Origin of the sequence: Tabrizicola oligotrophica (assembly GCF_011008935.1) — a bacterium.
GTDB lineage: Bacteria > Pseudomonadota > Alphaproteobacteria > Rhodobacterales > Rhodobacteraceae > Tabrizicola_A > Tabrizicola_A oligotrophica.
On the sequence record NZ_JAAIVJ010000015.1, the window covers coordinates 1 to 54,159 of the forward strand.

The 54,159-nt window shown below is 66.8% G+C and carries 57 protein-coding genes (1 of these 57 only partly in view); 21 read left to right on the forward strand and 36 right to left on the reverse strand.

All coding sequences use genetic code 11. The features are described 5' to 3' along the window. The 5 genes from G4Z14_RS16370 to G4Z14_RS16390 all read right to left on the reverse strand — a co-directional run. Positions 1–1,642: DUF7507 domain-containing protein (locus G4Z14_RS16370; protein WP_164627658.1), on the reverse strand; the 1,642-nt coding region annotated here is incomplete at its 3' end. A gap of 355 nt (positions 1,643–1,997) precedes the next feature. Further along, a complete protein-coding gene (gene arsJ, locus G4Z14_RS16375; protein WP_164627660.1) occupies positions 1,998–3,245 on the reverse strand; it encodes an organoarsenical effux MFS transporter ArsJ in 1,248 nt (415 codons plus the stop codon). A gap of 75 nt (positions 3,246–3,320) precedes the next feature. Next, a complete protein-coding gene (locus G4Z14_RS16380; RefSeq protein WP_164627662.1) occupies positions 3,321–4,328 on the reverse strand; it encodes an ArsJ-associated glyceraldehyde-3-phosphate dehydrogenase in 1,008 nt (335 codons plus the stop codon). 4 nt (positions 4,329–4,332) lie between these two features. Further along, on the reverse strand, positions 4,333–5,181 hold the full coding sequence (locus G4Z14_RS16385) for a metalloregulator ArsR/SmtB family transcription factor (RefSeq protein WP_164627665.1): 849 nt from the start codon (positions 5,179–5,181) through the stop codon (positions 4,333–4,335). 116 nt (positions 5,182–5,297) lie between these two features. After that, positions 5,298–5,753: an Lrp/AsnC family transcriptional regulator gene (locus tag G4Z14_RS16390; RefSeq protein ID WP_164627667.1), complete on the reverse strand. Its 456-nt coding sequence runs from the start codon at positions 5,751–5,753 to the stop codon at positions 5,298–5,300. Positions 5,754–5,864: 111 nt separating this feature from the next. On the opposite strand from G4Z14_RS16390, the gene G4Z14_RS16395 reads away from it, so the two are divergent. The 3 genes from G4Z14_RS16395 (at position 5,865) to G4Z14_RS16405 (ending at position 10,722) form a co-directional block, all read left to right on the forward strand. Beyond that, on the forward strand, positions 5,865–7,067 hold the full coding sequence (locus G4Z14_RS16395; protein WP_164627669.1) for a methionine gamma-lyase: 1,203 nt from the start codon (positions 5,865–5,867) through the stop codon (positions 7,065–7,067). A 15-nt stretch (positions 7,068–7,082) separates the two neighbouring features. Continuing rightward, a complete protein-coding gene (locus G4Z14_RS16400) occupies positions 7,083–8,198 on the forward strand; it encodes a glycine cleavage T C-terminal barrel domain-containing protein (RefSeq protein ID WP_164627670.1) in 1,116 nt (371 codons plus the stop codon). A gap of 127 nt (positions 8,199–8,325) precedes the next feature. Then, complete coding sequence (locus G4Z14_RS16405; RefSeq protein WP_164627672.1) at positions 8,326–10,722, forward strand: 1-deoxy-D-xylulose-5-phosphate synthase N-terminal domain-containing protein; 2,397 nt, start codon at positions 8,326–8,328, stop codon at positions 10,720–10,722. A gap of 12 nt (positions 10,723–10,734) precedes the next feature. Here G4Z14_RS16405 and G4Z14_RS16410 read toward each other — a convergent pair whose 3' ends face one another. The 19 genes from G4Z14_RS16410 to G4Z14_RS16500 form a co-directional block, all read right to left on the reverse strand. Continuing rightward, positions 10,735–10,989 (reverse strand): DUF2484 family protein, encoded by a 255-nt coding sequence (locus G4Z14_RS16410; protein WP_164627674.1) that lies wholly within the window; start codon positions 10,987–10,989, stop codon positions 10,735–10,737. Then, positions 10,986–11,234 (reverse strand): DUF2484 family protein, encoded by a 249-nt coding sequence (locus G4Z14_RS16415; protein ID WP_164627676.1) that lies wholly within the window; start codon positions 11,232–11,234, stop codon positions 10,986–10,988. The genes G4Z14_RS16410 and G4Z14_RS16415 overlap by 4 nt, the downstream gene beginning before the upstream one ends. Beyond that, entirely contained in the window at positions 11,231–12,442 is a 1,212-nt protein-coding gene (locus G4Z14_RS16420; RefSeq protein ID WP_164627678.1) for an APC family permease, read from the reverse strand. Before G4Z14_RS16420 ends, G4Z14_RS16415 begins: the two co-directional genes overlap by 4 nt. Positions 12,443–12,484: 42 nt before the next feature. Then, on the reverse strand, positions 12,485–13,897 hold the full coding sequence (gene murC, locus G4Z14_RS16425; protein ID WP_164627680.1) for a UDP-N-acetylmuramate--L-alanine ligase: 1,413 nt from the start codon (positions 13,895–13,897) through the stop codon (positions 12,485–12,487). Positions 13,898–13,901: 4 nt separating this feature from the next. After that, complete coding sequence (locus G4Z14_RS16430) at positions 13,902–14,993, reverse strand: UDP-N-acetylglucosamine--N-acetylmuramyl-(pentapeptide) pyrophosphoryl-undecaprenol N-acetylglucosamine transferase (protein WP_164627681.1); 1,092 nt, start codon at positions 14,991–14,993, stop codon at positions 13,902–13,904. Beyond that, positions 14,990–16,153, reverse strand: a complete 1,164-nt coding sequence (gene ftsW / locus G4Z14_RS16435) for a putative lipid II flippase FtsW (protein ID WP_164627683.1) — start codon at positions 16,151–16,153, stop codon at positions 14,990–14,992. Before ftsW ends, G4Z14_RS16430 begins: the two co-directional genes overlap by 4 nt. Before the next feature lie 124 nt (positions 16,154–16,277). Beyond that, positions 16,278–16,748: a GFA family protein gene (locus G4Z14_RS16440; protein WP_164627685.1), complete on the reverse strand. Its 471-nt coding sequence runs from the start codon at positions 16,746–16,748 to the stop codon at positions 16,278–16,280. Positions 16,749–16,761: 13 nt separating this feature from the next. Next, on the reverse strand, positions 16,762–18,162 hold the full coding sequence (gene murD, locus G4Z14_RS16445) for a UDP-N-acetylmuramoyl-L-alanine--D-glutamate ligase (RefSeq protein WP_164627687.1): 1,401 nt from the start codon (positions 18,160–18,162) through the stop codon (positions 16,762–16,764). Positions 18,163–18,334: 172 nt separating this feature from the next. Next, on the reverse strand, positions 18,335–19,417 hold the full coding sequence (mraY, locus tag G4Z14_RS16450) for a phospho-N-acetylmuramoyl-pentapeptide-transferase (RefSeq protein ID WP_164627689.1): 1,083 nt from the start codon (positions 19,415–19,417) through the stop codon (positions 18,335–18,337). Further along, positions 19,417–20,859, reverse strand: coding sequence for a UDP-N-acetylmuramoyl-tripeptide--D-alanyl-D-alanine ligase (locus tag G4Z14_RS16455; RefSeq protein WP_164627761.1), 1,443 nt, complete (start codon positions 20,857–20,859; stop codon positions 19,417–19,419). Before G4Z14_RS16455 ends, mraY begins: the two co-directional genes overlap by 1 nt. Beyond that, positions 20,856–22,355 carry a UDP-N-acetylmuramoyl-L-alanyl-D-glutamate--2,6-diaminopimelate ligase gene (locus tag G4Z14_RS16460; protein WP_164627691.1) on the reverse strand — a complete coding sequence of 500 codons (1,500 nt, stop codon included), beginning with the start codon at positions 22,353–22,355 and terminating at the stop codon, positions 20,856–20,858. Before G4Z14_RS16460 ends, G4Z14_RS16455 begins: the two co-directional genes overlap by 4 nt. Positions 22,356–22,369: 14 nt before the next feature. Beyond that, on the reverse strand, positions 22,370–24,160 hold the full coding sequence (locus G4Z14_RS16465; RefSeq protein ID WP_164627693.1) for a peptidoglycan D,D-transpeptidase FtsI family protein: 1,791 nt from the start codon (positions 24,158–24,160) through the stop codon (positions 22,370–22,372). Further along, a complete protein-coding gene (gene ftsL, locus G4Z14_RS16470) occupies positions 24,157–24,552 on the reverse strand; it encodes a cell division protein FtsL (protein ID WP_164627695.1) in 396 nt (131 codons plus the stop codon). The genes G4Z14_RS16465 and ftsL overlap by 4 nt, the downstream gene beginning before the upstream one ends. 1 nt (position 24,553) lies before the next feature. Then, positions 24,554–25,561: a 16S rRNA (cytosine(1402)-N(4))-methyltransferase RsmH gene (gene rsmH, locus G4Z14_RS16475; RefSeq protein ID WP_164627763.1), complete on the reverse strand. Its 1,008-nt coding sequence runs from the start codon at positions 25,559–25,561 to the stop codon at positions 24,554–24,556. Positions 25,562–25,565: 4 nt separating this feature from the next. Further along, positions 25,566–26,078 carry a division/cell wall cluster transcriptional repressor MraZ gene (locus G4Z14_RS16480; protein ID WP_164627697.1) on the reverse strand — a complete coding sequence of 171 codons (513 nt, stop codon included), beginning with the start codon at positions 26,076–26,078 and terminating at the stop codon, positions 25,566–25,568. A gap of 611 nt (positions 26,079–26,689) precedes the next feature. Then, positions 26,690–27,313, reverse strand: a complete 624-nt coding sequence (locus tag G4Z14_RS16485) for a TetR/AcrR family transcriptional regulator (RefSeq protein WP_321573067.1) — start codon at positions 27,311–27,313, stop codon at positions 26,690–26,692. Further along, a complete protein-coding gene (locus G4Z14_RS16490) occupies positions 27,310–27,786 on the reverse strand; it encodes a VOC family protein (RefSeq protein ID WP_164627700.1) in 477 nt (158 codons plus the stop codon). Before G4Z14_RS16490 ends, G4Z14_RS16485 begins: the two co-directional genes overlap by 4 nt. Positions 27,787–27,799: 13 nt before the next feature. Then, a complete protein-coding gene (locus G4Z14_RS16495; protein WP_164627702.1) occupies positions 27,800–28,270 on the reverse strand; it encodes a VOC family protein in 471 nt (156 codons plus the stop codon). Positions 28,271–28,369: 99 nt separating this feature from the next. Then, the gene (locus G4Z14_RS16500; RefSeq protein WP_164627703.1) at positions 28,370–29,446 is read right to left on the reverse strand and encodes an Mrp/NBP35 family ATP-binding protein; all 1,077 of its coding nucleotides are present in this window, start codon (positions 29,444–29,446) and stop codon (positions 28,370–28,372) included. 281 nt (positions 29,447–29,727) lie between these two features. Here G4Z14_RS16500 and G4Z14_RS16505 point away from each other — a divergent pair, with 281 nt between their 5' ends. Then, positions 29,728–29,946 carry a DUF1127 domain-containing protein gene (locus tag G4Z14_RS16505; RefSeq protein ID WP_164627705.1) on the forward strand — a complete coding sequence of 73 codons (219 nt, stop codon included), beginning with the start codon at positions 29,728–29,730 and terminating at the stop codon, positions 29,944–29,946. Between the two features lie 415 nt (positions 29,947–30,361). Further along, positions 30,362–31,519 (forward strand): benzoate/H(+) symporter BenE family transporter, encoded by a 1,158-nt coding sequence (locus G4Z14_RS16510; RefSeq protein ID WP_164627707.1) that lies wholly within the window; start codon positions 30,362–30,364, stop codon positions 31,517–31,519. Positions 31,520–31,593: 74 nt separating this feature from the next. On the opposite strand, the gene G4Z14_RS16515 is transcribed toward G4Z14_RS16510, so the two are convergent. From G4Z14_RS16515 to G4Z14_RS16525, 3 genes are all read right to left on the reverse strand, one after another. Beyond that, positions 31,594–33,156 carry a trimethylamine methyltransferase family protein gene (locus G4Z14_RS16515; RefSeq protein WP_164627708.1) on the reverse strand — a complete coding sequence of 521 codons (1,563 nt, stop codon included), beginning with the start codon at positions 33,154–33,156 and terminating at the stop codon, positions 31,594–31,596. 116 nt (positions 33,157–33,272) lie between these two features. Continuing rightward, on the reverse strand, positions 33,273–33,968 hold the full coding sequence (locus G4Z14_RS16520) for an HAD family hydrolase (protein ID WP_227751819.1): 696 nt from the start codon (positions 33,966–33,968) through the stop codon (positions 33,273–33,275). Positions 33,969–34,007: 39 nt separating this feature from the next. Beyond that, positions 34,008–34,289, reverse strand: a complete 282-nt coding sequence (locus G4Z14_RS16525; RefSeq protein WP_164627712.1) for a DUF3572 domain-containing protein — start codon at positions 34,287–34,289, stop codon at positions 34,008–34,010. Between the two features lie 94 nt (positions 34,290–34,383). Between G4Z14_RS16525 and G4Z14_RS16530 the strand changes: the two genes are divergently transcribed. Beyond that, the gene (locus G4Z14_RS16530) at positions 34,384–35,859 is read left to right on the forward strand and encodes a diguanylate cyclase (protein WP_321573068.1); all 1,476 of its coding nucleotides are present in this window, start codon (positions 34,384–34,386) and stop codon (positions 35,857–35,859) included. 6 nt (positions 35,860–35,865) lie between these two features. Here G4Z14_RS16530 and G4Z14_RS16535 read toward each other — a convergent pair whose 3' ends face one another. Genes G4Z14_RS16535 through G4Z14_RS16550 form a run of 4 tightly spaced genes read right to left on the reverse strand, consistent with a single transcriptional unit; the run spans position 35,866 to position 37,949 of the window. Then, positions 35,866–36,390 (reverse strand): periplasmic heavy metal sensor, encoded by a 525-nt coding sequence (locus G4Z14_RS16535; RefSeq protein WP_227751820.1) that lies wholly within the window; start codon positions 36,388–36,390, stop codon positions 35,866–35,868. After that, positions 36,390–36,734 carry a dihydroorotate dehydrogenase gene (locus tag G4Z14_RS16540; RefSeq protein WP_164627714.1) on the reverse strand — a complete coding sequence of 115 codons (345 nt, stop codon included), beginning with the start codon at positions 36,732–36,734 and terminating at the stop codon, positions 36,390–36,392. The genes G4Z14_RS16535 and G4Z14_RS16540 overlap by 1 nt, the downstream gene beginning before the upstream one ends. Positions 36,735–36,749: 15 nt before the next feature. Beyond that, a complete protein-coding gene (locus G4Z14_RS16545; protein WP_164627715.1) occupies positions 36,750–37,346 on the reverse strand; it encodes an RNA polymerase sigma factor in 597 nt (198 codons plus the stop codon). 60 nt (positions 37,347–37,406) lie between these two features. Continuing rightward, the gene (locus tag G4Z14_RS16550; RefSeq protein WP_164627717.1) at positions 37,407–37,949 is read right to left on the reverse strand and encodes an EF-hand domain-containing protein; all 543 of its coding nucleotides are present in this window, start codon (positions 37,947–37,949) and stop codon (positions 37,407–37,409) included. 200 nt (positions 37,950–38,149) lie between these two features. On the opposite strand from G4Z14_RS16550, the gene G4Z14_RS16555 reads away from it, so the two are divergent. Further along, a complete protein-coding gene (locus G4Z14_RS16555) occupies positions 38,150–38,560 on the forward strand; it encodes a DUF983 domain-containing protein (RefSeq protein ID WP_164627719.1) in 411 nt (136 codons plus the stop codon). Further along, positions 38,553–39,161 carry an NUDIX hydrolase gene (locus G4Z14_RS16560; protein WP_164627721.1) on the forward strand — a complete coding sequence of 203 codons (609 nt, stop codon included), beginning with the start codon at positions 38,553–38,555 and terminating at the stop codon, positions 39,159–39,161. The genes G4Z14_RS16555 and G4Z14_RS16560 overlap by 8 nt, the downstream gene beginning before the upstream one ends. 24 nt (positions 39,162–39,185) lie before the next feature. Here G4Z14_RS16560 and G4Z14_RS16565 read toward each other — a convergent pair whose 3' ends face one another. Next, complete coding sequence (locus tag G4Z14_RS16565) at positions 39,186–40,118, reverse strand: fatty acid desaturase (RefSeq protein ID WP_164627723.1); 933 nt, start codon at positions 40,116–40,118, stop codon at positions 39,186–39,188. Positions 40,119–40,219: 101 nt separating this feature from the next. Here G4Z14_RS16565 and G4Z14_RS16570 point away from each other — a divergent pair, with 101 nt between their 5' ends. After that, positions 40,220–41,065: a helix-turn-helix domain-containing protein gene (locus tag G4Z14_RS16570; protein ID WP_164627725.1), complete on the forward strand. Its 846-nt coding sequence runs from the start codon at positions 40,220–40,222 to the stop codon at positions 41,063–41,065. Here G4Z14_RS16570 and G4Z14_RS16575 read toward each other — a convergent pair whose 3' ends face one another. The 3 genes from G4Z14_RS16575 to G4Z14_RS16585 form a co-directional block, all read right to left on the reverse strand. Next, positions 41,066–41,554 (reverse strand): lipocalin family protein, encoded by a 489-nt coding sequence (locus G4Z14_RS16575; RefSeq protein WP_164627727.1) that lies wholly within the window; start codon positions 41,552–41,554, stop codon positions 41,066–41,068. Continuing rightward, positions 41,542–42,225: a hypothetical protein gene (locus G4Z14_RS16580; RefSeq protein ID WP_164627729.1), complete on the reverse strand. Its 684-nt coding sequence runs from the start codon at positions 42,223–42,225 to the stop codon at positions 41,542–41,544. Before G4Z14_RS16580 ends, G4Z14_RS16575 begins: the two co-directional genes overlap by 13 nt. Before the next feature lie 63 nt (positions 42,226–42,288). Further along, positions 42,289–43,329 carry an aldo/keto reductase gene (locus G4Z14_RS16585; protein WP_164627730.1) on the reverse strand — a complete coding sequence of 347 codons (1,041 nt, stop codon included), beginning with the start codon at positions 43,327–43,329 and terminating at the stop codon, positions 42,289–42,291. 112 nt (positions 43,330–43,441) lie between these two features. On the opposite strand from G4Z14_RS16585, the gene metG reads away from it, so the two are divergent. From metG to G4Z14_RS16610, 5 genes are all read left to right on the forward strand, one after another. Further along, the gene (gene metG / locus G4Z14_RS16590; RefSeq protein ID WP_164627732.1) at positions 43,442–45,160 is read left to right on the forward strand and encodes a methionine--tRNA ligase; all 1,719 of its coding nucleotides are present in this window, start codon (positions 43,442–43,444) and stop codon (positions 45,158–45,160) included. Between the two features lie 47 nt (positions 45,161–45,207). Then, entirely contained in the window at positions 45,208–46,215 is a 1,008-nt protein-coding gene (locus G4Z14_RS16595) for a GlxA family transcriptional regulator (protein ID WP_227751821.1), read from the forward strand. A 222-nt stretch (positions 46,216–46,437) separates the two neighbouring features. Next, positions 46,438–47,760, forward strand: coding sequence for a histidinol dehydrogenase (gene hisD, locus G4Z14_RS16600; RefSeq protein WP_164627736.1), 1,323 nt, complete (start codon positions 46,438–46,440; stop codon positions 47,758–47,760). Continuing rightward, complete coding sequence (locus G4Z14_RS16605) at positions 47,757–48,236, forward strand: UPF0262 family protein (protein ID WP_164627738.1); 480 nt, start codon at positions 47,757–47,759, stop codon at positions 48,234–48,236. The genes hisD and G4Z14_RS16605 overlap by 4 nt, the downstream gene beginning before the upstream one ends. A gap of 62 nt (positions 48,237–48,298) precedes the next feature. Then, entirely contained in the window at positions 48,299–48,694 is a 396-nt protein-coding gene (locus tag G4Z14_RS16610; RefSeq protein ID WP_164627769.1) for an arsenate-mycothiol transferase ArsC, read from the forward strand. Positions 48,695–48,697: 3 nt separating this feature from the next. Here the strand turns inward: G4Z14_RS16610 and G4Z14_RS16615 are convergent, their stop codons facing one another. Then, positions 48,698–49,093, reverse strand: coding sequence for a winged helix-turn-helix transcriptional regulator (locus G4Z14_RS16615; protein ID WP_164627740.1), 396 nt, complete (start codon positions 49,091–49,093; stop codon positions 48,698–48,700). A gap of 99 nt (positions 49,094–49,192) precedes the next feature. Between G4Z14_RS16615 and G4Z14_RS16620 the strand changes: the two genes are divergently transcribed. From G4Z14_RS16620 to G4Z14_RS16650, 7 genes are all read left to right on the forward strand, one after another. Next, positions 49,193–50,026, forward strand: a complete 834-nt coding sequence (locus G4Z14_RS16620; RefSeq protein ID WP_164627742.1) for an NmrA family NAD(P)-binding protein — start codon at positions 49,193–49,195, stop codon at positions 50,024–50,026. A 210-nt stretch (positions 50,027–50,236) separates the two neighbouring features. Then, positions 50,237–50,650 carry a ketosteroid isomerase-related protein gene (locus G4Z14_RS16625; protein ID WP_164627743.1) on the forward strand — a complete coding sequence of 138 codons (414 nt, stop codon included), beginning with the start codon at positions 50,237–50,239 and terminating at the stop codon, positions 50,648–50,650. Then, a complete protein-coding gene (locus G4Z14_RS16630; protein WP_164627745.1) occupies positions 50,643–51,227 on the forward strand; it encodes a GNAT family N-acetyltransferase in 585 nt (194 codons plus the stop codon). Before G4Z14_RS16625 ends, G4Z14_RS16630 begins: the two co-directional genes overlap by 8 nt. A gap of 92 nt (positions 51,228–51,319) precedes the next feature. Next, on the forward strand, positions 51,320–52,336 hold the full coding sequence (locus G4Z14_RS16635) for a calcium-binding protein (RefSeq protein WP_164627747.1): 1,017 nt from the start codon (positions 51,320–51,322) through the stop codon (positions 52,334–52,336). A gap of 529 nt (positions 52,337–52,865) precedes the next feature. Further along, positions 52,866–53,084 (forward strand): translation initiation factor IF-1, encoded by a 219-nt coding sequence (gene infA / locus G4Z14_RS16640; RefSeq protein ID WP_108434436.1) that lies wholly within the window; start codon positions 52,866–52,868, stop codon positions 53,082–53,084. A 10-nt stretch (positions 53,085–53,094) separates the two neighbouring features. Beyond that, entirely contained in the window at positions 53,095–53,670 is a 576-nt protein-coding gene (locus G4Z14_RS16645) for a Maf family protein (protein ID WP_164627749.1), read from the forward strand. Next, on the forward strand, positions 53,667–54,159 hold the 5' end (the start) of the coding sequence (locus tag G4Z14_RS16650) for a ribonuclease E/G (protein ID WP_164627751.1). It continues 554 nt past the right edge of the window; the window shows 493 of its 1,047 coding nt (coding positions 1–493); it begins with the start codon at positions 53,667–53,669; its stop codon lies off the right edge, out of view. Before G4Z14_RS16645 ends, G4Z14_RS16650 begins: the two co-directional genes overlap by 4 nt.

Genomic DNA, 54,159 nt, shown 5'->3' on the forward strand with positions numbered 1-54,159 from the left:
GATCGCCGACGAAATGGTCAAGCCCGGTCAGCGGGTCGGTGATCGTCACATTGGTCAGCGTCACGTTGCCGTCATTGGTCACCGTGATCTCGTAGGTGATGATGTCGCCGGCCGCGTCGACCAGACCCTCCGGCCCGTCGCCGCCCACATCCGTCACCACCTTGTCGATCAGCAGCACCGGGTCGTAGGCGATGGGGGCGTTTGCGTCGTCGTCATCGCTGACGGTCTGATTGCCATAGTCGCCGGTCACGGTCGCGGTGTTGTCGATCTGCCCGTCGTCATCGTTGCCGCCCAGATCATCCGCCTCGAGATCGCCCTGGCTGTCGATGTCGGCCTGGGTGACGGTGTAGGTGATGGTGCCATCCGCGCCGAGCGTGACACTGGCCCCGGCGGCAAGATCGCCGATGACATGGTTCAGCCCGGTCAGCGGGTCGGTGACCGTGACATTGGTGAGATCGACATTGCCGGTATTGGTGATCACCAGCTCATAGGTGATCTGGTCGCCGGCATCCTCGGCCGTACCGCCGGCCCCTTCGCCGTCAACATCGGTGACGGTCTTGTTGATGGTGATTTCAGGCGCGGGCAGGAAGTTGCCGATGTCCACAACCTCGGAATCGCCGCCGGAGGTGATGGTGGCGGTCCAGTAGTAGGGGTCTTGCCCGCCGTCCGTGCCATCGGGATTGGTTGCGATATAGCCGCCGTCGATATCCTCGCGGATGATCAGCGTTTCGTTGCTGACAGGAATCCCGGCCAGCACATAGTGGCCGTCCTCGTCGGTGATGTCGTAAATCTCGCCGGTGTCCCACTGGCCGTTGTTGTTCGCGTCCAGATAGATGAACACGCCTTCAAGGGCAGATTCGCCTGCGTCATAGATGCCGTCGCCGTCCGAGTCTTCCCATTTGGTGCCTTCGATGTAGCCGGCGCTGAGCATGTTCCACTCATCGAAACCGGCTTCTTCATCAAGGGTGGCAGGATCCTTGTTGGTGCTGTACTGGCCCATCTCGGTATAGAGATAGAAATACACGTCATCGGGCTCGAGATTGTTCTGTTCCATATAGGCATCGAACAGCGATTTCGGCACCAGGACCGTATAGTCATCCGTGCCCGAGCCGGTGGCCCAGTCTGTCAGGTCCAGCGTGACGTCGTCGTTGCCGGCGGCGCCGTCAAGGTTGAACCCGTCCATGTCATAGACTTTGTCCTGCGTGATCAACTCCGAGTAGGTGTCGATCGCGCCGTCGGTGGACAGGTAGATCTGGAAGGTGTTCAGCGAGATCTCGGGGTCCGAGAGGTTCTCGTTGATGTCGAGCCGGAGCTCGTAATACTCGACCCCGTCGATGGTGACGGTCGCCATGCTGGAGACCTGAACGGCGCTGGTCTTGGAGGCGTCGATCTCGTTCTGACCGAACTCGTTATTGACCGTGTTCTTGTCATTGCTGTCGGTGTTGAAGCCCGCCGAAATCCCCGGTGAGGGGCCGCCCTGTTGCGCGGTCTCGTCATGCGTCGCAAGGAACGGGTCGAAGTTGCCTGTGCCGGAGCCGGACTGGTCCGAAACCTGGAAGGTCACGCCGCCGATGGTCGTGTTGTCATCAGGCGGCACTTCGTCATCGGTGAACTTTTGCAGATCGTATGTAATGTCGGTCATAATTGAGCCCCCAAACGCCAAACGCTGGTTAGGCCCGAAGGTCAAATGCCTGCCTGCGGGCCGTGCATCTGGGATGCCGGCCCGAATATGTTCTTGTTGCATCCAAAGACGCGCCATGACAGCGCGCAAGGCCCCAGAAGCCAAATGCCATCCGGATTTCCAAATACCGCCAAGCCCCGCAGAACGCAGGCAAGGCAGAGCAGACTCAATGCGGGAAGCCTATGAAAGCGCAGCCAGCCCCCACCTCTGCGCCAGACCTCACGCTACTCCTGACGTCCGTTATTGTCAACTCGCAGCGACCGATCCGGGTCTGTGGCGAGGATTGTTGCGCCGCGCTGCGGGGATTTGCGACGGCTCAGAGACGGTGCAGCCGGCGCGCGGCCCACCAGGCTGCAAGCGCCATGAGCCCCGCGCAGGCAAGGCAAACCGGCAGGCCGCCGAGCTGGTAACTGAGGCCCGAAAGCAGCGTGCCGATCAGGCGCCCCGCGGCATTGGCCATATAATAGAACCCCACGTCGCGGGTGATCCGATCCGCCGATCCAAAGGCGAGGATCAGATAGGAATGGACCGAGGAGTTGACGGCAAAGACAAAGCCGAAGACCAGAAGTCCAAGGATCAGCGTCACAGTCAGCCAGGGCGCGGGCGCCTCCGCCACCCATGCCGCCCCGGCCAGCACGAGGGGGACCGGCACCAGCAGACCGGCCCAGAGGATGGCCTTGCGGATGGTCTCGGCCTGTGGCTGGCCCTTGGCCCCCAGAAGGCGCGGCGCAAGGGCCTGCACGGCGCCATAGCCGATGATCCAGAGCGCCAGGAAGCCGCCGATCAGGAAGAACGCCTCGCGGCGGCCCTCGGTGGTGCCGTCCGACAGGACGGACTGGAAATAGACCGGCACGCCGACGACGAACCAGACATCCCGGGCGCCGAACAGGAACAGGCGGGCCAGGCTGAGGCGGTTGACGCGCGCATCGCGCGACCGCCAGCCGCCCCAGGTCTCGTCGGATTTCATCCGGCCCGGCAGGCCCGCGGGCAGGAACAGGACGACCGCAAGCAGGATCACCGCCAGCGCCCCGGCCATGGCCCAGACTGCCGCCTTGAACCCTGCGAGCGCCAGCAGCGCCGCGCCAAGGAAGAACCCAAGGCCCTTGACCGCATTCTTCGATCCGGTCAGGACCGCGACCCAGGCAAAGAGGCCGCCCTCCTCGCGCGGCGCCAAAAGCTTCACCGCCGATTTCGACGACATCTTGGCCAGATCCTTCGCCACGCCGGACAGGCCCTGCACCGCCATGACGAAGGCGACCGAGACCGTCACGCCCCAGCCGGGATCAAGCTGCGCCAGCGCGATCAGGGCAGTGACCTGCAACCCAAGCCCGCCGTAAAGCGTGGCCGCCAGCCCGAAGCGCGCGGCAAGCCAGCCGGCGGCAAGGTTTGTCAGGATGCCGGCCAGCTCGTAAAGCAGGAAAAGCCAGGCCAGTTGCAGCGGCGTGAAGCCAAGCGCGTTGAAATGCAGCAGCACCAGCATCCGCAGCGCGCCATCCGACAGCATGAAGGCCCAATAGGCGGCCGTCACGGCAGCATAGGCGCGCAGCGGAGACGATTGGGGCATGGTCGGTCCTGGGTCTGGCGGCGGACCGGGGGCTTGCCCCTGATCGGCCGGGTTAACGGGAAACAGCTGGGCAGCTCAAAGGCTGCGGGCGACCATCCGGGCAACGTCGGCAAGGCGGCAGGCATAGCCCCATTCGTTGTCATACCAGGCATAGATCTTTACCTGTGTGCCGTTGACGACCATGGTCGAGGGCCCATCGATGATTGCCGAACGCGGATCGTTGGTGAAATCGCAAGACACCAGCGGGCGGCTTTCAAAGCCAAGGATGCCCTTCAGCCCGCCCTCGGCCGCGGCCTTGAACAGCGCGTTGACTTCATCCGCCGTCGTCGGGCGCTCCACCTCGAACACGCAATCGGTAAGCGAGGCGTTCAGCAGCGGCACGCGCACGGCGTGGCCGTTCAGCCGGCCCTTGAGTTCGGGATAGATCAGGGTGATGGCCGTCGCGCTGCCCGTGGTGGTCGGGATCAGGTTCATCAGCGCCGAACGGGCGCGGCGCGTGTCCCTGGCCGGACGGTCAACGATGGTCTGGGTGTTGGTGACATCATGGATCGTGGTGATCGAGCCGTGCCGGATGCCGAGGGTTTCGTGGATGACCTTGACCACCGGCGCCAGGCAATTCGTGGTGCAGGAGGCGGCGGTGACAAGCGACTGCGAGCCGTCGTAAAGCGCATGGTTCACCCCGTAGACAAGGTTCAGCGCCCCGCCGTCCTTGACCGGCGCGGAGACCACCACCTTCTGCGCGCCAGCGGCGTAATAGGGCGCCACCTTGGCCGCGGTCTTGAAGACCCCCGTGCAGTCGATCACCAGATCGACGCCCAGAGCGGCAAGCGGCAGCGCCTCGATGGATTTCTCATGGCTGAGGGGGATGGTCTGGCCGTCCAGCACCAGCGCGCCCTCCTGCCAGCCGACGGGGGTGTGCCAGCGGCCATGGACCGAATCGAACTCCATCCAGAGCGCGTGCTGCTCGGCCGTGCCGACCGGGTCGTTCAAGGCCACGATCTCGCCGCCGGCGCCGGTGTCGATCAGGTCGCGCAGCACGAGTTTTCCAATCCGGCCAAGGCCGTTCAGCGCAATGCGGGGCATGGGGTCAACCTTTCACGAGGGGATCGGCGGCATCGGCGCCAATGGCATCGACGCGGGATTGCAGGGAAAGCCGGCTGAGGCTGGCAAAGGGCAACTCGACAAAGGCCATGATGCGGCGGCGCAGCGCGGCATAGGTCTGGGCAAACACCAGCGCCTTTTCCGCATCGGTGCCGGTTGCCTTCACCGGGTCGGGCAGGCCCCAGTGGCCGGTGATCGGCTGGCCGGGCCAGGGCGGGCAGTCCTCGGCCGCCGCCGTGTCGCAGACGGTAAAGACGAAATCCATCGCCTCCGATCCGGGTTCCTGAAACTCGGAAACATGTTTGGAGCGCAGCGTCCCGGTGTCATGGCCGTTGCGCGCAAGGATCTGCAGCGCAAACGGGTTCAGCGCAGAGTTGGGCCGCGTGCCCGCCGAAAAGGCCCGGAACCGATCGCGCCCCAGATCGCGCAACAGTGCCTCGGCAAAGATCGAACGTGCGGAATTGCCTGAACAGATGAACAGGACGTTGAAATCGCGGTCACGCATGGCGGGGTCCTTTGGGGCGGGAAGCAGGGGGGCAAGCAGGTCGGGCCGGGCGCGGCCGACGTCGAGCGCGAGATAGCCGATCAGCGCCTCGGCCATGTCCAGATTGGCCGCGTAGTGGAGCGAGCGCCCCCGGCGTTCGACCCGCACCAGCCCGGCAGCGGCAAGGTCGGCCAGATGGTGCGACAGCGTGTTCTGCTTCAGGTGCAGCGCCTCGGCAATTTCGGTTGGCCGCACGCCTTGCGGGGCAAAGCGCATCAGAAGCCGGAACACGGCAAGGCGACCGGGGTGGCCAAGGGTGGCGAAGGCAGGGGCTGCGCTATTCTGTTCCATATTTCCGGAAATATAGAAATATGATGGCGCGTCCAGTGAAAGTTTCATGACACCCGACCCATCCGCAACAGGGTTCCGGCCAGTCCGGGTGATGGATGCCGCCGGGACGCGCGGTTTCAGATCAGCGGAAAGACCCCAGTGTTCTTTACCGAGCCGTAGACAAAGCTGGAATCGATCGAGCCGATGCCGCCGATGGGATGGATGCGGTTGCGGATGAAATCCTCGTAATCGTCCAGTCCCGCCACCACGACCCGCAAGAGGTAATCGGCCGGACCCGTCATCAGGTGACACTCCAGCACCTCGTCCAGCGCCCGGATGCGGGTTTCGAACTGGCGCACGGTTTCGGCGCTGTGCCGCTCCAGCCGGACGCGCAGGAACACCGTCACCGGCAGGCCGTAAAGCCGCTGGTCAACCACGGCGCGATAGCCCTGAATCGCGCCGCTTTCCTCCAAAAGCCGCAGCCGCCGCAGGCAGGGCGAGGGCGAGAGGTTCACCTCGGCGGCGATTTCAAGATTCGTCGCCCGGCCATTGCGTTGCAAGGCCCGGATGATCTGGCGGTCTTTTTCGTCCATTTTGGCCCACTGTGGCATTATATGCCAATAACTAAGATTTTATTGGCACATATCGCAACAAAATGCCAGAGGCAAAGGCGCAGGATCGGGGCAAGCCACAAGGACATGCCCATGCACGATACCCCGCCCAGCTTTGCCACCCGCGCCATCCACCACGGCTATGACGCCCGCCAGCATCAGGGTGCGCTGAACCCGCCGGTCTATCTGTCTTCGACCTTTGCCTTCGAGACGGCAGAGGCCGGCGGCGCCATGTTTGCGGGTGCGGCCGAAGGGCATTTCTACAGCCGGATCTCCAACCCGACGCTGGCGCATCTTGAAAGCCGGATCGCCAATCTGGAAGGCGCCGAAGCCGGGCTTTGCACGGCCTCCGGCATGGGGGCGATCACCGCGACGCTCTGGACTTTCCTGCAGGCGGGCGACGAGGTGATCCTTGACAAGACGCTCTACGGCTGCACCTTCGCCTTCCTGACCCATGGCCTGCCGCGCTTTGGCGTGACGGTGCGCCCGGTGGACCTGTCCGATCCGGCCAATCTGGCGGCGGTGATCGGGCCAAAGACCCGGATCGTCTATTTCGAAACCCCTGCCAACCCGAACAACCGGCTGGTCGACATCGCCGCAGTTGCCGAAATCGCGCATCGTCATGGGGCGAAGGTGGTGGTGGACAACACCTATGCGACGCCGGTGCTGACCCGGCCCATCGAACATGGCGCCGATATCGTGCTGCATTCGGCGACCAAGTATCTGGGCGGGCATGGCGACGTGATCGCGGGGCTGGTGGCGGGCCGGGCCGAGGACATCTCGGCCATCCGGCTGGTCGGGATCAAGGACATGACCGGCGCGGTGATGTCACCGTTCAGCGCCATGCTCTTGCTGCGCGGCATCAAGACGCTGGAACTGCGGGTGCGCGCGCATTCCGCCGCCGCCCTGACCATCGCCCGCGCGCTTGAGGCGCATCCGGCCGTTAAATGCGTGCATTATCCGGGGCTTGACAGCTTCCCGCAGGCCGCATTGGCCCGGCGGCAGATGGCGGGGTTCGGCGGCATGATCCCCTTCGAGGTGGTCGGCGGCAAGGCGGGCGGCATTGCCATGATGAACCGGCTGCGACTGGTGCAGCGCGCGGTCAGCCTGGGCGATGCCGAAAGCCTGATCCAGCATCCGGCCTCGATGACCCATTCCACCTACACGCCCGAAGAACGCGCCGCCCATGGCATCGCCGAAGGGCTGGTGCGGCTTTCGGTCGGGCTGGAGGGGGTTGACGACATTCTGGGCGATCTTATGCAGTCACTGGCCGCACATAATGCCGAAGCGGCCTGAAGGAAGGACCCCGAGATGACCATTGAAATCGCCATTGGCGCCAACCTCCGCAAATCGCCCTATTTCGAGGCGACGTTGCGCGCGGGGGCGAAGAACTTTTCCGTCTACAACCACATGCTCATTCCGGGGCATTTCGGCGATCCCGACGGCGAATATCAGCGGCTGATGACCGGGGTGGCGATGTGGGATGTCGCCGCGCAGCGTCAGGTCGAAGTGACCGGCCCGGATGCGGCGCGGCTGGTGCAATATCTGACGCCCCGGAACCTGTCCGGCACCAAGGTCGGTCAGGGCCGCTATGTGCCGATCTGCGACCATGACGGCTATCTCATCAACGATCCGGTCCTTCTGAAGCTGGCCGAGGACCGGTTCTGGCTGTCGGTGGCCGACAGCGACATCCACCTCTGGGCGCAGGCCATCGCGCAGGAAAAGGGCTGGCAGGCGCAGGTGGGCGAGCCCGACGTGTCGCCGCTGGCGATTCAGGGGCCGCAGGCCGAGGCGGTGACCGCAGCGCTGTTCGGCGACTGGGTGCGCGAGCTGCGCTATTTCGGGTTTCGGGAAACCACGCTGGACGGCATCCCGCTGGTCCTTGCGCGGTCGGGCTGGTCGAAGCAGGGCGGCTTTGAACTGTATCTGACCGACGCCAGCCGCGGCATCGAACTTTGGGACCGCGTGGCGGCAGCCGGTGCGCCTTTCGGCATCGGGCCGGGCGCCCCGAACGATATCGAGCGGGTGGAAAGCGGTCTGATCTCCTACGGCTCGGACATGCGGCGGCAGGTGATCCCGGCTGACCCGTTCGAAATGGGGCTGGGCGGACTTGTCGATCTTGCGCGCGAGGATGACTTTGTCGGCCGCGCGGCGTTGCAGCGGATTGCCGCCCGGGGCGCCGCCCGCCGCCGCGTCGGGTTCTGGGTAGAGGGCACGCCGCCCTCGCCCGGCCATGCGGTGCCGGTGCAGCTGGCGGGCGAACCGGTCGGCGTCGTCAGCGAGCTGGTCCATTCGCCGCGTCTGGGCCGGACCATCGCCGTTGGCCTGCTGCGCGCCGATCTGACGGATGCGACACAGGGACTGCAGGCCGCCTTGCCCGGCGGGCCGGCCGCCTTGCAGCCCACTGCCTTGCCCTTCCGCCCCTGACCGGACCACGGCAGGCGGTGCGAAGCGCTGATCGCCCTGCCCGGGTCCCGCTTTGGCGGGATCGGCGACAGGGCGCGCGCGCCCCATCTGCCCCCTTCTTGAGACCTGCCAGAAGAAAGAGCCGCCGATGCCCCGCCAGACCCTGACCCATCTGAAGACCCTTGAGCAGCGGTTGCTGTGGCTGTCGCACTGGATGATCCACCATGCCAACCACCTCCGGCCAAAGGTCGACGGCATCAAGATCGGCGGGCATCAGGCCTCGTCGGCGTCGATGGTGTCGATCCTGACCGCGCTTTACTTCTCGGCGCTGCGGCCGCAGGATCGGGTGGCGGTAAAGCCGCATGCCGCGCCGGTGTTCCACGCGATCCAGTATCTGATGGGCAACCAGACCCGCGAAAGGATGCAGAACTTCCGCGGCTTTGGTGGGGTGCAGTCCTACCCCTCGCGCACCAAGGACGTGGACGACGTCGATTTCTCGACCGGATCGGTGGGGCTTGGCGTGGCGATCACCGCCTTTGCCTCGCTCGTGCAGGACTACATCGCGGCCAAGGACTGGGGCCAAAACCCGGCCCTTGGCCGCATGGTGGCGCTGGTGGGCGACGCCGAACTGGACGAGGGCAATGTCTATGAAGCCCTGCAGGAGGGCTGGAAGAACGACCTGCGCAATTGCTGGTGGATCATCGACTATAACCGGCAGTCGCTGGACGGGATCGTGCGCGAGGGGCTTTTTGCCCGTGTCGAGAAGATCTTCGACGCCTTCGGCTGGGAAGTCGTCCGCGTCAAATACGGCGCCCTGCAACGCGCAGCCTTTGCCGAGCCGGGGGGCGAAGCGCTGCGCGACTGGATCGACCGCTGCCCCAATCAGGACTATGCCGCGCTGACCTTCATGGGCGGGGCCACCTGGCGCAAGCGGCTGACCGATGATCTGGGCGATCAGGGCGCCGTCTCGGCCCTGATCGGGCGGCGCAGCGATGCGGAACTGGCCGCGCTGATGGAGAACCTTGGCGGCAACTGCGTCGAGACCATGGCCGAGGTCTTTGCCGCCATCGACCATGACCGGCCGACCTGCTTTCTGGCCTATACGATCAAGGGCTGGGGCACGCCGATTGCCGGCCACAAGGACAATCACGGCGGGCTGATGAACCCGACGCAATTCGCGGCGTGGCAGGCGCATATGGGCGTGGCCAGGGGGCAGGAATGGGAACCCTTCGCCGGAGTTTCCGACCTGCCGGCGCTGCAGGCCTTTCTGGCCGGGGTGCCGTTTTTCGCCAAGGGCCGCCGCCGCTACAGCGACGACAGGCTGGCGGCGCCCGAGATCGGCTTTGACACCGACCGCGAGATTTCCACGCAGGCGGCCTTCGGCAAGATCCTCGACGATCTGTCCAAAGGCGACAGCCCGTTGGCGTCACGCATCGTCACCACCTCGCCCGATGTGACCGGCACCACCAACCTTGGCCCATGGGTCAATCGCCGCAAGCTGTTTGCCCGCAAGGCGCAGGCCGATGCCTTCATCGAACACCGCATCCCTTCCACGGCGAAATGGGAATTCGCTCCGCAAGGCCAGCATATCGAGCTTGGCATCGCCGAGATGAACCTCTTCCTGCTTTTGGGGGCTGCGGGCCTGTCGCACAGCCTGTTCGGCAAGCGGCTGTTTCCCATCGGCACGGTCTATGATCCCTTCATCCATCGCGGCCTCGATGCGTTGAATTACGCCTGCTATCAGGATGCGCGGTTCCTGATCGTCGGCACGCCTTCGGGCGTGACGCTGGCGCCGGAAGGCGGGGCGCATCAGTCGATCGGCACGCCGCTGACCGGCATGGCGCAGGACGGGCTGGCGGCCTTCGAGCCGGCCTTCGCCGACGAACTGGCCGTCATCATGGCATGGGCCTTCGATTACCTGCAGCGCGAGGGCGGGGGCGACCCGGACGAACGCACCTGGCTGCGCGACGAGACCGGCGGATCGGTCTATCTGCGGCTGACCACCAATCCCATTGAACAACCCGGCAAACGGCACGACGAGGCCTTCCGCCAAGGGGCCATCGACGGCGCCTATTGGCTGCGCAAGCCGGGGCCGAACTGCGATGTGGTGATCGCCTATCAGGGCGCGGTGGCACCCGAGGCCATCGCCGCGGCCGGTCTGATCGGCGAACATCGCCGCGATGTCGGTGTTATGGCCATCACCTCGGCCGACCGGCTGAACGCGGGCTGGACGGCGGCGCAGCGCGCCCGCGCCCGCGGCATCGCGCAGGCTCGCAGCCATATCGAAACCCTGCTTGCCGACTTGCCGCGCGACTGCCTGATCGTCACCGTCCTTGACGGCCACCCCGCAACGCTGGCCTGGCTTGGCAGCGTCGGCGGGCATCGCACCGTCTCGCACGGGGTCGAGCATTTCGGCCAGACCGGCAGCATCGGCGACCTCTACCGCCATTTCGGGCTGGATCGAAAGGCGCTGGCGCGTTCTGTGCTGGAATTGTCCAGCGGGCGGCGACTGTCTGCAGTACCCTTGCCCGGCGCGACGGGCTGAGGCAGGCCGCGCTCAGCCTTGCCGGACCCGGCGCAGCCAGCGCCAGAGATAGATCAGCGGCCAGCGCAACACGCTGGCCGCCGCGACTACAAACGCCGCCGCCCACAGCAGGCCATTGCTCCAGGCCAGCCAGATCAGGATCGGCACGAAGGCGGCCATCAGCCGGTAGGCATTGCCCCAGTGGTGATCCCTTGACGGCAACATGCCGATGAGATTGGCGGCAATCAGCCAGACCAGCCCGGCGGCAAGGGCCAGCGTGGCGCTCATCGCCGCGCCGCCATGCGGTCAAGCGCCAGCGTCGCAAAGTGGCGCAAGGGGCGGCGGAACATCGAGACAAAGGCGAATAGCCCGAAGGCCAGCCAGAGCCAGCCATGGCTCAACCCGATCCAGACCAGAAGCCCCGGAGCCAGCAGCAGCAGCGCCAGCCCGGGCACCATCTGCCGCCGCATCGGCAGAAAGGCGGTGGCGCTGGCCGCCAAAACCCAAAGGCCGCCAAGGACAAGGGGCGTCATGCCAGCACTCCCGATGTTGCAAGCAGGGCCGCAAGCGCGGCCAGAAGGCCCGCCCACGGGACAAAGCCCGGCACCCGGAACGGGGCCTCGGGGGCGCGACGCTTGATGCGGATCAGCGCGACGTTGACGAAGAGGAAGATCACCAGCAGCACCACCGCCGTCACCTCGGCCAGTGCCTGCACCGGCAGGAGCAGGGCCGCGACCGTCACGCCGCCCCCGACAAGCAGCGTGGCCCGGGTCGGCGTGCCGCGCCGGGCATGCGCTTCGGTAAAGACCGCAAGCCAGGAGGCCCGGCGGCCAAGCCCGAACAGCACCCGCGCCGCCATGACGATCTGCGCCAGAACCCCGTTCACCGCTGCCGCCACTGCAATCGCCTCCAGAAAGGCGGCGCTGCGGCCGGTTCCCGCCTCCCACACCAGGGCCAGCGGCCGCTCGGTGGCGGAAATCACCGCATGCGGCACGGCGCGGACGGCGGCAAAGGCCACCAGCGTATAAAGCAACGCGGTGATTGCCAGCGCCAAAAGAATGGCGCGCGGCATGGTGCGACCGGGGTCGCGCACCTCTTCGGCCATGTTTTCCAGATCTTCAAAGCCGATGAAGGCAAAGAAACACAGCGAGGTCGCCGCCGCGATCCCGGTCCAGGACGGGCCGGCGGGCGTGACCCATTCCGCCACCGGCTCGGCGGCGAAGCCGGCGAGCGTGACCCCGACCAGACCGAGGATTTCGACCAGCGTGAAGACCGCCGCCACGGCAAGGCTTTCCAGCACTCCCTTCAGGGCGATCAGCGTCAGCGCCAGCCCGAGCGTCGCGATCAGAAGCGGCTCGGGCACCGGCACCAGCGCCGCGAGATAGCCGACGCCACCGCGCAGCACCGCCGCGCCCGAAATCACCCCGGCCCCGGCAATCGCCAGCCCTGCCGCCAGCGCCAGCGTCCGGCTGTCGAAGCCCCGCTCGATGAAGGCGGCCTCGCCGGCGGCTTCAGGCATCCGGGTCGCCAGTTCGGCATAGGACAGGGCCGAGGGCAAGGCGACCAGCCCGGCCAGCAGGAAGGCCAGGGGCGCCCAGACCCCGGCCTGCCCGATCACCACCCCCACCAGCACATAGATGCCCGCGCCCACCATGACGCCGACGCCATAGGCGGTCAGCAGGCCAAGGCCCAGCTTGCGCTGCAGCCCTTTGCCGGCCGGAGATGTTTCGGTTTGCGTCATGTTCGAAGCCTGACCAGAATCGCAGGCTTCGGCAAGGGGGCCTCAGGCCGCCTGCCCCATCAGCTTGGCCGGCAAGCCATTGGCCCAGGTGGAAATCGTGCCGGCGCCAAGGCAGACCACCATGTCGCCGGGCCGGGCCTGCTCGCGCACCAGCCGCGCCAGATCGGCCTCGTCCAGCAGGGCGCGGGCGTGGCGGTGGCCATGGGCGATCAGGCCCGCCACCAGATCGTCGCGGCTGGCGCCGGGGATCGGCTCTTCGCCCGCCGAATAGACCTCGGCGATGGCGACCACATCGGCCTCGTTGAAACAGGTGCAGAAGTCTTCGAAGAGGCTCGACAGCCGGGTGAAGCGGTGCGGCTGATGCACGGCGATGATCCGGCCCTTGGTCGCCTGCCGCGCCGCCTTCAGCACGGCGGCGATTTCAACCGGGTGATGGCCGTAGTCGTCGATGATGGTGACTCCGTTCACCTCGCCCACGCGGGTAAAGCGGCGGTTCACGCCCGAGAACCCGGCCAGCGCCTCGCGGATCTGGTCCTTCTTCATGCCCAGATGGCGGGCCACCGCCACTGCCGAAAGCGCGTTCGACACGTTGTGATCGCCCGGCATCGGCAACGAACAGTTTTCGATTTTCGAACCTTCCTCTTCATTCTGAAGCAGGATGTCGAAGTGCCCAACGCCATTTTCGAACCTGAGGTTCACCGCCCGCACATCGGCCTGCGCGTTGAAGCCGAAGGTGACGACGCGGCGGTCGGTGACACGGCCGACCAGCGCCTGCACTTCCGGGTGGTCGGTGCAGCACACCGCCAGCCCGTAGAACGGGATGTTCGAGACGAAATCGAGGAAGCCCTTGCGCAGCGCTTCGAAGCTGCCCCAATGCTCCATATGCTCGGGGTCGATGTTGGTGACGATGGCAATCGTCGCGGGCAGACGGTTGAAGGAACCGTCGGACTCGTCGGCCTCCACCACCATCCATTCCCCGGCCCCGGCGCGGGCATTCGAGCCGTAGGCATGGATCACCCCGCCGTTGATGACAGTCGGGTCAAAGCCGCCCTTGTCGAGCAGCGTCGCCACCATGGTCGTGGTGGTGGTCTTGCCATGGGTGCCCGCGATGGCGATGTTCGAGCGCAGGCGCATCAGCTCGGCCAGCATCTCGGCCCGGCGTACCACCGGCAGGTTGCGGCGGCGGGCTTCCTCAAGCTCGAGGTTGCCCTTCTTGATCGCGCTGGAAATCACCACGACCGAAACGCCCTCGCCGATGTTTTCCGCCTTCTGGCCTTCGAAGAACGTGGCGCCCAGCTTCACCAGCCGGTCAGTAATCTTGGAGGCTTTCGAATCCGATCCCTGCACCCGGTAGCCAAGCGTCATCAGCACCTCAGCGATGCCCGACATGCCGATGCCGCCGATGCCGACGAAATGGATGGGACCAAGTTCCAGCGGCAATTTGGTGGCGTTCATCGGTTCAACCCTTTCCTGCAAGCCCCTCGACCAGCGCGACCAGCCGCTGGGTGGCGTCGGGGCGGCCCTGCCCCAAAGCGTTCCGGGCCATCTGTTCCGCCGCTTGCGGCTGACCCAGGATCGCCGCCATGTGGTCTGCCAGCGTCGCCGCGTCAAGCGCCTTTTCCGGGATCAGCACAGCGGCGCCGGCGTCTACCAGACCGCGCGCGTTCGCCGTCTGGTGATCGTCGGTCGCGGCGGCAAAGGGGATCAGCACCGAGGGCCGCCCGATGACCGAAATATCGGCCACCGACGAGGCACCCGAGCGGCTGATGACCAGTTGCGCCTCGGACAGGCGGCGGGGAATGTCGGCGAAGAACGGGGCGATTTCGGCCAGAATGCCCGCCTCTTCATAGGCGGCGACCACGCGGTCCAGATCCTCGGGCCGGGCCTGTTGCGCCACGCGCAGGTGGAGGCGCAGGGCTTCGGGCAGGCGGGCCACCGCCTCGGGGACCACATCGGACAGGATGCGCGCGCCCTGGCTGCCGCCGATCACCACAAGGCTCATCGGATAGTCGCCGGGCGCGATATAGCCCGCTCCCGCCCGCTCCAGCACGGCGGCGCGCACCGGGTTGCCGGTATGCTCGCCCGTCACCCCCTCGGGCAGGGCCGTGGGCCAGGTGCCGCAGGCGATCTTGTGGACACGGGCGGCAAAGAGTTTGTTCACCCGTCCAAGAACGCCATTCTGTTCGTGGATCATCCGCGGGCGGCGGGTGAGGAATGCGGCAGAAAGCGCGGGAATCGTTGGATAACCGCCAAAGCCCACTACAACGGCAGGCCTGTCGGACAGCATCCGGACTGTCGCGCCCAGAATGCCGCCGATGATCTTGAACGGCACCGCCAGTTTGGCGACCGCCCCGCCGCGCGCGAAAGTGCCGGAGCCGGAGACCACCACATCGACCGCCGGCGGGAAGCCGCCGGCATAGCGCGCGCCCCGTTCATCAGTGGAAAGCTTCACCCGCCAGCCGCGCGCGATCATCGCCTCGGCCAGCGCCTGCGCGGGAAACATGTGCCCCCCGGTGCCGCCGGCGGCGATCATGAGCAGGGGCGCGGTCACTTCCGTCCCCGGAAAATGTCGCCCATATGGCCCTGCGGCCGCGACCGGGTCAGCGCCAGCAGCATCCCCACGGTGATGCCCGCCGCGATCACCGACGAGCCGCCATAGCTGACGAAGGGCAGCGTCATGCCCTTGGCCGGCAGAAGCCGCACCGCGACGCCCATGTTGATCATCGCCTGCACCCCGAAGATGCAGGCCAGCCCGGTGCCGGCAAGCCGGGTGAAGGGGTCACGCTCGCGCGTCAGGCGATAGAGCGAGCGCACGGTGATCGCGGCGTAAAGCGCGATGATGACCAGCACCAGCACCAGCCCGTATTCCTCGGCCGCCACCGCGATGATGAAATCGGTGTGCGCGTCCGGCAGCGTCCACTTTACCTGCCCCTCGCCGACACCGACGCCGAAGAAGCCGCCCTCCTGAATGGCGTTGGTGGCATAGCCAAGCTGGCTGCGCGGGTCGATGTCCGAGGCCAGGAAGCCATTGATCCGGCGGGCAAAGTGTTCCGACATGTTATAGGCGGCAAAGCCGCCGACGCCGGCCAGCCCGAGAATGATCCCGATCAGCACCATCGGCGCCCCGGCGACGAAATAGACTACGCCCCAGCCAAAGAGCACCAGCATCGCCTGCCCGAAATCGGGCTGCATCGCCAGAAATCCCACCACCGTCACCGCGATGCCAAACGAGATCAGCTTGCCCGGCGGGCCGTTCAGGTCTTGCGCGGCGGCCATCAGCCAGGCGGTCAGGATGATGAAACCGGGTTTCAGGAACTCGGACGGCTGCACCGAAGCGAAGCCCAGCGAGAACCAGCGCACCGCGCCCTTGCCGAAATCGGTGCCGAAGATCGGCAGCAGGGCCAGCGCGAAGAACGAGAACAGGAAGCCCACGACGCCAAGCCGCCGCACCATGTCGGGCGACATCATCGACACCGCGACCATGGCCGCCATGGCCACCCCGCCAAAGAAAGCCTGCCGCTGGACATAGTGGAAGGGGTCAAGCCCGTTGCGCTCGGCCAGGGGAACCGAGGCCGCCAGCCCCAGAAGCAGGCCGATGGCGAACAGCACCAGAATCGCCGTCATCGACCATTTGTCGATCGTGCCCCACCAACGGGGCAGAACCGGCTCCGCCACCCGACCGGGCATGGAGCCATAGACCATCTCAGTCATGGAAAATCCGCCTGTTTCACGCCTGCTCGATGACCGCCCGGGTTGGCCCCGGATCAGCTGCTGGAAGTCTAGCCAAACAGGGGGCGTTTGGCCAGCGGAAAGGCGGGCGGCGTGACCGGATCGCTCAGCTTGCCGCGCCCTTCGCCCTCATGGCGCGAAAGCGGTCCTGCGCGGTGGCGGGCCACAGCGTCCTGGCCTCGTAGAACGCGGCAAAGGCCGGCACCGCAGGGTCAAGGACGACCCAGGGCAGCCTGGTCGAGGTGAAGATATGCACGTCCGGCGGGCAGGCGGCCGGATCGTCCAGCGTGCCGACGCGGACAAAGGCCGAAAGCCGCCCGCTTCCGGCGTAATGGCTGAACAGCACCACCTTGCAGGCCGGGCAGCGCGCCACCTCCTGACCCTTGCCGCTGGCCGAGGGCAGGCGCTGATAGTCAAGCTCTCCTGTCACCTCCAGCTGGTCCCGTTCGATCAGCGCGTTCAGCGCAAAGGCCGAACCGGTTTCGCGCTGGCACCAGCTGCAATGGCAGCAATGGGTGAACATCGGCCGGTCGAGCAGCCGATAGCGGACCTGTCCGCATGTGCATCCGCCCTGCATGGAGCCCCTCCCTTCAGCCGATCAGCGCCTTCACCCGCGCCGTGAAATCCTCGCCGCGCTTTTCAAAGTTCGGATACTGGTCAAAGCTGGCCGCGGCCGGCGCCAGCAGCACCACCTCGCCCGGCCCGGCCTCGGCCGCGGCGCGGGCGACGGCGCGCTCCATCGTCTCGCAGATTTCATGCGGAGTCTCGCCGATCTGCAAGGCGAAATCGCGGGCGGAATGGCCGATCAGATAGGCCTTCACCACCGAGCCGAGGAAGGGTTCAATGCCGGAAAGCCCGCCATCCTTGCCCATGCCGCCCGCGATCCAGCGGATTTTCTGGAAGGCCTGCAAGGCCTTGGCGGCGCTGTCGACATTGGTGGCTTTGGAATCGTTGATAAAGCGCACCCCGGCCCGTTCCGCGACCAGCTGGCTGCGGTGCGGCAGGCCGGCAAAGGACTGCAACGCCCCCTCGATCAGCTTCGGCGCCAGGCCAAGGCTGCGGCAGGCGGCATAAGCGGCACAGGCGTTCTGGTGGTTGTGGGCGCCGGGCAGGCCCGCGACCTCGCGCAGGTCGATCGAGGCCACCTGCTTGCCGCGCCGCCATTCGGCGAGAAAGCCCTTACGGGCAAAGACCGACCAGCCGAAGCCTTCCAGCTTTTGCCCCGAGGACACCCGGATCACCCGGTCATCGCCCGGCCCCATCGCCAGCTGGTTGGCCAGAAAGCGCCCCTCGACCTCATCCACCCCCACCACGGCCCGGTCCGGCCCGCCCTCGGCAAAGAGCCGGCGCTTGGCGGCGAAATAGCCGCCGATGCCGTTGTGGCGATCAAGGTGATCGGGCGAAAGATTGGTGAACACCGCCACATCCGGCGTCAGCGCCCGGGCGAGATCGGTCTGGTAGGAGGACAGTTCCAACACCACCACCTCACCATCCTGCGGCGGGTCGATGGAGAGAACCCCCTTGCCGATATTGCCCGCCATCTGCGTCGGCCGTCCCGCGACCTGCAGGATGTGGTGGATCAGCGCCGTCGTGGTCGACTTGCCGTTCGAGCCGGTGATGCACACGACCTTGGGCGGAGTTTCGAAATCGTCCCAGGCGGCGCTGCCGAACGAGCGGAAGAACAGGCCGATGTCATTGTCCACCGGAATCCCCAGTTCCAGCGCGCGGGCGATCACCTTGTTGGGCGACGGGTAAAGATGCGGAATGCCCGGCGAGGTGACAAGGCAGACCGCCTCGTCCAGCACGCCATTGCGGGTCAGGTCGACGCAGGCAAAGCCCTCGGCCTCGGCCTTGGCGCGGGCCTCGGGGCTGTCGTCCCACAGAAGCGGCTCCGCCCCGCCCGCCTTCAGCGCGGCCGCCGTGGCAAGGCCCGAACGGCCAAGACCCAGCACCGCGACCTTCTGGCCGGAAAAACCTTTGACGGGCAGCATGGGCATCCTCCGCTGGTCACTCGTCCCGGGGATAAGCCAAGGCCGCGATCAACGGAAGGGCCAGTCGGAATTCGGCGCGAATTCCGGGGCGATTTCTGGCGCAGAAATCGCAGCCTGCGGGGCCAGCGGAATTTGCGCCAAATTCCGTTGCGATTTCCGCGCCGGAAATCGCCTACCGCACCTTCAGCGTCGCCAGCCCGATCATCGCAAGGATCAGCGAGATGATCCAGAAGCGGATGACGATCTGCGGCTCGGCCCAGCCCTTCTTTTCAAAGTGGTGGTGGATCGGCGCCATCAGGAACACCCGGCGGCCGGTGCGCTTGAAATAGGCGACCTGGATGATGACGCTCAGCGCCTCGACCACGAAAAGCCCGCCGACAATCGCCAGCACGACCTCATGCTTGGCACAGACTGCGATTGCCCCCAGCGCCCCCCCCAGGGCCAGCGCCCCGGTGTCGCCCATGAACACCGCTGCCGGCGGGGCGTTGTACCACAGGAATCCCAGCCCCGCGCCAAAGAGGGCGGCGGTGAAGATCAGCAGTTCCCCGGTGCCCGGCACGAAATGCACGCCGAGATATTCCGAGAAGTTGTAGTTGCCGACGACATAGGAAATCACCCCCAGCGTGGCCCCCGCAATCATCACCGGCATGATCGCTAGCCCGTCGAGCCCGTCGGTGAGGTTCACCGCATTGGCCGCGCCGACGATCACGAACATGCCGAAAGGGATGTAGAACAGGCCAAGCCCGATCAGCGCGTCCTTGAAGAATGGCAGCGCCAGCTGGTTCGTGAGCGCGGTCGGGTGAAAACTGGCGGCGGCATAGCTTGCCAGCGCCGCGATCACCAGACCGGCCAGCATCCGCGCCTTGCCCGAGACGCCCTTGGTGTTCTGCTTCGTCACCTTGGCATAGTCGTCGGCAAAACCGATGAGACCGAAGGCCAGCGTCACCAGAAGCGTGATCCAGACATAGGGGTTGTCGAGCCGCGCCCACAGAAGCGTGGAGAACACCAGCGCCGACAGGATGAGAAGGCCCCCCATGGTGGGCGTGCCGACCTTGGCCAGATGGCTTTGCGGGCCATCATCGCGGATCGGCTGGCCCTTGCCCTGCTTGCGGCGCAGCATGTCGATCAGCGGCCGGCCAAACAGGAACCCGAAGATCAGCGCGGTGGCAAAGGCCATGCCGGCGCGGAAGGTGATGTAGCGGAAGAGGTTGAAGACGTCCCCGCCGTCCGAGAACTCGGTGAGCCAATAGAGCATTACGCCTCTCCCTGTGTCGACGCGGCTGGTTGCCCCAACTTGCGCAGGGCGTCAACCACCAGCGATACCTTGATGCCCTTTGAGCCCTTGACCAGCACGATGTCACCGGCATCGGCCAGCGTGCGGGCGCGCGGCAGAAGCTCGGCGGCGGTTTCCACCCAGTCGCCGCGCTGGTGGCGCGGCAGCGCGGCATGCAGCGCCCGCATCCGCGGCCCGACGCAATGGATCACGTCGATGGCGGCAAGGCCGGGGGTTTCGGCGATGGCGGCGTGCAGGTCGATTTCGGTCCGGCCCAGTTCCAGCATGTCGCCGAGGATGGCGATGCGGCGGCCCTTGGCGCGGGCGCCGACGCCATCGCGCGGCGTAGCCACGATCAGCACTTCCAGACTGGCCCGCATCGAGGCCGGATTGGCGTTGAAGGCGTCGTCGATGAGGTCGAAGGCGGTTTCTTCGACCACGTCCAGCACGATCCGCTCGCGCGTGCCGCGACCGGCGGGCGGGTGCCAGCGACCAAGGTCGGTGGCGGCGATCACCGGATCAAGGCCGAGCGCATCGGCGACGGCCAGCGCGCCCAATCCGTTCAGCGCAAAATGGCGGCCGGGGGAGAGTACCTTGTAAAGCAGGGGCATTCCGCCGCGGGTCGCCTGCACCACAGTGGTGGTGTCGCCGATCTGGATCCCGGTCAGCCGGTAGTCGGCAGTCTCGGTCTCGCCGAAGGTCCGCAGCGCCGCGCCGGTGCTTTCGGCCTTGGCGAACAGGATCGGGCTGACCGGCAGGCCCGCGGGCAGCACGGCGGTACCACCGGGCTCCAGCCCGTCAAGGATGGCGGCCTTTTCATGGGCGATGCCTTCGAGATTGCGGAACGCCTCGAGATGGGCCGGGGCGACGGTGGTGATCATCACCACATGCGGCCGCGCCAGCCGGGCCAGCGGGGCAATCTCGCCGGGGTGGTTCATGCCGATCTCGATCACCGCGAAATCGGCGTCCTGCGGCAGCCGCGCCAGCGTCAAGGGCACGCCCCAATGGTTGTTGTAGCTGGCCTCGGCGGCATGGACGCGGCCCTGCCCGCCCAGCACCACCCGCAGCATTTCCTTGGTCGAGGTCTTGCCGACCGAACCGGTGACGCCCACGACCTTGGCCCCCGCCCGCGCCCGTGCGGCGCGGCCCATATCCTCAAGCGCCGTCAGCACGTCGCCCACGACGAGAAGCGGCGCACCTGCGGCGAGGCCCTCGGGGATGCGGCTGACCAGCGCGGCGGCAGCGCCCTTTGCCAGCGCGGCGGCAACAAAATCATGGCCGTCGCGCACATCCTTCAATGCCACGAACAGATCGCCGGCCTTCAGCGTACGGGTGTCGATCGACACGCCGGTCGCCTGCCAGTCGGCGGTGCTGCGCCCGCCGGTGGCGGCAACGGCGGCGGCAGAGGTCCAGAGCGCCATCAGATCACCCCATCCAGGGCGGCAACCGCGATGCTGGCCTGTTCCACGTCGTCAAAGGGGTAGACCTGCCCCTGAATGGTCTGGCCGGTCTCATGCCCTTTGCCGGCAATCAGCAACGCATCGCCCGGACCGAGTGCGTCGACCCCCAGCAGGATCGCCTCGGCGCGGTCGCCCACCTCATTGGCGTCGGGACAGGCTGCAAGGACGGCGGCGCGGATGGTTGCGGGCTCTTCCGAGCGCGGGTTGTCGTCGGTGACATAAAGCACATCGGCATGGGCGCGGGCCGCAGCCCCCATCAGCGGGCGCTTGGTGGTGTCGCGGTCGCCGCCGGCGCCAAAGACGATGACGATCCGGCCCATGACATGCGGGCGCAGCGCCTTCAGCGCGGTTTCGATGGCGTCGGGCGTATGGGCGTAATCGACATAGACCGCCGCGCCGTTCTTGCGCGTGGCGGCAAGCTGCATCCGGCCCCGAACGCCGGTAAGTTGCGGCAAGACGGCGAAGACATCGCGCGGGGCCGCGCCGGCGGCAATCGCCAGCCCGGCGGCGACCAGCACGTTTTCGGCCTGAAAGCCGCCGACGAGATTGAGGTGCAGCTGGAACGGCTCGCCCTTCCAGTCAAAGCGCAGGTCCTGGCCCGTGGCGTCATAGCGCTGGCCGGTGATGCGCAGATCCGCCAGCGGGTCGCGGCCGATGGCGAGGGTTTTCAGCCCGCGTTCTTCGGCCAGCGCCAGCATTTCGGCCCCGCCGGCGCCGTTGAGGTTCACCACCGCCGTGCCATCCTCGGGCAGGAGCCGGGTGAAGAGGGCGGCCTTGGCGTCGGCATAGGCCTCCATCGTGTGATGATAGTCGAGATGGTCCTGCGTCAGGTTGGTGAAGCCCGCCGCCTTCAGCCGCACCCCGTCAAGCCGGCGCTGGTCAAGCCCGTGGCTTGAGGCCTCCATCGCCGCATGGGTGACGCCCGCCGCGGCGGCCTCGGCCAGCATGGCCTGCAGGGTAATCGGGTCGGGGGTGGTGTGGCTCGAGGGCGCGGCCCAGGCGCCTTCGACGCCGGTGGTGCCGATGTTGATCGCGGCATGGCCAAGCGCCATCCAGATCTGCCGGGTGAAGGTGGCCACGGATGTCTTGCCGTTGGTGCCGGTGACGGCGACCATGGTGGCGGGCTGCGCGCCGAACCACAGTGCCGCGGCATAGGCCAGCGCCTCGCGCGGATCGCCGGCGACGATCAGCGCGGCGGAACTGCCCTCCAGCGCCTCGGCGGCCAGTTTCGCGCCCTCGGCATCGGTCAGGATGGCGGCGGCCCCCATGCGCAGCGCCGGGCCGATGAACTCGGCGCCATGCCAGCGTGCCCCGGGAAGGGCGGCGAAAAGCATGCCGTCCTTCACCGCGCGGCTGTCGACGGTCAGGCCGGAGATGCGCGGGTCACGCCCGGAACGGGCGGTCAGACCCAGTTCGGAAAGATGTTTGCCTGCCGCCGTGCCCGATCCCGCGCCCGCCATGGTGCCCTCTGGTTCTATTGCTTGACGGCAGTTAGCCCATCAAGCGGCTGGGGTGCAATGGCCGGGCGCAGGCCCAGAAGCGGCGCGGTGCGGCGCACGATCTCGGCCGCGACCGGGACCGAGGTCCAGCCGGCGGTGCGGCGAACCTCGGGGCCGGTGCGGTCCACCGGCTCGTCAAGGGTCACGATCAGGACGTATTTCGGCGCCTCGGCGGGAAAGACCGAGGCGAAGGTGTTGACCACCTTGTCGTCATAATAGCCGCCGCCGCGTTTCGGCTTGTCGGCGGTGCCGGTTTTGCCGGCAATGGCGTATTCATCCATCTTCGCCATCGAGGCCGTGCCATCCGTCACCACCCGGCGCAGCATCATCACCGCATCCGCCGCCACCTGCTGCGAGACCACGCGCGGCCCAGCCATCGGCGCGGCGCGGTGCAGAAGCGTCGGCGTCACCTTGGTGCCGCCATTGGCCAGCGTGGCGTAGGCCGCGGCCAGGTTCAGCGGGCTGGAGGACATGCCATGCCCGAACGAGGCCGTCACCGTCACCACATCGGGCCATTTCTTCGGCACCAGCGGCCGGGCGCCGGGGGCTTCGACCAGCTCGACCGGCGAGGCGTCCAGCAGACCCAGCGATTTCAGGAACGGCTTTTGCCGCTCGCCGCCGATCATCAACGCGATATGGCCGGTGCCGATGTTCGACGACAGCTCGATCACCTCGGCCACGGTCTTGGTCGGGCCGTAGTTGTGGTTGTCGAATTCCGAAAAGCGCTTCTTGCCGACTGAAAGGCTTTGGGTGTTGATCGGCGTGTCGGGGGTCACAAGACCGAGTTCCATCGCCTGCGCGGCGGCGAAGATCTTGAAGGTGGAGCCAAGTTCGTACACGCCCTGCACTGCGCGGTTGAACAGCGGGCTGTCGCCGGGTTCGGCGTTGGGATCGGCCAGCGGGTTCGGGCGGTCGTTCGGGTCGAAGGCGGGGTAAGAGGCCAGCGCGGCAATCTCGCCCGTATGCACATCCATCAGGATCACCGCGCCGCCCTTGGCCTCGTATTGCCGGACGCCGGTTGCCAGAACCTCTTCGATGGTGGCCTGAACCGTCAGGTCCAGCGACAGTTCCAGCGGCTCGCCCGCCTGCGCCGGATCGCGCAGCCGCGCGTCCAGCGCCTTTTCGATGCCCGCCGTGCCGATCACCTCGGCGCGGTCCACCCCTTCGGCCCCGAAGGAGGCGCCGCCAAGCACATGGGCGGCCAGCTGGCCATTGGGATAAAGCCGCATCTCGCGCGGGCCGAACAAGAGGCCGGGATCGCCGATCTCATGCACCAGCTGCATCTGCTCGGGTGACATCACCTTGCGCACCCACAGGAAGCTGCGGCCATCGGTGAAGCGGCGCTCCAGCGTGGCTGCATCAAGCTCGGGGAAGATCGCCGCCAGCTCGCGCGCAACGCGGGCCGGGTCGATCAGGTCCTTGGTCTGCACATAAAGCGCGTGCGTCAGCATGTTGGTGGCCAGCACCCGGCCGTTGCGGTCGACGATATCGGCCCGGCCCTGCGCGATGTTGACCCCAGTGCCCGCCGTGCGCGGCTCCATCGGTTCGGACGCGGCCAGCATGCCCATGCGGGCGCCAACCACGGTGAAGGCCGAGAAGAAGCACATGCACAGGAACAAAAGCCGCAACTGCGCCCGGCCCCGCGCGCGGTCGCGGATGACCTCGTGGCGCTGGCGCAGGTTCTCGCGCTCGATCGCGTCGGGGTTCGCTCCGGTGGCGCGGGCGTGCAGGATGCGGGCAAGCGGGCGAAGCGGCGTGCGGATCATGGGGTTTGCACCTCGGGGTCGGCGTTCAGCGTGCCGGAGACATCCACCGGCTTGCCAAGGCCCAGATTGATCGTCCCCTCCATCACCCCGTCGGCCAGCGAAGGCGGCGCGGGATAGGCGACATCGGTGGTCCGGCCGAACTGATGCGGCTCCATCGGCATCAGGCCAAGCCGGTCAAAGTTCGCCACCACCAGATCGCGCAACCGGTCGGGGCGGTTGAGATAGGCCCATTCGGCGCGCTGGATGGCCAGCGATTCATGCAGCGAGGCAATTTCGTCCTGCAGGTTCGCCACCTCACGCAGCGCGGTCTGCGTGGTGTAATTCTCGCGGTAGGCCCAGAAGCCAAGGCCGAGAACGGCAAGGAAGGACAGCACATACAGCAGCGGGCGCATCTCAGCGGCGTCCTTTCTTCGGAGGGGCAAGCTGCGGCACGCCCAGATCGGCGGGGTTAAGGCGCTTGGCCGGGGCTTCGGTGCGGATCGCCACGCGGAGTTTGGCGCTGCGGGCGCGCGGGTTGGCGGCCAGTTCCGCCTCATCCGGGCCGGTGGCGCGGCGCGTCAGCAGCGTGAAGCGTGCGGTCTGGTCGGCGCGGGCGGGCGCATAGCGGTTGGCATTGGCCTCATGGCCGCTCGCCAGTTGCAGGAAGCGCTTGACGATGCGGTCCTCAAGGCTGTGGAAGGTGACGACCGCCAGCTTGCCGCCGGGTTTCAGCGCGCGTTCCGCCGCCATCAGCCCCTCGACCAGTTCGCTGAATTCGGCATTCACCGCGATGCGGATCGCCTGAAAGCTGCGGGTTGCCGGGTGGCTTTGGCCGGGCTTTGGACGCGGCAGGCATTTGGCCACGATTTCCGCCAGTTGCAGCGTGGTCTCAAACGGTGCGCGGCTGCGGGCCTCGACAATGGCGCGGGCGATGCGGCGCGAGGCATGCTCCTCGCCGTAAAGGTAAAGGATGTCGGCCAGCACCGCCTCGTCCGCCGTGTTCACCAGATCGGCAGCCGTCGGCCCGTCCTGCGCCATGCGCATGTCCAGCGGTCCGTCCTTCTGGAAGGAAAAGCCGCGATGGGCCTGGTCGAGCTGCATCGACGACACGCCCAGATCCAGTACGATACCGTCCAGAAGGCTGTCCGCGTAGGTATCCAGGTCCGAGAAGTTGCCCACCACCAGCCGCAGCCGGTCGCCATATTCGCCCGCCCATTCCGCCGCCATCTCCAGCGCCAGCGGGTCGCGGTCGACACCGATGACGCAGGCCGCGCCGGCAGCCAGAAGCCCTTTTGTATAGCCCCCCGCCCCGAAGGTGCCGTCAAGCCAGAGGCCGGAAACCGGCGCCACGGCGGCGAGAAGCGGGGTCAGCAGAACCGGGATGTGCGGGGCGCGGTCTGGCAGGGCTGCGCTGTGGGACATGGCCTTACCCGCCCCGCGATGCGCGCCCCACAAGGGCCAGCGGATCAATGCCGTCGTCATCGTCGTCTTCGGCCAGCTCCGCCTCATAGACCTCACGGCGATAGAGCTTGAAGCGGTTGGTGAACCCGGCAAAGGCGGCCTCGCCGCCGCCGGTCAGGTCATCACCCAGAAAGCCCATCTTCTCGCGCACCTTGGGCGGCAACACGATGCGGCCATCCGGCTCGACCTCGATCATCACCGAGCGGGAGATCAGGTCGCGTTCGGCACGGTCGCGTTCGGGGCTGCCCAGTTCCATCGCCTCGATCCGGGCCGCCAGCGCATCCGCGCCCACGCGCGAATAGCATTCGACGAAGCGGCGGTTCTTGCCGCCATAGACCATGTAGACGCGGGCGCGCGGATTGGTTTCCGAGGTGGGATCTTCGGCTTCGAGGATGCGGCGGAAGGCGGCCGGGATGGATACCCGGGCCTTGCTGTCTACCTTCTGGTAGAACTCGCCTCTGAACGCCTCGCTCGCCATTGGCCTTGCGGCTCCACTCAGGGGGCGGATGCCCCGAAATAGAAAAGGCGGACCGGGTTGCTGCCACTACCCGATCCGCCACTGTCCCATCGCTGGGCGTCCTACGCGCTTGCCACCTGGGGGAGATGTCTGCTCGCTCGCGCGCCGGATCTCTGATGTCGTCAGACGAAGGCGGTTGCCTGTATGAGCCTGTCTTTTTCGCCTTGTTCGGGGTCTTGCGCCGCCCCTCGCGTTTTGTTGACCGTCTCGTCTTTCGATACACAAGGGATGCCATGGGATTGCATGGGAAGCAATGGAAAAGTTTGGGAAAAGCTGGGCAGATCTTGTGTCGAAGGCGCGTGAACCTCAGGGCTTTGTGGTACGAGCAAACGGGCCGATGCAATGGCTAGAGATCAAGTCGCGGTAAGCATCTAGATATAGTGTAGCCATGCGCCACGCTGACTCCCCCCATCAATTCCCATATTTTTCGCACCAGCGCTGGGCCATGAGAAACAAAGGCGGAACATTTCTGTGAAAACCGCGGATGAAACCGACCGAATGCCAAAGCCCGCCCCCGGAAAGCGGTCCTTTCCCGTGATTTCCCATGGAAGTGATTCGCGGGCTGCCCCGGTCTAGCGCCCGAACAGCAGCCGCAGATAGCGCTCCAGATGGTCCAGCGCCTCGCGCGCCGGGCGCGCGTCGTTCTCGGCCTTGGCAAGGATGATGCCGCCCTGCACCGCGACCTGGAACTGCCGGGCAAGGCTTTCCGCCGTCACGCCCGGCACCGGATGGGCGGCCAGCGCCGCCTCCAGATGGGCGCGGACATGCCCGGCGCCGGAGGCAAGACTGTTGCGCGCCGCCTCGCGCATCGCGGCAGAGGTGTCGAACACCTCTTGCACCGTAGTGCCGGCAACGCAGGTGAACTCGGGCAACGGCATGGACAAGAGCGTACGGCGCAGCTCGATATAGGCGATCAGCCGGTCAAAGGGATCGGCCGCGGCGTTGTAGGGATGGGCGGCGAACATCGCGCCGGTGGTTTCGGTCCAGTCCTCGATCAAGGCGACGCCAAGACCCTCCTTGCTGGCGAAGTGGTGAAAGAAGGCGCCCTTCGTCACCCCGGCGGCAGCGCAAAGCTCATCGACCGAGGTCGCGGCAAAACCCTTGCGGCGCACGAGGTCACGCGCGGCCGCGATCAGCCGCGCCCGCGCCGACCCCCGCGGCGCGCGCCTTGTTGCCTGAGACTGGCCGTCTTTCACGCCCCCGCCTTTCCTTCCGCCGTTTCCCACAGCGCCGGATCGGGGGTCAGCACCGCCCATTTCAGGCCGAAAGGATCCGCCAGCAGACCCCAGGTGTCGCCCCAGAACTGCCGCTCATAGGGGGCGAGGATGGTGCAGCCGGCGTTGACGGCACGGTCCCACCACGCCTGCCCGTCGGGCACCACAAGTTGCAGATGGCCGCGCGGCAGGGGCGCACCGCCGGCCTGCGCACCGGACATGTCGTCATAGTCGGTCAGCATCAGCGCCCCTCCATTGATGGCCAGCTGCATGTGCATGAACTGCCCGGGGGCGTTTTCCATCGGCATCGAGCCGATGTCGCGGGCAGCAAAGGCGCGGGTGTAGAAATCACGCGCCTCTCCGCATTTGCCGGACAGGCCGAGATAAGGGATGACGCCCTGCATCAGCCGGTCGTCGGGGCGATAGCGCTGCTCGGCGGGGATGTCGTTCGGCATGGGAACCTCCGGTTCAGATCGCGGCCCTGATGGCGGCGAGATCAAGTTTGCGCATGGTCATCATGGCGGCCATGGCACGGCGCGACACCACAGGGTCCGGGTTCATCGTCAGCTGCATCACCCCGTCGGGCACGATCTGCCACGACAGGCCAAAGCGGTCTTTCAGCCAGCCGCACTGGCTTTCGGCGCCCCCGTCCACCGTGAAGGCCGCCCAAAGCCGGTCGGCCTCGGCCTGATCGGGCGTCACCACCATGATCGAGACACATTCGGTCTGCGGAAAATACGGGCCGGCGTCGAGGATCTGATAGGGCACGCCGTTCAGGGTAAAGTCGATCACGTCGAAATGGTGGGTGCCATCGGGGCCGCCCTCGTCGCTGGCAAAGGTGCTGTCGATGCGGGAGTTGGGGATCAGGCCGCAATAGAAGCGCGCCGCCTCCCGGCCCCGGCCGTTGAACCACAAGACAGTGCGAATGGGATGGGTCATGCGATCACCTCCTGATGTCGCAAGACAATACCAACCAGTCGGTATGTCAATCAACCGATTCTCTTGCCCTCCGCGCAGGCGGCAAAGGACAGGAGAGGTTCAGGCCACGCCCTGCGCGACCAGCCCCCTGGCAATGCGGGCATAGGCATCGGCGGCGGGGCCAGCAGTGGCGGCGACGGGGGTGCCGGCGTCGCCGGCCAACCGGACCTCCAGCGCAAGGGGCAGCTCCCCCAGGAAGGGCAGACCGAGCTTTGCCGCCTCGGCCGCCACGCCGCCGTGGCCGAACAGATGCGCCTCATGGCCGCAGTTCGGGCAGACATAGGTGGACATGTTTTCCACCAGCCCGAGGATCGGGGTTTTCAGCTTGTGGAACATGTCGATGGCCTTGCGGGCATCAAGCAGCGCCACATCCTGCGGGGTGGAGACGACGATCGCGCCATCCAGTTTCGTGCGCTGGCCAAGGGTCAGCTGCACATCCCCGGTTCCCGGCGGCAGGTCGATGATCAGAACGTCAAGCTCTCCCCACAGCACCTGCCCCAGAAGCTGCTGCATCGCTCCCATCAGCATCGGGCCGCGCCAGATCACCGCTTCGTCCTCCTTGAGCATCAGCCCCATCGACATGACGGTGACGCCATGGGCGCGCAGCGGTTCGATCATCTTGCCATCGGGCGAGGCCGGGCGTTTGGAGACCCCCATCATCCGGGCCTGGCTGGGGCCGTAGATGTCGGCGTCCAGCAGACCGACCCGCCGCCCCTGCCGCGCCAGCGCCACCGCGAGGTTCGAGGCGACGGTGGATTTGCCCACGCCGCCCTTGCCCGAGCCCACCACCAGAATCCGCGCCACGCCCGGCACCGGCTGCGGGCCGGGGGCGGTCTGCGGCGTCGGGTGGCCGCCGATCTTCAGGCTGGGCGGCGGCGGGGCCTTGGGCGCCGGGCCGTGGGCCGTCATCACGATCTGAACCGAGGTGGCCCCTGCGGCGCGCAGCGCGGCTTCGGCCTGCGCCTGCACCGGGGCCAGCGCGCGGGCCTCGTCCGGGGTTGCGGTTTCGATGACGAATCGCACCGTGCCGCCCTCGACCGACAGCGCCCGCACCAGATCACGGCTGACCAGATCGCCGCCGCCCGGACAGGCAATCCCCGCCAGAACCTTTTGCACGCCCGCCATATCCAGTGCCATCGCCGCCCCCTTCGCCTTTTCGATCCGCCTTTGATTTTGGCACAGTTGTGCGTCAGGAGGCAAAGGGCAAGATGCCGTTGACCAAATGCTCAAATATTCATCGAAGATATTGGGAAACATGACATTTTCGTGAACTCCAGCCATGCGGTCGCTGCATGGCGGCATTGCGGCAAGGGGATATTGTGCAGTTGCAGCATTTGCCCCATGTTTGCCCTAACGAAACGAAGCGGACGATCTGAGCAATCAGGACCGGCTTCGGAAAACTGAAAGTAGAGGCCGTCATGGCATATGTGAATTCCACCTTCCGCGCCGATGCGCTGTCGTTCCGCGATCTGATCGCCCACCCGTTCGCCGCGCTGCACCTGATGGCCCAGCGTCGTCGCGTCTATGTGCAGACCGTGACCGAGCTTGGCGCTTTGTCTGACCGTGATCTGGCCGATCTGGGCCTGCACCGCTCGATGATCCGCGCGGTCGCCAAGGATGCGGCCTACGGCAAATAAGACCCCCTGACTGGGCCCCTCCTCCCAATCAGGGCCCTGTTCAAGGCGCGGCGGCGCCGATCCTCCTCCCCGGCCCGCCGCCTTTTCATTCCCTTCGACCGGCCCTCTCCTCCTCCCTCGGGCCGATCGGATCAGCGGCACCCCCTCTCCTCCTCCCTCGGGGGTGCCGCGCCCGAATAGCAGACGGCCCTTTCCTCCTCCCTCGGGGCCGGATGCCATGGCGGCGGTTCATCCTCCCTTGAACCCCCGCCCCCCTATCCGCTGGCCCACTCCTCCTCCCTCGGGCCAACCGGACATGCGGCGACCCCTCTCCTCCTCCCTCGGGGTCGCCGCCTCCCCCTCCCGCTCCCCTTGCAACCCGCGAGGCGCCCCGCGATAGTCGCCCGAAAGCGGGGCCCGAAGGCGGGGGCAGTCCATGCAGGCATCTGTGATTTCCGCGGCGCTGGTCGCCGCGCTGGTCGGCTATGGCTCGACCATCGCGCTCGTGCTGTCGGCAGCGGCAGCGGTGGGGGCGACGGCGGCGCAGGCGGGCTCGTGGGTCTTTGCCATCTGCCTGGCCAAGGCGGCCGGATCGGCACTGTTGTCGCTGTGGAAGCGCGTGCCGGTGGTGCTGGCCTGGTCCACGCCCGGCGCAGCACTGATTGCCGCGACCAGCGGGATTTCGATGCCCGAGGCAGTGGGTGCCTTCGTGCTGGCGGGCCTTCTGATTGCAGCGACCGGCGCGATCAGACCGCTTGGGCGGCTGGTGGCGCTGATCCCGGACGGGGTGGCGGCGGGGATGCTGGCGGGGGTCCTCCTGCCTTTTTGCCTGAAGGGCGCAGGTGCTGCGCAAGCCCTGCCGGCGCTGGTCTTTCCCATGGTCGCGGTCTTTGCGCTGGTGCGGCTGAAGAACCCGGCGCTGGCGGTTCTGGCGGCGCTTGGCCTTGGGCTGGTGCTGGCCTTTGGCTTTGGCCAAGCGCTGCCCCCCGCGGCAAGCCTGCCCCTGCCCGGCCTGCCCCTGCCCAGCCTGACCGTCATCGCGCCCGAATTGCGGCTGGACGTGCTGCTGGGCCTTGGCGTGCCCTTGTATCTTGTGACCATGGCTTCGCAGAACCTGCCGGGCTTTGCCACGCTGCGCGCCCATGGCTATGAGCCGCCGGTGCGGGCGGGGCTGGTGACGACGGGGATCCTGTCGGCGATTTCAGGGCTTTTCGGCGCCCATACCACCAGCATGGCGGCCATCACCGCGGCGATCTGCATGGGGCCGGACACCCACCCCGAGCCGCACAGGCGCTGGATGGCGGGGGTGGTCTATGCCGGGTTCTGGGCCGCGCTTGGCCTTGGCAGCCCGGCAATCCTGTCGGTGCTGACCGCCCTGCCGCCGGCGCTGATGGTGGCGCTCGTGGCGCTGGCGCTGCTTGGCCCGCTGACGGGCGCGCTGAGCGGGGCCTTTGCCATGCCGGAAACCCGCTTTGCCGCCACGGTGACGCTGGCTGTGACCGCAAGCGGGGTGGCCGCCTTTGGCATCGGGGCGGCGTTCTGGGGTCTTGTGGCGGGGCTTGTGGTTCAGGGCATGGAAAAACTCCGCGCCTGACCGCTCCTCGGGCGTCTTCGACGTCTCGTCGCGCGACGCCCACGACGAGCGACGAAGTCGACGAGGAGAGGCGATCAGAAATCCGTCGGCGCCCCACCCTCCTGCTTGCGGCGGGCGACAAAGCGCTTCAGCTCTTCCTGATGGTCGCCGTTCATCTCCGGTGCTTCGAACTCGGCCATGATCTGCTTGTAGATCCGGTGCGCGCGCTCGGGCGTCCAATGCGCGCCATCCGCGGCCCAGGCCTCGTAATTGCGCCAGTCGCTGACGAAGGGCTGGTAGAAGGCGGTCTGGTAACGGTCCTGCGTGTGCTGGCAGCCAAAGTAATGCCCGCCCGGGCCGACCTCGCGGATCGCATCAAAGGCGATGTCGTCTTCGGTCGTGGCCCAGATCGGGCTTTCGAAATAGCGCTGGATCATCTGCAGCACTTCGCAGTCCATGATGAACTTTTCAGGCGAGGCGATCAGCCCGCCCTCCAGCCAGCCCGCCGCGTGATAGACCATGTTGGTGCGGCTTTGCACCGCCGCCCACAGGCTGTTGGAGGTTTCCCACATCGACTGGCCGTCCGGCACGTTGGCCGCGCAGACCCCCGAGGACCGCAGCGGCACCTTGTAATGCCGCACCATCTGCCCGGTCATCTGCGTCGCGCGCATGTATTCCGGCGTACCAAAGGCGGGGGCGCCGGATTTCATGTCGACGTTCGAGGTGAAGGTGCCAAGCGCAATCGGGCAACCGGGGTTGACGTATTGCAGCAGCGCCGCCGCCGCGAGGCCCTCGGCCATCGACAGCGCCACCGCGCCCGCCATGGTGACCGGGGCCATGGCGCCCGCCAGCGTGAAGGGGGTGATGACCACGGGTTGCCCGCGCCGCGCCAGCCGCAAGGCCCCGTCCAGCATCGGGAAATCGTGCTTCAGCGGCGAGACCGAGTTGATGTTGGTGTACATCCGCGGCCGGGCGTCGAACTCGGCATGGCTCAGACCGCCCGCGATGCGGACCATCTCCATCACATCCTCGACCCGCTCGGCGCCCAGCGAATAGGCGTGAACCACCTTGTCCGTCAGCGTCAGCTTTTCATAAAGGCAGTCGAGGTGGCGGACCGAGGCGTGGATGTCCACCGGCTCCACCGGATAGCCGCCGGCGATATGGATGCAGTTGAAATACTGCGTCAGCTTCATGAATTCCTTGAAGGTCTCGAAATCGCCCGAGCGTTTGCCGCGTTCCAGATCCCAGGCGTTCGGCGGCGAGGAGACGTTGACGAACAGCATGTGCTTGCCGCCCATCACGACCTCATGGTCGGGGTTGCGCGGGGTGATGGTAAAGCTTTCGGGCGCGTGGCCCAGCATCTCCATCACGAAATCCTCGTCCATGCGGACGTTTTCACCCGTCACCTTGCAGCCGGCCTTTTTCAACAGGCCGACCGCCTCGGGGTTCAGGAACTCGATGCCGATATCCTTCAGGATCCGCATCGTGCCCTTGTGGATGGCCTGCACGCCGTCGGCGTCCAGCGGCTCGGTCGGGCGGTCGGGGTTGACCGGAATCCGCCACGGCATCTGGTCGATGGCCGCCGACCCGGCACGGGTCTTGTTGCCAGCCCGGCCCCCGGCGCGCACGCGCTTGCGTCCTGCGGTATCATCGGTCATCTTCGTCCCCATCTTGCCGGCCCGCTCGCGGGGCTTTTACCCAAGATGGACGAAAGACCCCGGGCACGCGAACAAAACGAGCGACATTTTCTGTCGTTTTTGGCGAATGTCGCAGATCAGAGCCGGCGTTGCGCGTCGATCCAGGCGGCCAGATGGCTGATGTCAGGCAAAACCACGTCGGCATGGGGGGCAAGTTCGGCGGCCTCGGCGATGCCCGTCAGCACGGCCACCCGCTTCATTCCCGCCGCGCGACCGGCGTGCAGATCGTGCAGGCTGTCGCCCACCATGACCGCCCGCGCGGGCGCCACCCCGACCCGACCGGAAAAGGCCAGAAGCTGGCCCGGCGCGGGCTTGCCGCCCCAACCGGAATCGCAGCCGGCAACGAAATCGAACAGATCCAGCACGCCTGCCCCCGCCAGATGCGCCCGCGCCGGGGCCTCGGTATCATTGGTGGCAAGGCCCAGCTTCAAACCGCGCGCCTTCAGCCCCTCGAACACCTGTCGCAACGGGGCGGCCGGAGCCTGCGGCGCGGTTTCGGACATCTCCGACAATGTGTCGAGGAGGAAGCCCTTGTCCATGTCGCGCACGAAACCATGCAGGAGATCGACGAGTTCCGGCGTGGTGGAGGCGATGACCGGGCTGGATTTCTCGAAAACCCCGGTTGCCCGGTCATAGCCAAGCTGCCGCTCCAGCACGACCGGGTCGACCCCGTAGCCGGCCAGAAATCCGATCGCCCGTGCCGTCCAGCCGCCCCATGTGGCGCGGAAGTCAAAAAGCGTGCCGTCCTTGTCGAAAATTGCCGCGTCGATCATGGTTCCCCTCATTTGCCCCAGCATTGCCTGCGCCGCGCCTCAGGTCCAGTGCGGATCGCGTCCCCCCGGCAAGCCTTGCCGCGCCTCGCCCAGCGCCGTCGGCGGCAGGTTCAGGTCGCGGGTGCAGGCCAGCACCCTGTCATCGGTTTCCAGCAGGAAGTCGATCATCGCCGCCAGAAAATGCGGATCGCGGGCCAGTCGCGCCAGATCGCCGGGCGAAGCGCCCGAGGCGTTAAGGAATCCCCCCAGCTCCTCGGGCTGGCCCACCAGCCAGCCAAGAGCCTGCAAGGCGGTGATTTCAGCGGTTTCTTGCCGGCTCATGGCGGGTTCCCCAAGGTTGTTCACAGAAAAGCGACGAGTTTGATCAACTCTGTTACCCTTTCGGAAAGGATTTCTTAACCACTTGTCGGCCAAAGTGAAGGCTCTCAAGGATGGCTGGCAGGGTGGAGGCTGGCAAGCGCAAGGCAAGGGGTCGATGGGTGGCAAGGTTCTCATAGTGGACGATGTGGCGACCAATCGCATCGTCATGAAGGCCAAGCTGACCGCCGCCGGGTATCTTCCCGAGGTGGCCGCGGACGGCGGCACCTGTCTTGTCATGGCCAAGGCGGGCTTGCCCGATCTCATCCTGCTCGATTTCGCGCTGCCGGACATGCCGGGCGCCGAAGTGCTGCACCGCCTGCGCGCCGAACCGGCAACACGGGACATCCCGGTGGTGGTGTTCTCGGCCAGCCAATCCGCCGCGAACCGGATCGAGGCCTTTCAGGCCGGCGCGGATGAATTCCTGCTCAAGCAGCTGGATGACCAGACGCTGATGGCGCGCATCCGCAGCCTTGTCCGCGCGCGTGAGGCGATGGCGGGTCTCGGCTCTGCACTGGGTCAGGGACTGGCCCCGGCCCCGGCAGCCCTCCCTCCAGCCGGGCTGGCTGAACCGGCGCGCAGCTACCGTCCTTCGGGCACGGTGGCGCTGATCCTGCAACGGCCCGAGGTGGCGCTGTTTCTCAGGCGCAGCCTTGCCGGCAGGCTGCAGGACGGTCTTGTCACGCTCAGCCCGGAAGACGCGCTTGCAGGCAGCTTGCAGGCGGGTCCGAGCCCTGACCTTTTCATCATCGACGCCGATCTCGCGATTCAGGGCGGCGGATTGCGGCTGATGTCGGATCTGCGCAGCCGCACCGGCACGCGCGAAGCCTCTTTCGCCATCTATTGCGGCCCCGACAGCCCGATGTCTGCCGCCATGGCCTTTGACCTTGGGGCGAGCGACCTGTTCACCCCCGATATGCCGGCGCAGGAACTGGCACTGCGCCTGCACCGGCTGATGGCGCTGAAACGGCGGGCCGACCAGCTGCGCGCCTCGGTGCGCGACGGGTTGCGGCTTGCGGTGATCGACCCGCTCACCGGGCTGCACAACCGCCGCTACGGGCTGGCCCAGATGCAGGCGATTGCCGAACGGGCCCGCGCGACCGGGGCGGTCTTTGCGATTCTGGTCGCCGATATCGACAATTTCAAGTCGGTGAATGACCGCTTCGGCCATGCGGCAGGGGATGCCGTGCTGGCCGAGGTTGCCCAGCGCCTGCGGCTGAACCTGCGGGCGGGGGACCTGATCGCCCGCATTGGCGGCGAGGAATTCCTGATCGCGCTGCCCGACATCGCCTTGCCCGAGGCGCGCGCCATCGCCGAGCGGCTTTGCCTTGCCATGTCGGACCGGCCTTTCCAGCTGGCCCGGGAGCAGGCCTTGCCCGTCACCATGTCCATCGGGCTTGCCATCTCCGAAGCCGGCGCGACACCCGCGCAGATCGAAACCGTCACAGACATCTTCGACCGGGCGGACCGGGCGCTGTTGCGGTCGAAAACGGCCGGGCGCAATCAGGTGACGATCAGCCGTCGCGCCGCCTGAGGCGGCTCAGTCCTGTTTCGGCTCGCGCCCGTCGTCGTCGCGGTCCTTGCGGTGGCGCAGGCCATCCTCCAGCCGGTCGGCGAAGGCGCGGCGTTCCGCCTCGGGCATGGCGGCGACAAAGTCCTGCAACAGGTCCTGCCCCAGCCGCAACTGATGTTCCATGCGCTCGTGCTGGGACTCCATGCGATCATGGAAGGCCTCGGGGTCAAAGGGCTCGGCGCGCAGGAGCGCCAGCAGCGCCTGTGCATCCTCGCGCATCAACCGCCGGGAGTTGCGGATTTCCGGGGCCTTTTCAAACAGGGCCCGGCGCAGCGCCTTGCGGTCCTCGGGCGAGAGCGCCTCGCTATAGGGGCCAAAGCCCAGATCCCGCGCCATGCCCCCGCGCATCCCCGGCCCGTCGCGGAAGATCGCCCCCGCGACCAGCCCCAGAACCGCAAGGTTCAGCGCCAGAGACAGCGCCAGCGCGATGCGCAGGCCCTTGCCGGATTTCAGTGTCTCGATCGGCGAGTTATCCATAGGCGGGGTGGTCATCACGGGGCCTCGTCCAAAAGGGCATCAATGCCCGGCATCATGTCGATCTCGGCGGTATCGGTGTTCAGGACCGCGCTCATCACGCCAAGCTCCACCGGCTGGGCAAAGCCGATCCAGAACCCCGCGAGCGTGGCCGTGACCATGCCGGCCAAGGCCCCGCCGCCGCCAAAGATCGCGGCAAGGCTGGCCAGAAGGCCGGGCCGTTCCGGCGCGCGGCGCGCGGCCGGCGCGGCTTGCAGCGCGGCCTCGGCGTCAGAGATCACCCGCGCGCTCAGGGCGGCGGAGGGCCGGGGGGCCTCGGCGCGGGCGGCGGCGAACAGGCCGTCAAGATCGTCATCGGTCATCGTCTTTCCCCCTTCTTACAGCCCCAGCGCGGCCTTCCGGCCGGCCAGCGCCGCAGTCAGCGCGCGTTTGCCCCGCGCGGTCAGGCTTTCCACGGCTTCCACCCCGACCTCCAGAATGGCGGCAATCTCGGGATTTGAAAGCCCTTCGATATGGCGCAGCACCACCGCCTGCCTCTGCCGGTCGGGCAGCGTGGCAAGGGCGGATTGCAGCGCGTCGGCGCGTTCGCGGCTCAGCAGCGCCGCTTCGGTGTCGGCGCGGTCGTCGGCGGGCTCGGCCACATCGTCCAAGGCCTCGGCCCGGCGACGGGCGCGGCTGCGCTGGCGATCGGTGCAAAGATTGACGGTGACGCGGTAAAGCCAGCTGGAAAGCTGCGCCTCGCCCGCGCGCCAGACCCCGGCCGCGCGCCACAGCCGCAGCATCGCCTCTTGCGCCACATCCTCGGCCTCGGCCCGGTCGCCCAGAAGCCGGGCGGCAAAGCCATAGACCCGCCCCAGATGCCGCGCCGTCAGAAGCCGCGCCGCCTCGGCATCGCCCCGGCCATAGAGCAGCAGAAGCGCGTCGTCAGAGAGCGCATCCATCTCGGCAAGGGCGGTGTCGCGGGGCATGGTCATCCGGGGCCAAGTCTAACGGGTCAGTCGGGCGGGCGCAAACCCGCCCCGGGAAGGTGCGGCTCAGTTGTCGCCGCTCATCCACTTCCAGAAGCCGCCGCCATGCTTGCCGTGACCCCGGCCCATGCCTTCGCCCTCGCCCATATGCTCGGCCATGCGGATCTTCATGGCGTCCATTTCCGCAGTGGAAATCGCGCCGTCGGCATCGGCGTCCGCCCGCTCGAACATCTTGTCGACCATCGGCATGGCGTCCATTTCGGCCACCGAGACGAACCCGTCCTTGTCGGCATCAATCCGGTCGATCATCGCCTTGGCCATCTCGGCCCTGCGCGCGGCCTCGGCCTTTTCCCGCATGGCGATCAGTTCCTCGGCCGACAGCTTGCCGTCCTTGTTGGTATCAGCCTCGGCGAATCTGGCGGCGCGGTCGGCGGCCAGTTCCTCTTTCGTCACCTTGCCGTCCTTGTCGGCGTCCAGCGCCTCGAAGTGCAGCATCATGCCGCCCATGGGGCCACCCATCGGGCCCTTTTCTGCCAATGCGGCGGTCGACAGCGTCGCACCGACCAGTGCGGCCAGCATCAGGGCGGAATGTTTCGCGGAAAGGGTCATCTTTTCGTCTCCGGTCTTTTCGGGCCTGCCCATGTGCAGGCCGTTCATGCCTTTCAAACGCCGGGCTGCGGGCTTTCCGTCGCAGAATTGTCGCGCCACGATCTGCGGGGGTTGCGACAAAGCCGCCCGGTCTGCTTTTCCCCCTGTTCCAAGCCCCACCCGAGAAGCTATATCTGCGCCACACCTTGCAGGATGCCGCCATGACCGAAACTGCCACCCCCGACCTTGACGCCGAAGACCGCCCGTTCTGGCCCTCGGTCCTGCGCGGCTGGAAGGGGCATTGCCCGGCCTGCGGGCAAGGGCCGATGCTGAAGGGCTATCTCAAGGTGCGCGACACCTGCCCGGTTTGCGGCGAGGACCTGCATCACCACCGCGCCGATGACGGTCCGGCCTATCTGACGATCCTGATCGTCGGCCATCTGCTGGCGCCGATCATCGGCTTCGTCTATGCCAGCTGGCGGCCCGAACCCTGGACCATGGTCACGGTGTTTTCGGTCGGCACTGTGGCGCTGTCGCTCTATCTTCTGCCGCGGCTGAAGGGCGCCTTCGTGGCGCTGCAATGGGCCAAGCGCATGCATGGCTTCGGCGCGGGCGATCCGGCCGATGTCTGAGGCGGCGGCAGAACCCGTCCGCGCGGCGGCCACGGTGATCCTGTGGCGCGAGGCTGGCGCCGGGCGCGAGATCCTGATGGGTCAGCGCGGTGCGGGGGCGGTGTTCATGCCGTCGAAATATGTCTTCCCCGGCGGCGCGGTCGATGCCGAGGACCGGGCCGGCGCGGCAGCCCCGGTCTCGCCCGATTGCCGGGCACGGCTTGGCCAGCGCTGCTCCGAAGATGCGCCGGATGCCGACACGCTGGCCCGCGCCGCCTTGCGCGAACTGCATGAGGAGACCGGCCTGCGCCCGGCCGCCGGCGCCCCGATGCGCTTTGTCTTTCGCGCCATCACCCCGCCCGGCCGCAGCCGCCGCTTTGACGCGCGGTTTTTCCTGATCCCGGCTGCCGGGGTGCAGGGCGATGCTCAAGGGTTCTCGGATGCCACGGATGAGCTGTCGCATCTGCACTGGATCGGCCTTGCCGAAGCCCGGGCGCTGGACCTGCCCTTCATCACCGAGGTGGTTCTGGCCGAAGTGACCGCCCTTCTTGCCGGGGCCGAACAACCCGGCGTGCCGTTCTTCGACAATTCCGGGCCGGTGCCGACCTTCCGGCGGCTTTGACGGGCCGTCGGGCTGAAGCCCGGCCTACACCGGATCGGCGTCGTTGCGGTCGGATTTGCGCACCGGCCAGACCGGATGCGGCACCGGGTCTTTCGCCTTGAACAGGAACTGCCGGAAGATCTCGCCATAGCCGGCATAGACATAGGACTCGTTCCGGCGCCGGTAATGATCGGCCTTCTGGGCATAAAGCGCCGGCAGCCTGTACCACGGCAGCGCCGGGTGGCAGTGATGCACCACATGCAGATTGTTGTTCAGGAACAACAGGGAAAGCGGTCCCTTGTCCTCGATGATGACAGTGCGGGCGCGGAAGGCCTCATGCGCGCGGTGTTCCAGATAGGTGCGGATCTTCAGCAACCCGTAACCGATATAGGCCGCCACGATCCACGCCCAGACCGGCATGTCGGTAAAGCCCCAAAGCCAGATCAGCACCGGCACGAAGCCCAGGGCATGCAGCAGCCAGGACTGCAGGATCCGCCGCTCCCCCGCGCGCATGCGGGCGATGTCGGGGCCGGAGAAGAACCATGTCCCGATCGCCGGACCCAGCAGGATGCGCCCCAGCAGCGTGTTGTTCAGACGCAAGAGCCGCTGCACCGGGCGCGAGGTACGCTCCCAGACCCTGGGGTCCATGTAATTCGACTCCGGGTCGTCGTAGGGGTCGGTCAGGTTCGGGTCATAGTGGTGCTGCAGATGGGTGTCCTTGAAGCGCAGATAGGGTACGAAGACCGTCAGCGCCGGAAAGACCAAGGCGTCGTTCAGCATCTGGTTGCGGAACGGGTGGCCATGCAACACCTCATGCTGCAGCGAGGAATACTGCGCGATGGCAAGCGCAGTGAGGACGATCGCCAGCAGCCCCGACACCGGCCACAAGAGCGTTCCTGCCGCAAAGACCGCATAGGTCAGGGCCAGCATGGCCAGCGTCGGCCATTCGGTTTCACGGGTCGGTGCGGCGGGGGACATCTTCGGCTCCTTCACTTGCGTCAAACGTAGCACTTGCAAGGAGCAGCCGGAACTTGGAGGATACGCAACATAAAGTCGCAGATGTTCTGGAAAGTCACCAGATGACGGATAAACGCAACCGCGCTGCCCTGTTCCGCGACAGGCTGGCGCAGGCGATGGCCGCGGGCGGTCAAAGCCAAAGCGCCTTGGCGCGGGCGATCGGGGTGGACCGCTCGACGCTTTCGGCGCTGCTTGCTCCTGGCACCCGGTTGCCGAATGCGCAGGTGGTGGCCGAAGCCGCGGCCGCGCTCGGGGTTTCCTCCGACTGGCTTCTGGGTCTGGCTGCGGCCCCTGCCCCGGTCGATCAGGCACTGGCCCATGCCGTCGAACTGACCGAGGCCCCCCGCGCGCTGTTTGACGCCGCGATCTATGGCTGGCATCGCGAGGCGGCGGGCTACAAGATCCGCCATGTGCCGGCCTCGCTGCCCGACATGCTGAAAACCCGCGCGGTGGTGGAATGGGAATACCGCGACGCGCTTGGCGGCACTGCCGAGGCCGCGATTGCCGGGTTCGAGGCGCAGCTTGACCATCTGCGCGGCGCGCGGTCGGATTACGAGATCGCCCTGCCCTTGCACGAACTGGCCGCCTTTGCCGCTGGCACCGGCTATTGGGCGGGCCTGCCGCTTGCGGACCGGACTGCGCAGCTGGATCGGCTGATCCGGCTTGCGGACGAACTTTACCCCGGTCTGCGGCTGTATCTGTTCGACGCGCACCAGGTGTTTTCGGCCCCGGTCACGGTCTTTGGTCCGCATCTGGCGGTGATCTATCTCGGGCAGTCCTATGTCAGCTTCCGCGATCCGGCCCGCGTGGCGGCGATCTCGGCGCATTTCGACTGGCTGGTGCGCGCGGCGCCCTTGGGCGCGCGCGACGTCGGCGGACATCTGCGGGCGCTGCGGGCCGGGCTTTAGTCACATCGGGCGGAACTGCGACAGGTCGTAGCCGTTCCACTCAAGGATTTCGCGCGCCGCGGTCAGGCGGTCGGAGGATATCCCGCCGCCCCGGTTCAGCACAAAGCCGAAGGCGCCTGAGGGCGTGCCGATGACCAGTGTGCGATAGTCGCCGTCAGCCCACAGCACCCACCATTCCTGCCCGGCGATGGCGAACCGCCCCGGCCCGACAGGCTGCAGTTGCCCCGCCCCCCTGATGTCGCGCCCGCCAAGGCACAGCCGGAACGCCGCCTTGCCACCGGGCTTGATGTCGACCCCTCCGGGTTTGCAGCCGCCCTCTGGCCCGAAGGCGCCCACCTGCTGCCAGCGCCCCGGCAACCTGGCGGCGTCAAACACGGCCGAGGAGTAGACCTGCCCGCCCTTGGGGCGATAGGCGCCCTGCGGCAGATCTGCCGGTCCGGCCCCGCAAGCGGCAAGCAACAGCGCGGCAAGCAGCGTCAGTCGAGACACAGCGTCACCTCGCGCCCGTCGGCCTGAAGGATGTCATTGCAGCCGAACATCGGGGTAATCGGCGCACAGGTGCCGGACCGGGCCAGGCAGAAGCCCTCGCATTGGGTCTGCCGGGTGCAGGCCTTGCCGGCGTCCTTGGTGCGGGTGACGCAGGCCTTGGCGCCACCTTTGCCCGCCGTGGCCCAGACCCCGCCGGATTTCAGGCATTTCGCCGCCTCGGGCGTAACCGGTGGCGCGGCAGGCGCTTCCTCCTCCCCCTCTTCGGAGGCCTGCGGCGGCGTCGCCTCGGCCGCTTCTTCGGCGGGCTTGGCCGGCGCGGCGGGTGCGGCCTTGGCCGCCTCGGCGGCGGTGATGGCGTCCTGCGAAGCATCCACCTGACCGGCGACCGGCGCGGCCAGAGCGGGCCGGGCCTTGGGCGGTTTCGGCGCGGCCGCTGGCCCGGCGGGCTTTGCCTGTGCAGCCTCGGCCGCAGTGATGGCGTCCAGCGAGGCATCCACCTGACCGGCAACCGGAGTGGCCGCTGGCCCGGCGGGCTGAGTGGCGGGCGCATCGAGGCTTTGCACCGTCACCTCGGCGCCGGTGATCGGGTTCGCCGCCGGTTTGCCGGGCTTTGCCCCCGGCAGGACACAGGCCGAAAGCAGCAAGGCTGCGGCCAGAATGGCCAGGCGCATGGCTTTCCTCCCTCGTGTCCGGTCCGGCGGCACTTGGCCAGAAGCCGAAACGATCCGCAAGGCCTAGAACGGCATCGGATGGGCGCGATGGACTGCGTCGATACCGGCCAGAACCTCGTCCGACAAGGTGATCTCGGCCGCGCCCAGCGCGATGTCCAGTTGCGCAAGGCTGGTGGCGCCGATGATCGGGATGCAGGGGAAGGGCCGCGACCGGCAGAAGGCAATGGCCATCTGCGCGGGGTTCAGGCCATGGGCGGCGGCAAGCCCGAGATAGGCCGCCACGGCCGGAAAGACCTGCGGCGTGATCCGCCCGCCAAGCATGGGATTGAGGCTGCGGCGGCTGCCCTCGGGCGTCACATCGCCCGCGTATTTCCCGGTCAAGAGCCCGGTCGCCAGGGGCGAAAAGGCCAGAAGCGGCAGGTTTTCCATATGCGAAAGCTCGGCCCAGTCGCTGTCGAACTGGCGGCAGAGCAGCGAATATTCGTTCTGCACCGTCGCCATGCGCGGCAGTCCGTGGCGCTCGGCCAGCGAGAGCCACTTTGCCGTGCCCCAGACCGTTTCATTGGAAAGGGCAAGATGGCGGATCTTGCCATCGGCAATCAGTTTCGCCGCTTCGTCAAGTATTTCAATCATATGAGCTTCAGTCTTGAAGCGGTCTGCGGCCCGGGGATCAAAGGCCCAGATGTCGCGAAAGTGATAGGTGTCGCGGTTCGGCCAGTGCAGTTGGTAAAGGTCGATGTAATCGGTCCCGAGCCGCCGGAGCGCCCCTTCCACCGCCTGACGCAAGGCGGCGGGCGTCAGCGCCGCCCCGTCCCGCACCTCGGCCCGGCCCGCACCCGTCACCTTGCTGGCCAGCACCACCCGGTCTCGCCCGCCCTTGGCAAGCCATGTGCCGATGATCTCCTCGGTCCGCCCGATGGTATCGGCAGAGACCGGGTTCACCGGGTACATCTCGGCGGTGTCCCAGAAGGTCACCCCCCGCTCCAGCGCCCGGTCCATCTGGGCGTGACCTTCCGCTTGCGTGTTCTGGGTGCCCCAAGTCATGCTGCCCAGGCAAAGCTCCGAGACCATCAGGCCGGTCGTGCCAAGCGGGATCTGTTTCATGGCCGTCTCCTTTGGGTTCAAGGTAGCCAATGCCGATCCAAGGGCAAGGGGGGCGCTTCCCCCCGCCCCCACCTTGCGCTAAAGGGAGCGCGACAGCGGACAAGAGGGCGCCATGGCACGGATTCTTATCACCTCGGCCATTCCTTACATCAACGGCATCAAGCATCTGGGCAATCTCGTCGGCAGCCAGTTGCCGGCCGACCTGTTTGCGCGCTTCAACCGGGCGATGGGCCATGAGGTGATGTTCATCTGCGCCACCGACGAACACGGCACGCCGGCCGAACTCGCCGCGGCCAAGGCCGGCAAGCCGGTGGCGGACTATTGCGCCGAGATGCATGACGTTCAGGCCGAGATCGCCAAGGGCTTCCGGCTGTCCTTCGACCATTTCGGACGCTCGTCCAGCCAGCGCAACCACAAGCTGACCCAGCATTTCGCGGGCGTGCTGGCCCGGAACGGCCTGATCCGCGAAGTCAGCGAGAAGATGATCTACTCGATCGACGACGGCCGCTTCCTGCCCGACCGCTACATCGAGGGCACCTGCCCGAACTGCGGCTTTGACAGTGCGCGCGGCGACCAGTGCGACAACTGCACCAAGCAGCTTGATCCGACCGATCTCATCAACCCGCGCTCGACCATCTCCGGCTCGACCAATCTGGAGGAGCGCGAGACCAAGCACCTCTACCTGATGCAGCGCGCGCTGAAAGACAAGCTGGAGGCCTGGATCGACAGCAAGACCGACTGGCCGATCCTGACCACCTCGATTGCAAAGAAATGGCTGAACGATGGCGACGGGTTGCAGGACCGCGGCATCACCCGCGATCTGCATTGGGGCATTCCGGTGATGAAGGGCGACCAGCCCTGGCCCGGGATGGAAGGCAAGGTGTTCTACGTCTGGTTCGACGCCCCCATCGAATATATCGCCGGCACCGCCGAATGGGCCGACGCGAACGGCCTTGGCGATGAGGCCTGGCAGCGCTGGTGGCGGTTGGACAAGGGCGCGGCGGATGTGACCTATTACCAGTTCATGGGCAAGGACAACGTGCCCTTCCATACCCTCAGCTTCCCGGCGACCATCCTTGGCTCGGGCGAGCCGTGGAAGCTGGTGGATTACCTCAAGTCCTTCAACTATCTGAACTATGATGGCGGCCAGTTCTCCACCTCGCGCGGGCGCGGGGTGTTCATGGATCAGGCGCTCAGCATCCTGCCGTCGGATTACTGGCGCTGGTGGCTGCTGAGCCATGCGCCGGAATCCTCGGATGCCGAATTCACCTGGGAGAATTTCCAGGCCAGCGTGAACAAGGATCTGGCCGATGTGCTGGGCAATTTCGTCAGCCGCGTCACCAAATTCGCCAAGTCGAAGCTTGGCGAGACGGTGCCGGCGGCGGGCGAGTTCGGCCCGATGGAAACCGCGCTGATTGCCGATCTCGGGGCGCGGATCGCCGATTACACCCGCGCCATGGAGGCGATGGAGGTGCGCAAGGCCGCAACCGAGTTGCGCGCGATCTGGGTGATTGGCAACGAATACCTGCAAGCCGCCGCCCCGTGGTCGGTGGTCAAGACCGACCCGGACCACGCGCAGGCGCAGATCCGCCTCGCGCTGAACCTGATCCGCATCTCTGCGATCCTGTCCGCACCCTTCATTCCCGATGCGGCGCAGGCGATGATGACGGCGATGGGCTCGGACGACTGGACCTGGCCAACGGACGTGCATGACGCCATCCGCGCCCTGCCCGCGGGCCACAGCTTCAGCGTGCCCGAAAACCTGTTCCGCAAGATCACCGATGAAGAGCGCATCGACTGGCAGGCCCGCTTCGCCGGGATCAGAACCTGATGCGCCATGCGCCCCCCTCTGCTATGCTGCCGTCAGATGAGGGGCAGATGACCGATCAGCAGAAATTCGTTGCCAAGGGCACCGCCCATGTAAACCTGGTGGCCAGGCCCGAAACCGTGGATGTGGCCTTCGTGCTGTTGCCGAAGTTCACGATGCTGGCCTTCTCGGCGGCGCTGGAGCCGATGCGGATGGCCAACCAGCTGACGCAACAGGTGCTGTTCCGCTGGACGGTGCTGTCCGACGACGGCAAGCCGGTAGCCTGCTCGAACGGTGTGCCGATCGTGGTCGACGGCGCCTGGGCGGATGCCAGGCCCGAAGGCATCGTGCTGGTGGTCTCGGGGGTGGAGCCCGAAGGCAAGGCCTCGGTCGCGCTTGGCGACTGGCTGCGCGGCCTCTGGCGGCGCGGCCGCACCGTGGGCGGGCTCTGCACCGGGGCCTATGCGCTGGCACAGGCGGGCATCCTCAAGGGCCGCCGCTTCACCATGCATTGGGACAACACCACCGCCTTTGCCGAGAACTTCCCCGATCTGGAACCCAGCCGCCAAGTGTTCTCCATGGACGACCGGGTGATGACCTGCGCTGGCGGCGTGGCGGCGGCGGACATGATGCTGAAGCTGATCTCCGACCGGTTCGGCGCCGAACTCGGGCAAGAGGTCATGAACATGTGCCTGTTGACCCAGCGCCGGGACGAGGCCGACAGCCAGACCGCCAGCCTTGCGACACGGCTCGGCACCCGCCACGACAAGCTCTTGCAGGCCGCCGCCTATCTTGAAGCGCGGATCGAGGAAGATCTGGACCTTGACGGCTGCGCCGAACATCTGAACCTGTCGCGCCGCCAGATCGAGCGGCTGTTCAACCGCTATCTCGGCATTACGCCGGTGCGCTACATGAATGACCTGCGGCTGGCGCGCGGCCGGGCGCTGCTGGCGGAAACCGACATGAAGGTGACGGATGTCGCGGTGGCCTGCGGCTATGCCTCGACCTCGCATTTCTCCAAGAGCTTCCGCAAGAAATACGGCGTCAGCCCCTACCGGTTTTCCCATTTCGGCGGCTGAGCCGCTCGGGATCGGCGTCGGAGCCTCCGGCTGCGCGGCATGCGCGCATGCCGGTTTGGATATTTATTTCCACGTTGAAGGGCGGGTGCTTTGCTGCCTTCAATGTGGCGCAAATATCCCGCGGGGTGAATGCGCCGCAGGCGCAGAGGGGGCGCGCAGCCCCCTTTTTCTTGCGCTGCCGCAGGGGCTGGCCTATGGGAAACGCAAGAACCGGAGCGAGCCATGCCGACCTTTCTGAACACCCGTGATGCCGATTTCGAGGCGCGTTTCACCGCCCTGCTGGGGCAAAAGCGCGAGGACAGCCCCGACGTCGACGCCGCCGTCGCCGCAATCATCGCCGATGTGCGGGCGCGGGGGGACGCGGCGGTGCTGGAGCTGACGGCGCGGTTCGACCGGCTGGAGCTGACGGCGGGCGGGCTGGCATTCTCCGAGGCCGAGATCGACGCCGAAATCGCCAAGGTTTCCGCTGCGGATCGCGCCGCGCTGGAACTCGCGGCGACACGCATCCGCGCCTATCACGCCCGGCAGATGCCGGAAGATGCCCTCTGGCAAGAGCCGACCGGGGCGACCCTCGGCTGGCGCTGGACGCCGGTTTCGGCCGCCGGGCTTTATGTGCCGGGCGGGCTGGCCTCTTATCCTTCCTCGGTGCTGATGAACGCCATTCCGGCCAAGGTCGCGGGGGTAAAGCGGCTGGTCATCACCTGCCCGACGCCGGGCGGCGTGGTGAACCCGCTGGTCTTGCTGGCCGCCCGGCTGTCCGGGGTGGATACGGTCTATCGGATCGGCGGCGCGCAGGCGGTGGCGGCGCTGGCCTATGGCACCGAGACCATCCGGCCGGTGGACAAGATCACCGGGCCGGGCAATGCCTTTGTCGCGGCGGCCAAGCGGCGGGTGTTCGGCAAGGTCGGCATCGACATGATCGCCGGGCCGTCGGAGATTCTGGTGATCGCGGACGGCGAGAATGACCCGGACTGGATCGCGCTTGACCTGCTGAGCCAGGCCGAACATGACGAAAGCGCGCAGTCGATCCTTGTCACCCCGGATGCGGCCTTTGCCGCGCGCGTGGTGGCGGCGGTGGAAAAGCGGCTGGAAACGCTGGCCCGTCGCGCCATTGCCGGGGCAAGCTGGCGCGACTTTGGCGCGGTCATCGTGACGCGCGATCTGGCCGAGGCGGCCGCCCTGTCAAACCGCCTCGCCCCGGAGCATCTGGAGCTTTGCGTGGCTGATCCCGATGCCCTGAGCCTTGCGATCACCCATGCCGGGGCGATCTTTCTCGGGGCATGGACTCCGGAAGCGATCGGCGATTACGTTGGCGGGCCGAACCACGTCCTGCCTACGGCGCGGTCGGCGCGGTTCTCTTCGGGTCTGAGTGTCATGGATTTTGTCAAACGCACCACCTTGTCGAAAATGACCCCCGAGGCGCTGGCGGCGATTGGTCCGGCCGCCGAACGTCTGGCTGCCAGCGAAAGCCTTGAGGCGCATGGATTGAGCGTCACGGCGCGGCTCGGGGCGCTGAACGGGGCGCCGAACGGGGGGCGGCCATGACCAACCGCATCTGCCATATCGAGATCGACGAGCGCGGCCTTGCCCGGCCGACGCCCGAGATCGAGCAGGAGCGCAAGGTCGCGATCTTCGATCTTCTGGAAGAGAACTCCTTCGGCCTGCCGGCCCGGGATGGCCGCGCGATCCCGCCCGGCCCCTACCGTCTGGGTCTGGCGATCCGCGAGGGCCGGCTGGTCTTTTCCATTGCCGCCGAGGACGAAACCCCGGTGGGCGAGTTTCATCTGTCCCTTGGCCCGTTCCGGCAGGTGGTGAAGGATTACTTCCAGATCTGCGAAAGCTATTTCGACGCCGTGAAGCGCCTGCCGCCCAGCCAGATCGAGGCGATCGACATGGCCCGGCGCGGCATTCACAACGAGGGCGCCTCGGTGTTGCAGGAGCGGCTGGACGGCAAGGCCGAGGTCGACACCAACACCGCCCGGCGGCTGTTCACCCTGATCTGCGTGCTGCATTGGGGGTAAGAGTGGCCGACTTCCCGCAAGCCGTGCTGTTTTGCTGCGACCACAACGCCGTGCGCTCGCCCATGGCCGAAGGGCTGATGAAGAAATTCTACGGCCAGCGCGCCTATGTGCAGTCGGCCGGCGTCAAGAATGACATGGAGATCGACGGCTTTTCGGTGGCGGTCTGTGCCGAGATGGGGATCGAGCTGTCCCGCCACCGCTCGCGCTCGTTCGAGGAGATGCAGGAATGGGGCGACGATCTGGGGCAGTATGACCTGATCATCGCGCTGTCGCCTGCGTCAAGGAAGATGGCGCTGGATCTGACCAAACATTACCACCTGACCGTGGAATACTGGCCGATCATCGACCCGACCAGTCTGGGCGGCAACACGCGCGAGGCCAGGATGGCCGCCTACCGGCAGGTACGCGACCAGATCCGCGACAAGCTGCTGGAACGTTTCGGGCCGCCGCAGGTCTGAGCGCTATTCGGCGGCCTTCGGCATCCGGGCGGCCATGATGCGCGGCACCGCCCCCTCGATCCAGCGGATCATCGGCACCAGATGGTTCGCTGCCTCGTGGCCGAGGTCCGTCAGTTCATAATCGACATGCGGCGGCACAACGGCGTGGGCGGTGCGCAGCACGAAGCCGTCGGCCTCCAGCTCTTGCAGGGTTTGCGCCAGCATCCGTTCGGAAATGCCGCGCACCTGCCGGCGCAGGCCGGAAAACCGGTGCGGCCCCATGGCCAGCGCCACCATGACCAAGGCACCCCAGCGGCTGGTCAGGTGCTGCAGGATCGCGCGGGACGGGCAATCAGGGGCCAGAACATTGCCGGCCTGCCATTGGTCGAACAGCACCTGTGCAGCGGTCTTGATGGTCATGTGCGCTCCTGCATAATACTTACAAAATCGTGCGTACTTCCGTTTCGGAAGTAATACGGTATCTCTGGGCCGTCAACCATGGATCACAGGAGAACCGCCATGACCATCGCCATTACCGGAGCCACCGGCCAGCTGGGCCGCCTTGCCATCGCCGCGCTGAAAGCCCGCGGCGCGGCGCCCGTCGCTTTGGCCCGCAGCCCCGAAAAGGCCGCCGACCTTGGCGTCGCGGTCCGGGCCTTTGACTACGCCCGGCCCGATGCGGCGGCACTGGACGGCATAGAGACGCTGGTGCTGATTTCGTCGAACGATTTCACCGACCGGGTCGGGCAGCACAAGGCAGTGATCGCGGCGGCCAAGGCGGCGGGCGTCGGCCATGTGATCTACACCTCGATCCTGAAGGGCGAGAAAAGCCCGATGCTGCTGGCCGCCGACCATATCGGGACCGAGGCGGCGCTGAAGGCGTCTGGCCTGCCGCATACCCTGCTGCGCAACGGCTGGTATACCGAGAATTACACCGGCAGCCTTGGCGCGGCGCTGGCGCATGGCGGCATGGCCGGGGCGGCGGGCGCAGGGCGGGTGTCGACCGCCGCGCGCGCCGATTATGCCGAGGCGATTGCCGTAGTGGCGCTGGACAAGGACCATCAGGGCAAGGTGCATGAGCTGGCGGGCGACGAGGCTTACCAGCTTGCGGACATGGCCGCCGAAGTGTCGCGCCAGAGCGGCAAGACCATCGGCTATTCTAGCCTGCCCGAGGCCGATTATGCCGCGATGCTGATCGGCTTCGGCCTGCCCGAGGGGTTCTCAAAGGCACTGGCGGACAGCGACGCGCAGGCCGCACAGGGCGCGCTGTTCGATGACAGCCGCAGCCTCAGCCAGCTGATCGGCCGCCCGACGACACCGATGGGCGCGACGGTCAGGGCGGCACTGGCCTGAGCCTCTGGGCTGAGGCTCTGATCCGCGGCGAAGCGGGGGTTTCACACCCCCGCGCGGGTTTGGCAGCGCCAAACCCGCTTCCCCCGTGGGATATTTGAAAACAGATGAAGGCAGGGGCACGGATGTCGGTTTTGCTCCCCGACCCGGCCTTTCCGGCTTGGCCCCTGCCCCGCCCCGTGGCAATCATGCGGCCAGACGCAGGAGGACCGCATGAGCCGCTCGACCGCCGAAGCCACGATTGCCGCCTATTATGCCGCCTTCAATGCGGGCGATATCGCGGGCATGCTGGTGACGCTGCACGACGACTTTGCCCATCATGTCAATGAAGGCGCCACCCGGCTGGGCAAGGCGGCCTTTGCGGCGTTTTGCGACCATATGTCGGCGAGCTACAAGGAAGAGCTGCAGGGCATGGTCATCATGGCCAGCGCCGACGGAACGCGGGGCGCAGCGGAGTTCGTGGTGCATGGCCAGTATCTGAAAACCGATCCCGGCCTGCCCGAGGCGCATGGCCAGCGCTATGTGCTGCCGGCCGGCGGGTTCTTCACGCTGAAGGACGGCAAGATCACCCGGGTGACCACCTATTACAATCTGACCGACTGGACCCGGCAGGTTCAGCATGGTTGACGTCCGCATCCTGACCGGGGCCGAGCTGGAGGCCCATCTTGACGACGTTGCCCGGTTGCGCATCGCGGTGTTCCGCGACTGGCCCTATCTGTACGACGGCACGCTGGAGTATGAGCGCGAATATCTGAAGACCTACCGCGACAATGTCGGCGCGCTGCTGGTCGGGGCCTTCGATGCCGGCATTCTGGTCGGGGCCTCGACCTCGACCTTCATGGAAGATCACGCCGAGGCCTTCGCCACCCCCTTGCGGCAGATCGGCCTGCCTGCGGGCAGCATCCTTTACGGCGCGGAATCGGTCCTGCTGCCGGCCTATCGCGGTCAGGGGCTGGGGCACCGCTTCTTTGACCTGCGCGAGGCCCATGCCCGCGCCCATGGCCGGACCCATGTCGCCTTTTGCTCGGTGGTGCGGCCGGACGACCACCCGCTGCGGCCGGTGAGCTATCGCACCAATGATGCGTTCTGGCGCGGCCGGGGCTATGCGCCCCTGCCCGGCGTGCTGGCGGAATTTTCCTGGAAGGATCTGGGCGACACCGGCGAGACGGCGAAGAAGCTGCAATTCTGGATGCGGGCGCTGTAGGGCCGCCTTGCGCCGCGCAGGAGCCGCTTGCCTGACGGGCCGGGCGCGGCTAGGCTTTCGGCGGCTTCAAATTGATTTCTCAGGAGAATGCAATGGCGCAGTTCGTTTCCAATGCGAGCATGAATTTCAGCGGGTTCAATCTTTCGATACTCTTCAGTTCCTACGGCCAGTTCGGCTTCTGGGACAGCATCAACCTCGTGGTTGACAACACGGTTGTCCCGGGGTTCGAAGGCACCTATTTTGCCAGCGACATCGCAGCCCTGTATAACGGCAGCTCCCCGTTTTCGTCGTACGACTATCTGATCCTTGCCGGTGACAACTTGCAGTTCGACAGCGCCGATATTCCGCTCTCCGGCACCTTTACCGGTTTTTACCAGCTAAACCCGACGGGCGAGTCCACCGCGATGGCGGGGTTCGAGCTCGACATGGTGGAGGTCTACGCCGCCGCGCAGACTACAAGTGTTGCCGATGACCGGGCGATCCTCAACCAGATGCTGTCCGGCGACGACCGCATCCTGTGCTCGGACTTCGGCGACCAGGTGTTCGGCGCGGCAGGCCATGACCTGATCGTCGGCGAGGCCGGCCATGACACCTTGGCAGGGGACGGCGGCGATGACTCGCTGCTCGGCGGCACGGGCGATGACCTGCTGAACGGGGGGGCGGGTGCGGATTCCCTCGCTGGCAACAGCGGCGCTGACACCCTCCTCGGCGGGGCCGGCGATGACCGCCTGCTGGGTCAGGCCGGTGCCGACCGTCTGCAGGGCGGGCTGGGCCGGGATGTGATCTATGGCGGGTCCGACAGCGACCGCGACGTGTTCGTCTTTGTCGCCGTGGCCGACTCTGCGGCGGACGCCACGCGCGATGCGATCTACAATTTCGTGAGCGGCACCGATGACATCCATCTTGGCACCATCGACGCCGATACCGCGACCGGCGGCAACCAGAGCTTTGGTTTCAGCGGCCAGACCGCGGCGGACAACAGCGTCTGGTATACCGTCGTCAGCGGCAATGCCGTGGTCCGCGCCGATGTGACCGGCGACGGGATTGCCGATTTCTCGCTGCGTCTTGTCGGGGTCACCTCGCTCAGTGCCGGGGATTTCGTGCTGTAAAACCAGCCCTTCAGGCCTGCGGCGCGCGGCCGGGAAACTGGCTGCGCCCCCTGCGCGTGGAGCCGTCCCCGACGGGTCTTTGCAGCCGCGGCCCGCATCGGCCCCTGCAGAGCCGATGCGGTGCCAAGACAACTGATGGCGCTCTGCGGTCATGGTGATTTCCCGGCAAAGTCAATGTGTTGTGACGCTTTTCCCGATCACGTGCGCTTGCAGCCTTTGCCCGGCGGGGGAGAACGCCGCCCCCCGCCAGCAGCTGTCGCCCGCCCGGTCCGCGCGATCTCCCAGCCGGCGCTTGGCCGAAGGCGGCAGGAACAGCCCTGACCTCCCCCTGCCGAGACCGGCCCCGACGCCCCCCGCGCGCTGCGCCGCGATGGCGATGTGTCGCGCCCGGCGCCTTCATCGGCACAGCCTGACGGGCGCTCAGGCAACCAGATTGCAATTTTCCCTTGAAAACCGGCTGATTCCGGCGCATACGCGCGGCCATGCCTGCACCGGGGTTCCGGGCGGGCCAAACCCCATTGGAGAGACCATGGCCAAGGAAGATATCCTCGAATTCCCCGGTGTCGTAAAGGAACTCCTGCCGAACGCGACTTTCAGGGTTGAACTCGACAACGGCCATGAGTTGATCGCGGTGATGGCAGGCAAGATGCGCAAGAACCGCATCCGCGTTCTGGCGGGCGACAAGGTGCAGGTGGAAATGACCCCCTACGACCTGTCGAAAGGCCGCATCAACTATCGCTTCAAGTAAGCCGCTTCCCTTGCGCTTCATTCTCGGATCAGGCAGCCCGCGCCGGAAGGAACTTCTGGCGCAGCTGGGCATCACGCCCGATGCCATCACCCCCCCCGACATCGATGAAGACCCGAAGAAGGGCGAACTTCCCCGCCCCTATTGCGCGCGTCTGGCCCGGGAAAAGGCGGCGGCGGTTGTCGCCGGCGCGGACGATGTCGTGCTGTGCGCCGATACCACCGTGGCCCTTGGCCGCCGCATCCTTGGCAAGCCGCGCGATGCAGGCGAGGCGGCAGCCTTCCTGACCGCGCTTGGCGGCCGTCGGCACGAGGTCATCACCGCTGTCGCCGTGCGCCGGGGAAGCCGGATCTGGACCCGCGAAAGCGTCTCGGCGGTCAAGATGAAGCGGCTTTCGGACGCTGAACTGAACGCCTATCTCACGGGTGGCGAATGGCATGGCAAGGCCGGGGGCTATGCCATCCAGGGCGCAGCCGGGGCTTTCATCCCGTGGATTTCGGGATCGTTCACCGGCATCGTCGGCCTGCCGCTGGCGGAAACCGCCGCCCTTCTGCAAGCCGCCGGATATCCGGTCTGGAGACAGCCATGACCAAGGGCCGCGTTGTCCTTCTCGACGACCTCAAGGGCCGCCCGGCCGCCGCGCTGATGGTGGACGGCCAGCTGGAAGATCTGGCGATCGACCCGGAGGGAGAGGCCATCCTGCCCGGCGCGATCTATCGCGCCATCGCCGACCGTCCGATGAAGGGTCAGGGCGGCATCTTCGTGAAACTGCCGGGCGGGGCTTCGGGCTTCCTGCGGCAGATCTCCGGCATCAGCCCCGGTCAGCGCCTGCTGGTGCAGGTGACAGGCCCGACGGAACCGGGCAAGGCCACCCCCGTCACTGCGCGGCTTCTCTTCAAGTCGCGCCATGCCATCATCACCCCCGACGCCCCCGGCCTGAACATCTCGCGCGCCATCCGCGACGAGGAAACCCGCGCGGCGCTTGGCGATCTGGCCGAAGGCGCCATGGCTGGGGCTGACCCGCGGCTTGGCCTGATCCTGCGCTCGGCCGCGGCCGAGGCGGATGAGGACGAGGTGA

What these genes read in the sequence shown, in the direction of transcription:
- arsJ (WP_164627660.1), bottom strand. Translation starts at nt 3,245, where the DNA reads ATGCCCCAATCGTCTCCGCTGCGCGCCTATGCTGCCGTGACGGCCGCC.
- G4Z14_RS16380 (WP_164627662.1), bottom strand. Translation starts at nt 4,328, where the DNA reads ATGCCCCGCATTGCGCTGAACGGCCTTGGCCGGATTGGAAAACTCGTG.
- G4Z14_RS16385 (WP_164627665.1), bottom strand. Translation starts at nt 5,181, where the DNA reads ATGGAACAGAATAGCGCAGCCCCTGCCTTCGCCACCCTTGGCCACCCC.
- G4Z14_RS16390 (WP_164627667.1), bottom strand. Translation starts at nt 5,753, where the DNA reads ATGGACGAAAAAGACCGCCAGATCATCCGGGCCTTGCAACGCAATGGC.
- G4Z14_RS16395 (WP_164627669.1), top strand. Translation starts at nt 5,865, where the DNA reads ATGCACGATACCCCGCCCAGCTTTGCCACCCGCGCCATCCACCACGGC.
- G4Z14_RS16400 (WP_164627670.1), top strand. Translation starts at nt 7,083, where the DNA reads ATGACCATTGAAATCGCCATTGGCGCCAACCTCCGCAAATCGCCCTAT.
- G4Z14_RS16405 (WP_164627672.1), top strand. Translation starts at nt 8,326, where the DNA reads ATGCCCCGCCAGACCCTGACCCATCTGAAGACCCTTGAGCAGCGGTTG.
- G4Z14_RS16410 (WP_164627674.1), bottom strand. Translation starts at nt 10,989, where the DNA reads ATGAGCGCCACGCTGGCCCTTGCCGCCGGGCTGGTCTGGCTGATTGCC.
- G4Z14_RS16415 (WP_164627676.1), bottom strand. Translation starts at nt 11,234, where the DNA reads ATGACGCCCCTTGTCCTTGGCGGCCTTTGGGTTTTGGCGGCCAGCGCC.
- G4Z14_RS16420 (WP_164627678.1), bottom strand. Translation starts at nt 12,442, where the DNA reads ATGACGCAAACCGAAACATCTCCGGCCGGCAAAGGGCTGCAGCGCAAG.
- murC (WP_164627680.1), bottom strand. Translation starts at nt 13,897, where the DNA reads ATGAACGCCACCAAATTGCCGCTGGAACTTGGTCCCATCCATTTCGTC.
- ftsW (WP_164627683.1), bottom strand. Translation starts at nt 16,153, where the DNA reads ATGACTGAGATGGTCTATGGCTCCATGCCCGGTCGGGTGGCGGAGCCG.
- G4Z14_RS16440 (WP_164627685.1), bottom strand. Translation starts at nt 16,748, where the DNA reads ATGCAGGGCGGATGCACATGCGGACAGGTCCGCTATCGGCTGCTCGAC.
- murD (WP_164627687.1), bottom strand. Translation starts at nt 18,162, where the DNA reads ATGCTGCCCGTCAAAGGTTTTTCCGGCCAGAAGGTCGCGGTGCTGGGT.
- mraY (WP_164627689.1), bottom strand. Translation starts at nt 19,417, where the DNA reads ATGCTCTATTGGCTCACCGAGTTCTCGGACGGCGGGGACGTCTTCAAC.
- G4Z14_RS16460 (WP_164627691.1), bottom strand. Translation starts at nt 22,355, where the DNA reads ATGGCGGGCGCGGGATCGGGCACGGCGGCAGGCAAACATCTTTCCGAA.
- G4Z14_RS16465 (WP_164627693.1), bottom strand. Translation starts at nt 24,160, where the DNA reads ATGATCCGCACGCCGCTTCGCCCGCTTGCCCGCATCCTGCACGCCCGC.
- ftsL (WP_164627695.1), bottom strand. Translation starts at nt 24,552, where the DNA reads ATGCGCCCGCTGCTGTATGTGCTGTCCTTCCTTGCCGTTCTCGGCCTT.
- rsmH (WP_164627763.1), bottom strand. Translation starts at nt 25,561, where the DNA reads ATGTCCCACAGCGCAGCCCTGCCAGACCGCGCCCCGCACATCCCGGTT.
- G4Z14_RS16480 (WP_164627697.1), bottom strand. Translation starts at nt 26,078, where the DNA reads ATGGCGAGCGAGGCGTTCAGAGGCGAGTTCTACCAGAAGGTAGACAGC.
- G4Z14_RS16490 (WP_164627700.1), bottom strand. Translation starts at nt 27,786, where the DNA reads ATGCCGAACGACATCCCCGCCGAGCAGCGCTATCGCCCCGACGACCGG.
- G4Z14_RS16495 (WP_164627702.1), bottom strand. Translation starts at nt 28,270, where the DNA reads ATGACCCATCCCATTCGCACTGTCTTGTGGTTCAACGGCCGGGGCCGG.
- G4Z14_RS16500 (WP_164627703.1), bottom strand. Translation starts at nt 29,446, where the DNA reads ATGGCACTGGATATGGCGGGCGTGCAAAAGGTTCTGGCGGGGATTGCC.
- G4Z14_RS16505 (WP_164627705.1), top strand. Translation starts at nt 29,728, where the DNA reads ATGGCATATGTGAATTCCACCTTCCGCGCCGATGCGCTGTCGTTCCGC.
- G4Z14_RS16510 (WP_164627707.1), top strand. Translation starts at nt 30,362, where the DNA reads ATGCAGGCATCTGTGATTTCCGCGGCGCTGGTCGCCGCGCTGGTCGGC.
- G4Z14_RS16515 (WP_164627708.1), bottom strand. Translation starts at nt 33,156, where the DNA reads ATGACCGATGATACCGCAGGACGCAAGCGCGTGCGCGCCGGGGGCCGG.
- G4Z14_RS16520 (WP_227751819.1), bottom strand. Translation starts at nt 33,968, where the DNA reads ATGATCGACGCGGCAATTTTCGACAAGGACGGCACGCTTTTTGACTTC.
- G4Z14_RS16525 (WP_164627712.1), bottom strand. Translation starts at nt 34,289, where the DNA reads ATGAGCCGGCAAGAAACCGCTGAAATCACCGCCTTGCAGGCTCTTGGC.
- G4Z14_RS16535 (WP_227751820.1), bottom strand. Translation starts at nt 36,390, where the DNA reads ATGACCACCCCGCCTATGGATAACTCGCCGATCGAGACACTGAAATCC.
- G4Z14_RS16540 (WP_164627714.1), bottom strand. Translation starts at nt 36,734, where the DNA reads ATGACCGATGACGATCTTGACGGCCTGTTCGCCGCCGCCCGCGCCGAG.
- G4Z14_RS16545 (WP_164627715.1), bottom strand. Translation starts at nt 37,346, where the DNA reads ATGACCATGCCCCGCGACACCGCCCTTGCCGAGATGGATGCGCTCTCT.
- G4Z14_RS16550 (WP_164627717.1), bottom strand. Translation starts at nt 37,949, where the DNA reads ATGACCCTTTCCGCGAAACATTCCGCCCTGATGCTGGCCGCACTGGTC.
- G4Z14_RS16555 (WP_164627719.1), top strand. Translation starts at nt 38,150, where the DNA reads ATGACCGAAACTGCCACCCCCGACCTTGACGCCGAAGACCGCCCGTTC.
- G4Z14_RS16560 (WP_164627721.1), top strand. Translation starts at nt 38,553, where the DNA reads ATGTCTGAGGCGGCGGCAGAACCCGTCCGCGCGGCGGCCACGGTGATC.
- G4Z14_RS16565 (WP_164627723.1), bottom strand. Translation starts at nt 40,118, where the DNA reads ATGTCCCCCGCCGCACCGACCCGTGAAACCGAATGGCCGACGCTGGCC.
- G4Z14_RS16570 (WP_164627725.1), top strand. Translation starts at nt 40,220, where the DNA reads ATGACGGATAAACGCAACCGCGCTGCCCTGTTCCGCGACAGGCTGGCG.
- G4Z14_RS16580 (WP_164627729.1), bottom strand. Translation starts at nt 42,225, where the DNA reads ATGCGCCTGGCCATTCTGGCCGCAGCCTTGCTGCTTTCGGCCTGTGTC.
- G4Z14_RS16585 (WP_164627730.1), bottom strand. Translation starts at nt 43,329, where the DNA reads ATGAAACAGATCCCGCTTGGCACGACCGGCCTGATGGTCTCGGAGCTT.
- metG (WP_164627732.1), top strand. Translation starts at nt 43,442, where the DNA reads ATGGCACGGATTCTTATCACCTCGGCCATTCCTTACATCAACGGCATC.
- G4Z14_RS16595 (WP_227751821.1), top strand. Translation starts at nt 45,208, where the DNA reads ATGACCGATCAGCAGAAATTCGTTGCCAAGGGCACCGCCCATGTAAAC.
- hisD (WP_164627736.1), top strand. Translation starts at nt 46,438, where the DNA reads ATGCCGACCTTTCTGAACACCCGTGATGCCGATTTCGAGGCGCGTTTC.
- G4Z14_RS16605 (WP_164627738.1), top strand. Translation starts at nt 47,757, where the DNA reads ATGACCAACCGCATCTGCCATATCGAGATCGACGAGCGCGGCCTTGCC.
- G4Z14_RS16610 (WP_164627769.1), top strand. Translation starts at nt 48,299, where the DNA reads ATGGCCGAAGGGCTGATGAAGAAATTCTACGGCCAGCGCGCCTATGTG.
- G4Z14_RS16615 (WP_164627740.1), bottom strand. Translation starts at nt 49,093, where the DNA reads ATGACCATCAAGACCGCTGCACAGGTGCTGTTCGACCAATGGCAGGCC.
- G4Z14_RS16620 (WP_164627742.1), top strand. Translation starts at nt 49,193, where the DNA reads ATGACCATCGCCATTACCGGAGCCACCGGCCAGCTGGGCCGCCTTGCC.
- G4Z14_RS16625 (WP_164627743.1), top strand. Translation starts at nt 50,237, where the DNA reads ATGAGCCGCTCGACCGCCGAAGCCACGATTGCCGCCTATTATGCCGCC.
- G4Z14_RS16630 (WP_164627745.1), top strand. Translation starts at nt 50,643, where the DNA reads ATGGTTGACGTCCGCATCCTGACCGGGGCCGAGCTGGAGGCCCATCTT.
- G4Z14_RS16635 (WP_164627747.1), top strand. Translation starts at nt 51,320, where the DNA reads ATGGCGCAGTTCGTTTCCAATGCGAGCATGAATTTCAGCGGGTTCAAT.
- infA (WP_108434436.1), top strand. Translation starts at nt 52,866, where the DNA reads ATGGCCAAGGAAGATATCCTCGAATTCCCCGGTGTCGTAAAGGAACTC.